Annotated in this window: 44 protein-coding genes, 10 tRNA genes, 3 rRNA genes and 3 pseudogenes (2 of these 60 running past the window's edge); 29 read left to right on the top strand and 31 right to left on the bottom strand. The window is 42.1% G+C overall.

What is annotated here, in order from left to right; translation table 11 throughout:
• From ITG10_RS08110 to ITG10_RS08075, 8 genes are all read right to left on the bottom strand, one after another.
• Nucleotides 1–313, bottom strand: partial view of an ABC transporter permease gene (locus tag ITG10_RS08110; protein ID WP_008218600.1) — the 5' end (the start) only. It extends 665 nt beyond the left edge of the window; 313 of the gene's 978 nt are visible here — the first part of the coding sequence; the start codon lies at nucleotides 311–313; the stop codon falls past the left edge of the window.
• A gap of 179 nt (nucleotides 314–492) precedes the next feature.
• The gene (locus ITG10_RS08105; RefSeq protein ID WP_017631993.1) at nucleotides 493–2,046 is read right to left on the bottom strand and encodes an ABC transporter substrate-binding protein; all 1,554 of its coding nucleotides are present in this window, start codon (nucleotides 2,044–2,046) and stop codon (nucleotides 493–495) included.
• Nucleotides 2,047–2,140: 94 nt separating this feature from the next.
• Nucleotides 2,141–3,868 carry an ABC transporter ATP-binding protein gene (locus ITG10_RS08100; RefSeq protein WP_017631994.1) on the bottom strand — a complete coding sequence of 576 codons (1,728 nt, stop codon included), beginning with the start codon at nucleotides 3,866–3,868 and terminating at the stop codon, nucleotides 2,141–2,143.
• An 842-nt stretch (nucleotides 3,869–4,710) separates the two neighbouring features.
• Nucleotides 4,711–4,787 (bottom strand) — tRNA-Pro (locus ITG10_RS08095).
• Between the two features lie 55 nt (nucleotides 4,788–4,842).
• Nucleotides 4,843–4,918: transfer RNA gene (locus ITG10_RS08090), tRNA-His, on the bottom strand.
• Nucleotides 4,919–4,963: 45 nt separating this feature from the next.
• Nucleotides 4,964–5,040, bottom strand: a tRNA-Pro gene (locus tag ITG10_RS08085).
• A gap of 76 nt (nucleotides 5,041–5,116) precedes the next feature.
• Nucleotides 5,117–5,192: transfer RNA gene (locus ITG10_RS08080), tRNA-His, on the bottom strand.
• A 49-nt stretch (nucleotides 5,193–5,241) separates the two neighbouring features.
• Nucleotides 5,242–5,318 (bottom strand) — tRNA-Arg (locus ITG10_RS08075).
• Between the two features lie 298 nt (nucleotides 5,319–5,616).
• On the opposite strand from ITG10_RS08075, the gene ITG10_RS08070 reads away from it, so the two are divergent.
• Entirely contained in the window at nucleotides 5,617–6,030 is a 414-nt protein-coding gene (locus ITG10_RS08070; RefSeq protein WP_009848079.1) for a cytochrome c5 family protein, read from the top strand.
• Nucleotides 6,031–6,126: 96 nt separating this feature from the next.
• Here the strand turns inward: ITG10_RS08070 and rep are convergent, their stop codons facing one another.
• Nucleotides 6,127–8,145, bottom strand: a complete 2,019-nt coding sequence (gene rep / locus ITG10_RS08065) for a DNA helicase Rep (RefSeq protein WP_017629441.1) — start codon at nucleotides 8,143–8,145, stop codon at nucleotides 6,127–6,129.
• A 180-nt stretch (nucleotides 8,146–8,325) separates the two neighbouring features.
• Between rep and ITG10_RS08060 the strand changes: the two genes are divergently transcribed.
• From ITG10_RS08060 to ITG10_RS08045, 4 genes are all read left to right on the top strand, one after another.
• Nucleotides 8,326–8,907, top strand: a complete 582-nt coding sequence (locus ITG10_RS08060) for a TetR/AcrR family transcriptional regulator (RefSeq protein WP_017629442.1) — start codon at nucleotides 8,326–8,328, stop codon at nucleotides 8,905–8,907.
• A gap of 18 nt (nucleotides 8,908–8,925) precedes the next feature.
• Nucleotides 8,926–10,032 carry an efflux RND transporter periplasmic adaptor subunit gene (locus tag ITG10_RS08055; protein WP_017629443.1) on the top strand — a complete coding sequence of 369 codons (1,107 nt, stop codon included), beginning with the start codon at nucleotides 8,926–8,928 and terminating at the stop codon, nucleotides 10,030–10,032.
• Nucleotides 10,033–10,043: 11 nt separating this feature from the next.
• On the top strand, nucleotides 10,044–13,166 hold the full coding sequence (locus ITG10_RS08050; RefSeq protein WP_048612411.1) for a multidrug efflux RND transporter permease subunit: 3,123 nt from the start codon (nucleotides 10,044–10,046) through the stop codon (nucleotides 13,164–13,166).
• Nucleotides 13,167–13,285: 119 nt separating this feature from the next.
• Nucleotides 13,286–13,537 carry an accessory factor UbiK family protein gene (locus ITG10_RS08045; RefSeq protein ID WP_009848085.1) on the top strand — a complete coding sequence of 84 codons (252 nt, stop codon included), beginning with the start codon at nucleotides 13,286–13,288 and terminating at the stop codon, nucleotides 13,535–13,537.
• Nucleotides 13,538–13,811: 274 nt separating this feature from the next.
• Here the strand turns inward: ITG10_RS08045 and ilvC are convergent, their stop codons facing one another.
• On the bottom strand, nucleotides 13,812–15,296 hold the full coding sequence (ilvC, locus tag ITG10_RS08040; protein ID WP_017631997.1) for a ketol-acid reductoisomerase: 1,485 nt from the start codon (nucleotides 15,294–15,296) through the stop codon (nucleotides 13,812–13,814).
• A gap of 146 nt (nucleotides 15,297–15,442) precedes the next feature.
• On the opposite strand from ilvC, the gene ilvY reads away from it, so the two are divergent.
• Entirely contained in the window at nucleotides 15,443–16,333 is an 891-nt protein-coding gene (gene ilvY, locus ITG10_RS08035) for an HTH-type transcriptional activator IlvY (RefSeq protein WP_017631998.1), read from the top strand.
• 88 nt (nucleotides 16,334–16,421) lie between these two features.
• On the opposite strand, the pseudogene ltrA reads toward ilvY, so the two are convergent.
• Both ltrA and ITG10_RS08020 read right to left on the bottom strand, forming a co-directional pair.
• Nucleotides 16,422–17,705: pseudogene (gene ltrA / locus ITG10_RS26460) on the bottom strand (group II intron reverse transcriptase/maturase).
• Nucleotides 17,706–18,953: 1,248 nt separating this feature from the next.
• Nucleotides 18,954–20,092, bottom strand: a protein-coding gene (locus ITG10_RS08020) for an IS3 family transposase (protein WP_128644400.1) whose coding sequence is annotated in 2 segments (ribosomal slippage) — nucleotides 18,954–19,849 and nucleotides 19,849–20,092 — 1,140 coding nt in all. Because the reading frame shifts where the segments join, the coding sequence is not laid out codon by codon here.
• Between the two features lie 628 nt (nucleotides 20,093–20,720).
• Between ITG10_RS08020 and ITG10_RS08015 the strand changes: the two genes are divergently transcribed.
• From ITG10_RS08015 to ITG10_RS07945, 15 genes are all read left to right on the top strand, one after another.
• Nucleotides 20,721–20,912 (top strand): Flp family type IVb pilin, encoded by a 192-nt coding sequence (locus ITG10_RS08015; protein ID WP_017632001.1) that lies wholly within the window; start codon nucleotides 20,721–20,723, stop codon nucleotides 20,910–20,912.
• Nucleotides 20,913–20,915: 3 nt separating this feature from the next.
• Complete coding sequence (locus ITG10_RS08010) at nucleotides 20,916–21,368, top strand: prepilin peptidase (protein WP_026084366.1); 453 nt, start codon at nucleotides 20,916–20,918, stop codon at nucleotides 21,366–21,368.
• An 8-nt stretch (nucleotides 21,369–21,376) separates the two neighbouring features.
• Nucleotides 21,377–22,189, top strand: coding sequence for a Flp pilus assembly protein CpaB (gene cpaB, locus ITG10_RS08005; protein WP_248386789.1), 813 nt, complete (start codon nucleotides 21,377–21,379; stop codon nucleotides 22,187–22,189).
• Nucleotides 22,190–22,198: 9 nt separating this feature from the next.
• Nucleotides 22,199–23,530: a pilus assembly protein N-terminal domain-containing protein gene (locus ITG10_RS08000; RefSeq protein WP_017630366.1), complete on the top strand. Its 1,332-nt coding sequence runs from the start codon at nucleotides 22,199–22,201 to the stop codon at nucleotides 23,528–23,530.
• The gene (locus ITG10_RS07995) at nucleotides 23,527–24,024 is read left to right on the top strand and encodes a hypothetical protein (RefSeq protein WP_248386787.1); all 498 of its coding nucleotides are present in this window, start codon (nucleotides 23,527–23,529) and stop codon (nucleotides 24,022–24,024) included. The genes ITG10_RS08000 and ITG10_RS07995 overlap by 4 nt, the downstream gene beginning before the upstream one ends.
• A 16-nt stretch (nucleotides 24,025–24,040) precedes the next feature.
• Nucleotides 24,041–25,285 carry a chromosome partitioning protein ParA gene (locus tag ITG10_RS07990; protein WP_248386785.1) on the top strand — a complete coding sequence of 415 codons (1,245 nt, stop codon included), beginning with the start codon at nucleotides 24,041–24,043 and terminating at the stop codon, nucleotides 25,283–25,285.
• On the top strand, nucleotides 25,285–26,562 hold the full coding sequence (locus ITG10_RS07985; protein WP_248386784.1) for a CpaF family protein: 1,278 nt from the start codon (nucleotides 25,285–25,287) through the stop codon (nucleotides 26,560–26,562). The genes ITG10_RS07990 and ITG10_RS07985 overlap by 1 nt, the downstream gene beginning before the upstream one ends.
• A complete protein-coding gene (locus tag ITG10_RS07980) occupies nucleotides 26,562–27,488 on the top strand; it encodes a type II secretion system F family protein (protein WP_248386782.1) in 927 nt (308 codons plus the stop codon). The genes ITG10_RS07985 and ITG10_RS07980 overlap by 1 nt, the downstream gene beginning before the upstream one ends.
• A 102-nt stretch (nucleotides 27,489–27,590) precedes the next feature.
• The gene (locus ITG10_RS07975) at nucleotides 27,591–28,394 is read left to right on the top strand and encodes a type II secretion system F family protein (protein WP_248386781.1); all 804 of its coding nucleotides are present in this window, start codon (nucleotides 27,591–27,593) and stop codon (nucleotides 28,392–28,394) included.
• A gap of 2 nt (nucleotides 28,395–28,396) precedes the next feature.
• Entirely contained in the window at nucleotides 28,397–29,119 is a 723-nt protein-coding gene (locus ITG10_RS07970) for a hypothetical protein (RefSeq protein WP_248386780.1), read from the top strand.
• Nucleotides 29,120–29,127: 8 nt separating this feature from the next.
• Complete coding sequence (locus ITG10_RS07965) at nucleotides 29,128–29,637, top strand: TadE/TadG family type IV pilus assembly protein (protein WP_248386779.1); 510 nt, start codon at nucleotides 29,128–29,130, stop codon at nucleotides 29,635–29,637.
• The gene (gene tadF / locus ITG10_RS07960) at nucleotides 29,618–30,160 is read left to right on the top strand and encodes a tight adherence pilus pseudopilin TadF (RefSeq protein ID WP_017629435.1); all 543 of its coding nucleotides are present in this window, start codon (nucleotides 29,618–29,620) and stop codon (nucleotides 30,158–30,160) included. Before ITG10_RS07965 ends, tadF begins: the two co-directional genes overlap by 20 nt.
• A 1-nt stretch (nucleotide 30,161) precedes the next feature.
• A complete protein-coding gene (locus ITG10_RS07955; protein WP_248386778.1) occupies nucleotides 30,162–31,400 on the top strand; it encodes a vWA domain-containing protein in 1,239 nt (412 codons plus the stop codon).
• Nucleotides 31,401–31,413: 13 nt separating this feature from the next.
• On the top strand, nucleotides 31,414–32,061 hold the full coding sequence (locus tag ITG10_RS07950) for an OmpA family protein (protein ID WP_248386777.1): 648 nt from the start codon (nucleotides 31,414–31,416) through the stop codon (nucleotides 32,059–32,061).
• 1,007 nt (nucleotides 32,062–33,068) lie between these two features.
• Nucleotides 33,069–34,157, top strand: coding sequence for a phosphatase PAP2 family protein (locus ITG10_RS07945; RefSeq protein ID WP_248386776.1), 1,089 nt, complete (start codon nucleotides 33,069–33,071; stop codon nucleotides 34,155–34,157).
• Between the two features lie 340 nt (nucleotides 34,158–34,497).
• Here the strand turns inward: ITG10_RS07945 and ITG10_RS07940 are convergent.
• A pseudogene (locus ITG10_RS07940) lies at nucleotides 34,498–34,674 on the bottom strand (transposase); the annotation flags it as partial.
• A 270-nt stretch (nucleotides 34,675–34,944) separates the two neighbouring features.
• On the opposite strand from ITG10_RS07940, the gene ITG10_RS07935 reads away from it, so the two are divergent.
• Entirely contained in the window at nucleotides 34,945–35,346 is a 402-nt protein-coding gene (locus tag ITG10_RS07935) for a hypothetical protein (protein WP_346962606.1), read from the top strand.
• Nucleotides 35,347–35,367: 21 nt separating this feature from the next.
• Nucleotides 35,368–35,703, top strand: a pseudogene (locus tag ITG10_RS07930) (hypothetical protein); the annotation flags it as partial.
• Nucleotides 35,704–35,773: 70 nt separating this feature from the next.
• Here ITG10_RS07930 and ITG10_RS07925 read toward each other — a convergent pair.
• Nucleotides 35,774–36,370, bottom strand: a complete 597-nt coding sequence (locus tag ITG10_RS07925; RefSeq protein WP_248386775.1) for a type IV toxin-antitoxin system AbiEi family antitoxin domain-containing protein — start codon at nucleotides 36,368–36,370, stop codon at nucleotides 35,774–35,776.
• Between the two features lie 472 nt (nucleotides 36,371–36,842).
• Between ITG10_RS07925 and ITG10_RS07920 the strand changes: the two genes are divergently transcribed.
• Entirely contained in the window at nucleotides 36,843–37,667 is an 825-nt protein-coding gene (locus tag ITG10_RS07920) for a hypothetical protein (protein WP_248386773.1), read from the top strand.
• A 333-nt stretch (nucleotides 37,668–38,000) separates the two neighbouring features.
• Nucleotides 38,001–39,629 carry a hypothetical protein gene (locus ITG10_RS07915; protein ID WP_248386771.1) on the top strand — a complete coding sequence of 543 codons (1,629 nt, stop codon included), beginning with the start codon at nucleotides 38,001–38,003 and terminating at the stop codon, nucleotides 39,627–39,629.
• Between the two features lie 332 nt (nucleotides 39,630–39,961).
• Here ITG10_RS07915 and ITG10_RS07910 read toward each other — a convergent pair whose 3' ends face one another.
• From ITG10_RS07910 to ITG10_RS07850, 13 genes are all read right to left on the bottom strand, one after another.
• Nucleotides 39,962–40,144: a hypothetical protein gene (locus ITG10_RS07910; protein WP_248386769.1), complete on the bottom strand. Its 183-nt coding sequence runs from the start codon at nucleotides 40,142–40,144 to the stop codon at nucleotides 39,962–39,964.
• Nucleotides 40,137–41,405 (bottom strand): site-specific integrase, encoded by a 1,269-nt coding sequence (locus tag ITG10_RS07905; protein ID WP_137408644.1) that lies wholly within the window; start codon nucleotides 41,403–41,405, stop codon nucleotides 40,137–40,139. Before ITG10_RS07905 ends, ITG10_RS07910 begins: the two co-directional genes overlap by 8 nt.
• A gap of 87 nt (nucleotides 41,406–41,492) precedes the next feature.
• Nucleotides 41,493–41,583 (bottom strand) — tRNA-Ser (locus tag ITG10_RS07900).
• Nucleotides 41,584–41,652: 69 nt separating this feature from the next.
• A 5S ribosomal RNA gene (rrf, locus tag ITG10_RS07895) occupies nucleotides 41,653–41,768 on the bottom strand.
• Nucleotides 41,769–41,862: 94 nt separating this feature from the next.
• Nucleotides 41,863–44,750 (bottom strand): 23S ribosomal RNA (locus tag ITG10_RS07890).
• Between the two features lie 307 nt (nucleotides 44,751–45,057).
• Nucleotides 45,058–45,133: transfer RNA gene (locus tag ITG10_RS07885), tRNA-Val, on the bottom strand.
• 29 nt (nucleotides 45,134–45,162) lie between these two features.
• Nucleotides 45,163–45,238: transfer RNA gene (locus ITG10_RS07880), tRNA-Ala, on the bottom strand.
• Nucleotides 45,239–45,264: 26 nt separating this feature from the next.
• Nucleotides 45,265–45,340: transfer RNA gene (locus ITG10_RS07875), tRNA-Lys, on the bottom strand.
• 2 nt (nucleotides 45,341–45,342) lie between these two features.
• Nucleotides 45,343–45,418 (bottom strand) — tRNA-Glu (locus tag ITG10_RS07870).
• A gap of 124 nt (nucleotides 45,419–45,542) precedes the next feature.
• Nucleotides 45,543–47,094: ribosomal RNA gene (locus ITG10_RS07865) — 16S ribosomal RNA — on the bottom strand.
• Together the 16S, 23S and 5S rRNA genes with 5 tRNA genes alongside form the textbook arrangement of a ribosomal RNA operon.
• Nucleotides 47,095–47,639: 545 nt before the next feature.
• On the bottom strand, nucleotides 47,640–48,167 hold the full coding sequence (gene hemG, locus ITG10_RS07860; RefSeq protein WP_017632676.1) for a menaquinone-dependent protoporphyrinogen IX dehydrogenase: 528 nt from the start codon (nucleotides 48,165–48,167) through the stop codon (nucleotides 47,640–47,642).
• A 10-nt stretch (nucleotides 48,168–48,177) separates the two neighbouring features.
• A complete protein-coding gene (locus ITG10_RS07855) occupies nucleotides 48,178–49,635 on the bottom strand; it encodes a TrkH family potassium uptake protein (RefSeq protein ID WP_026084430.1) in 1,458 nt (485 codons plus the stop codon).
• Nucleotides 49,636–49,669: 34 nt separating this feature from the next.
• A complete protein-coding gene (locus tag ITG10_RS07850) occupies nucleotides 49,670–50,293 on the bottom strand; it encodes a YigZ family protein (protein ID WP_017058823.1) in 624 nt (207 codons plus the stop codon).
• 227 nt (nucleotides 50,294–50,520) lie between these two features.
• Here ITG10_RS07850 and fadB point away from each other — a divergent pair, with 227 nt between their 5' ends.
• The 3 genes from fadB (at nucleotide 50,521) to ITG10_RS07835 (ending at nucleotide 55,105) form a co-directional block, all read left to right on the top strand.
• Nucleotides 50,521–52,692: a fatty acid oxidation complex subunit alpha FadB gene (gene fadB / locus ITG10_RS07845; protein ID WP_248386767.1), complete on the top strand. Its 2,172-nt coding sequence runs from the start codon at nucleotides 50,521–50,523 to the stop codon at nucleotides 52,690–52,692.
• Nucleotides 52,693–52,718: 26 nt separating this feature from the next.
• Entirely contained in the window at nucleotides 52,719–53,882 is a 1,164-nt protein-coding gene (fadA, locus tag ITG10_RS07840) for an acetyl-CoA C-acyltransferase FadA (RefSeq protein WP_017632674.1), read from the top strand.
• A 242-nt stretch (nucleotides 53,883–54,124) separates the two neighbouring features.
• Complete coding sequence (locus tag ITG10_RS07835; protein ID WP_017632673.1) at nucleotides 54,125–55,105, top strand: MDR family oxidoreductase; 981 nt, start codon at nucleotides 54,125–54,127, stop codon at nucleotides 55,103–55,105.
• Nucleotides 55,106–55,183: 78 nt separating this feature from the next.
• Here ITG10_RS07835 and ITG10_RS07830 read toward each other — a convergent pair whose 3' ends face one another.
• Nucleotides 55,184–56,125, bottom strand: coding sequence for a LysR family transcriptional regulator (locus ITG10_RS07830; RefSeq protein ID WP_017632672.1), 942 nt, complete (start codon nucleotides 56,123–56,125; stop codon nucleotides 55,184–55,186).
• Between the two features lie 156 nt (nucleotides 56,126–56,281).
• Nucleotides 56,282–56,467, bottom strand: a complete 186-nt coding sequence (locus ITG10_RS07825; protein WP_004739241.1) for a hypothetical protein — start codon at nucleotides 56,465–56,467, stop codon at nucleotides 56,282–56,284.
• A gap of 149 nt (nucleotides 56,468–56,616) precedes the next feature.
• Here ITG10_RS07825 and tusA point away from each other — a divergent pair, with 149 nt between their 5' ends.
• A complete protein-coding gene (gene tusA, locus ITG10_RS07820; protein ID WP_004736675.1) occupies nucleotides 56,617–56,868 on the top strand; it encodes a sulfurtransferase TusA in 252 nt (83 codons plus the stop codon).
• Between the two features lie 81 nt (nucleotides 56,869–56,949).
• Here tusA and ITG10_RS07815 read toward each other — a convergent pair whose 3' ends face one another.
• Together ITG10_RS07815 and ITG10_RS07810 are read right to left on the bottom strand one after the other, a co-directional pair.
• Nucleotides 56,950–57,204: a hypothetical protein gene (locus ITG10_RS07815; protein WP_017632671.1), complete on the bottom strand. Its 255-nt coding sequence runs from the start codon at nucleotides 57,202–57,204 to the stop codon at nucleotides 56,950–56,952.
• A 151-nt stretch (nucleotides 57,205–57,355) separates the two neighbouring features.
• Nucleotides 57,356–57,671, bottom strand: partial view of a TMEM165/GDT1 family protein gene (locus ITG10_RS07810; protein WP_017632670.1) — the 3' portion only. Its footprint extends 239 nt past the window's final position; the window shows 316 of its 555 coding nt (coding positions 240–555); its start codon lies off the right edge, out of view — the gene reads right to left on this strand; its stop codon occupies nucleotides 57,356–57,358.

The following is a 57,671-nucleotide window of genomic DNA, read 5'->3' as shown; positions in this document are numbered from 1 at the left end:
AAGCGCCAAACACAAGTTCAAGCGTTGCTACGAGTTTATCTAAGATTACGTCCACAGCTGGGCGTTTAAAAAAATATGAAGTACCAAGATCACCTTGTAGAGCAGCGCCCACAAAGCGAGTGTATTTTGTAATGAAGGGATCATTTAAGCCGAGTTCATCACGCAGCGCTTGACGCTCCGATTCTGAAACAGATTGACCGACTAACTCACGCAACGGGTCGCCCAGGTTATCCTGAATGGCAAACGCCACCAAACTGATCACAAACATCACTATCAGTGCCTGAAACAGGCGCTTGACCAGAAACGTAACCATTCCTTGCCCCTTATCTATCCATGACTATCTAGTCGAAATCCGCGACTAGATAACAAAATTCAGTCTTAAAAAAGGTATTTAGCCAGACTGAAGGAAGACCAAATACCGAAACTTAAATCTATTTCTCAATAATTTTGAGAGCCTGAAAAGCTTCAGGCTCTCGATTCTAGCAAGCTAGATTATTTTACAACTAGGTCGCCGAAGTAAGGCATAACCATTGGGTTTACTACGTCTGCTGCACCTACGTTAGACTTCGCGCCCCAAGCTTCACTTTGCCAGTGTAGCGGTACGAATGCTGCGTCGTTGTAAAGTGTTGCTTCAACGCCTTTCAGCATTTCAGAACGCTTAACTGGGTCAGTTTCAGTGTTAGAAGCTTCTACAATCGCATCCATTTCTGGGTTTGAGTAACCAGAACAGTTGTATTGACCACGACCAGTCTCTTCGTTACGAGTCATAGTTAGGAACTCGTTGAAGTTAGCTGAATCTTCTGTATCTGAGTGCCAGCCGATCATCATCATGTCTGCTGAACATAGGTCAAACTCAGGCCAGTACTGTGCTTTAGGCATAGTCTTAAGATCAACTTTGATACCAATCTTAGACAGCATTGCCGCAGACGCTTGCGCTACTTTCGCATCGTTCACGTAACGGTTGTTTGGAGCCATCATAGTTAGCGTAAAGCCATCTTCGTAACCCGCTTCTTTCATCAGCTCTTTCGCTTTTTTCAGATCGTAACGAGGAACTAGGTCTTCGTTGTGACCCGCGTAGCCTGTTGGGCTTTGCTGACCAGCTGCTGTTGCGAAGCCTTTCATGATCTTCTTAACGATACCTTCGTTGTTGATTGCGTGAACAATCGCCTGACGAACGCGAACATCTTTAAGAGCTTCGTTGCTGTTTTGGTTCATTTGGAACGTGATGATACGAGTACCAGGTAGCGTAACTAGATCGATGTTCTTAGCGTTTTTAACACGCTTGTGATCGTTTGGTGCTACTGGGTGAATCATATCAACGTCACCAGAAAGAAGTGCTGCAACACGTGTCGCGTCTTCTTTGATTGGCACAAGTGTTAGCTTGTCTACGTTGCCTTCAGTTTCTGTATCCCAGTAATCGTTGAAACGTTCGAACGTTACTTTAACGCCTTGCTCACGCTGCGTTACGATGAAAGGACCAGTACCTGAAACGTTAGTCGAAGCAAACGAGTTACCGTGCTTAACTAGCTCAGACTTGTCTTTACCTTCCGCTGTTTGGCCAGAGTAGAACTTGCTGTCCATTGGGAAGATGTAAGTTGCTGTTTGTAGTACTAGTGGGTAAGCCGCTTTCGATACTAGCTCAACTGTGTAGTCATCCACTTTTACCATTTTTTCGTATGGCGTGAAGATAGACTTAAAGTCTGGAGAAGCTTGTAGACGTTCAAAAGTCCACACAACATCATCAGCAGTCAGTTCGTTACCAGAGTGGAATTTCACACCTTTACGTAGGTTGAAGCGGAAAGTCGTTTCATCAACACGCTCCCAGCTAGATGCTAGGCGGCCTTCAAAATCCATCTCTTGAGTGAAACGTACTAGAGGGTCAAACACCATGTGAGACATTTGCAGTGTGCCACCAGACAGCTGCTCGTGCGGGTCAAGTGATACTGGGTCAGCTGCGTAGCCAACGGTAATATCTGCTGCTGCTGCACTAAAGCTTAGGCCAGCTGCCATTAAAGCTACTGCTAATTTGCTTTTCATGGTTTTCATTGCATAACTCCTTCATGCGGGAATCCAGATCCCTAGTTGTTGTATTTGCGTCTGTTTATTGTTGTTAGCAAGCTAAACTCCAGCCTGCTGATTTTTATACCGCGGCTTGTGCCACTGCTTTTTCTTCTCTTAAACCTGTAAATTCAGGCATTAAAGAAATCAGATGTTTGCTGTATTCATGCTGAGGCGATTGGAACAGCTGCTCTGTTGGCGCTACTTCCAATAGTTCTCCCATTTGCATCACACCAACACGGTCACACATTTGGCGAATAACCGGTAGATCGTGACTGATGAACAGCATGGTTAGGTTTAGCTCGTCTTGTAAGTCTTTTAGTAGGTTAAGGATCTGAGCCTGTACCGACACATCCAGTGCCGATGTTGGTTCATCACAAATCAAAAGACGCGGACGAGTTGCCAAAGCGCGAGCGATAGAAATACGCTGACGTTGACCACCTGAGAATTCGTGCGGGTACTTCACCCCTGCCATCTTGCCTAAACCAACGTGCTCTAGCAGGTCATTCACGATCTGACGAGTTTCGTTCTCGTTGCGAGTAAGCTTATGGAATCGGATAGGTTCAGCAATGATGTCGAATATCTTCATTCGAGGGTTCATTGATGTGTAAGGATTTTGGAAAACCATCTGCATTTGACGACGCATAGGGCGACGTTCTTTTTCAGATTTAAGACCAGTAAGGTCAACGCCTTCAAACGTTACCTTGCCTGAGTTTGGTGCGTACAAGCCAGCAATCACACGTGCAATCGTTGATTTACCTGAACCTGATTCACCTACTAGACCAAACGTTTCGCCTTCATGAACTTCAAAGCTCACGTTGTTTGACGCCTGAACGTACTCACGACGGCTCTCAAAGAATGAATCTTTAGTGGTGAAGCGCAGGTTTACGTTCTCAACGTTCAACAGTGGACCTGTGTAATCACGGTGATCTTGGCTTTGACCTAACCAGTGGTTTTTCACATCCAGAGGTTCCATCTCTTGTGCTTCTTCGATGTAGCTAACAAGAGGGAAACGATCGAGTTTGCGGTCTGAACGAGGAACCGCAGAGATAAGACTATGTGTGTATGGGTGTTCAGGAGTACCCAAAACTTTCGCTGTTGGGCCAAACTCAACTAAGTCACCACGATACATAACGGCTACGCGGTCGGTAACGTTAGATACCACACCCATGTCGTGCGTTACCAACATGCAACCTACGTTTTTCTTAATACATAGCTCGCGAATCAAACCTAAGATTTGGTCTTGAATAGACACATCGAGTGCCGTTGTCGGTTCATCTGCGATGATAAGGTCAGGTTCACCTGCCAATGCGATCGCGATAACTACACGCTGACGCATACCGCCAGAGAATTGGTGTGGGTACTGCTTTAAACGGTTTTCCGGTTGTGGGATACCCACTTGGTTCATCAAATCTAATGAACGCTGGTAGGCTTCTTGATCCGAAACCTTCATGTTGGCATGAATCGTCTCTTTTAACTGCTGTTCTACTGTGAATAGAGGGTTAAGAGACGTCATTGGATCTTGGAAGATAAAACCAATCTTTGAGCCGCGAACAGAACGCATCTGTTCAGGGGATAAGCCAGAGACTTTTTCGCCATCCAGAAATACCTCGCCGCTAGCAATGCGGCCGGGAGGGCTCAGCAAATCGATCACAGCATTACCTACTGTTGATTTACCTGCACCAGACTCGCCTACAACACCAACGATCTCACCACGTTCAATATTGAACGAAAGCGATTTAACTGCGGCGTGAACTCCATGACGAGATGGGTATTCGATACGAAGATTTTTTACTTCTAAAAGTGACATTACCAGACCTCTACTGCTTTGGCAGCTTTCTGCCCTGTCTGCAAAATTGAATCCATTCTTACCAGAATATTGTTCTGATATTTTATACGGTTGACAATTTGGCAAATAATTCACAGAAAAGCAACAAAAATAGGATAAAAAGTCGACATTAAACGCTTAGCAAGCAAAAGTGACACATAACTATTCACCAAAAGAGCATATAGTAAGAAAAATCAACATTATATTAGCGGTAATAAATGCTCACAAACCCCTTACCACCACTTACTTGTAGACCTAAACCTGTGGTTCAAAGCAGATCTCACTACCATTCAATAGAAGCAAATAATTATTCCAAAAAACAATTAACACTATAGAAACAAACGCTAACTTTGTTAATTTAAACAAACAAAACAACTAGATAGGATTATATTGACCACATATTTAACCATTTTCATTGCTTATCTAAATAGAAGACAAGCAACCCAAAGGCTTAGTAAATTAGATGATCTTTTGAAGTGCTTGATAGGAAGAAAGCTGTCAAATACGTGCCTTAGTGGGCAAATTAAGAACCAAATTCAACTTTTCACAAAAATCTCTAGACCAGACCTATTAATTTGTCGAATTATTGAACGGTTATTTTATATAAAGTTAGATATAGATCTTTTCACTTGATAAATGGAGTACTTCTATAAAGACACAATAATCGAGGAGATCGAAGATGAGTTTCTTGCGTCTGAAAGGAGCTTACTAAAGAGGAACGAGTCGAACTGGACTCGCGATCAAGCCCGCAGCCCTCTTGGTACCAAATTATCTAAATTCCAGACGCAAAAAAGCCCCGTCATTTCTGACGAGGCTTCTTAAGATGGTCGGTGAAGAGGGATTCGAACCCCCGACCCTCTGGTCCCAAACCAGATGCGCTACCAAGCTGCGCTATTCACCGAGACGTTTCGTTTGATTTCTCAAACTGGGAACTTCAAAGAAGCTACCAAAATTAATGGGGTGGCTAACGAGATTCGAACTCGCGACCACCGGAATCACAATCCAGGGCTCTACCAACTGAGCTATAGCCACCACTAATTTTTTATATAACCGCTTCACAAGCGATTATTGAAATAGTGGTCGGTGAAGAGGGATTCGAACCCCCGACCCTCTGGTCCCAAACCAGATGCGCTACCAAGCTGCGCTATTCACCGACTAGTTTTGTATCGATTCTTGGGATAGTGAATCAACACAGGAAGCCGAAGCTACCGATATTTTGTAAAGAAAGAATGGGGTGGCTAACGAGATTCGAACTCGCGACCACCGGAATCACAATCCAGGGCTCTACCAACTGAGCTATAGCCACCATTATTTCTTTTCTGCCAATTTCTCACTTACCGAAGTAAGAGACCGGATGGCGCGCCTGAAAGGATTCGAACCTTCGGCCTTTGGCTCCGGAGGCCAACGCTCTATCCAGCTGAGCTACAGGCGCATGCCCTGTCGGCGGAGTGGAATAATACGTATATCACCCAATGCCGTCTAGTACTTTTTTAACTTTTTTTTCTGTTTGGTCTCTTTTTCGACAGTTAATATGTGATAAACCCCTTATTTGAGTACTACAACCCGCCACAGCTTATAAGTTGTTGTTTATTGCAACAACTTATCGGGATATAATCACCCATTATTTACATTGGTTTAACAGTTGCTCTTTACTGCTTAAAGCCAAAACACCCCTCCAACACTATAAATTGGTAAGCATGTACTTACCTTGGGAATGTAAAGTGAGTTTAATGGATATGTCTCGTCGAATTTTAAGCGTTGTCATCGCAGTTTTAACCTTTTCAACTGGTGCAATGGCTTCAGGCCTAAGCGAAGCAGAGCAAGATGCAATTGCTGAGCGCATCAAACCAGTTGGCCAAGTATACCTAGTCGGCAGCGAGCCAGTAGCCGCAGAACCAACAGGCCCTCGTGATGGCGCAGCAGTTTACGGTACCTTTTGTATCGCTTGTCACGCATCTGGCGTAAGTGGCGCACCTAAAACAGGTGATGCTGGTGATTGGGGTCCTCGTATTGCTCAAGGTCGCGATATCCTAGCTGACCACGCAATCAACGGCTTCAACGCAATGCCAGCGAAAGGTTCATGTATGGACTGTTCAGACGATGAAATCAAAGATGCTATCGAGCACATGATTGCTGGTCTGTAATTTACCGATCTGTTATTACAAATGCCAAATTCAAACAAGGTGACCTGATGGTCACCTTTTTTATTGTCTTCTATATAGTGCTAATCAAGCAGAACATTACTTCTTATTGAACATCGCACGAATGTTAGCAATGTGCGCCTGCCCTTTCTCCATTCGCTCTTCAGCGGACTGTGGCTTCTTCACGCTTTCCCACTCCACGTCATCATGAGGCAATTCATCTAAGAAGCGGCTTTGTGTTGGCTTAATCAACTCACCATACTGACGACGTTCACGACACTTGGTAAAGGTCAGCTCTTTCTGTGCTCGAGTAATCCCTACATACATAAGACGACGTTCTTCTTCTACGTTACCTTCGTCAACACTGGTTTGGTGTGGCAAGATGCCCTCTTCAGTGCCCATCAAGAACACATACGGGAACTCTAGGCCTTTCGATGCGTGCAGCGTCATTAGTTGAACCTGGTCTGCATCGTCATCATCTTCACCACGCTCCATCATGTCACGCAGTGTTAAGCGTTGGACAACTTCACGAAGTGTTTTCTCTTCTTTATCGTAGTTGTCACCTTCTAGGTCTGCCACAATCCAGCTATACAGATCAGAGACGTTCTTCATTCGCATCTCTGCGGCTTTTGGACTTGCTGAGGTTTCGTATAGCCAATCTTCGTAGTTAATGTCACGAACTAACGCACGAACCGCATCCACAGTGTTACCACGTTCAGCGTTATCTGAGATACGAACAATCCAATCAGTGAATCGACGCAAGTTTTCTAAGCCGCGACCAGTCAGCGTCTGTTCCAAGCCCATCTCAAAACTGGCTTCAAACAGGCTCTTACCACGCATGTTGGCGTAGCTGCCTAATTTTTCGAGCGTAACCGGGCCAATCTCACGGCGCGGCGTGTTTACAATACGTAAGAAAGCATTGTCATCATCTGGGTTCACCAACACACGCAGGTAAGCCATGATGTCTTTTATCTCTGCTCTAGCAAAGAAAGATGTGCCGCCAGAGATCTTGTAAGGCACACGGTTCTGCATCAGCGCTTTTTCAATTAAGCGCGACTGGTGGTTACCGCGGTAAAGCACTGCATAATCTTTGTATTCAGTGCGGTTCAAAAACTTATGCGCGATGATCTCACCGGTAATACGTTCGGCTTCGTGCTCTTCGTTTTTGGCATTCAAGACCTTAAGCTTTTCACCGTCCGGGATCTCTGAGAACAGTGACTTTTCATAAACGTGTGGGTTGTTGGCGATCAAGATGTTCGCCGCACGTAAGATTCGACTGGTTGAGCGATAGTTTTGCTCGAGTTTTATCAAGCGAAGATTCGGATAGTCCTCACCCAACAACACCAAGTTTTGCGGTTTTGCACCACGCCATGAGTAAATAGATTGGTCATCATCACCTACTACCGTCAAGCGACCACGCTCTCCAACCAGTAGACGAACCAATTCGTACTGGCTGGTGTTGGTATCTTGGTATTCGTCCACAAGTAGGTAGCGAATACGCGACTGCCAACGTTCACGCACTTCTTGATTGGTTTTCAGTAGTAATACAGGCATCGCAATCAGATCATCAAAATCGAGTGCGTTGTATGCTTTCATCTGTTTCTGGTACATCTCAAAACAGAATGCAAACAACTGCTCTTGTTCACCTTGAGCACGTGCTTTCGCCTGATCTGGCGTCAGCATGTCATTTTTCCAATTCGAAATGGTGCTCATTAAAGCGCGCAGCAAATCCTTATCACCATCGATCTGTCTCTCTGTTAGCTCTTTTAACAAAGCTAGTTGGTCTTGGTCATCAAACAGAGAAAAGCCAGCTTTTAGACCCAGCGCTTTGTATTCACGACGAATGATGGTTAAACCCATGGTATGAAAGGTCGAAACAATCAGCCCTTTCGATTCGCCCTTACCCAGAGTTTGCCCAACACGCTCTTTCATCTCGCGTGCCGCTTTATTGGTAAAGGTTACCGCTGCAATATTGCGCGCCTTATAGCCACACTCTTGAACCAAGTAAGCGATCTTATTCGTGATAACACGTGTTTTACCGGATCCAGCACCCGCTAATACTAAGCAGGGGCCCGAAACATATTTCACGGCTTCATCTTGTCTTGGGTTCAGTTTCATTTGATTCTCAGTTTGGTCTAGAGGGGCGAATTCAATTGCGTACCTATAATAATGCTGCAACAGCGCGAATGCTACGTTCTCTTATACAAGATTTTTACGCTGATTATGTAAAACTTTGTTGCACATGTGTGTGGTTATTAGGCTATAATGAATGAACGTTCATTCATTGGTGATTGAAATATGACAACTCATGCACCTCGGGATAAACGCCAGCAAATACTTTCTGCAGCTGAAAAGCTAATTGCAGAGGTCGGTTTCCAAGGCCTTTCAATGCAAAAATTAGCCAAAGAAGCGGGAGTAGCTGCAGGCACTATCTATCGCTACTTCGATGATAAAGAGCATTTGATAGAAGATGTTCGAATGCTCGTGACTCAAAGAGTAGCTGATGCTGTTCAAGAAGGGGTTAATGATTCGGATCCAATTAAACAACGCTACCGTACTATGTGGTTGAACATATGGAACTTAGCAGGAACGAATTTAGCCGCAATAAAAAATCGGGTTCAGTATGACTCTCTACCCATCACAAATAGCCTAAACTTCAGGGAACTAGAACGTAAAATGTTTGCCCAAGTTGAGCTGCTATTTAATGAGGGGAAAGAACAAGGATTGTTTAAACCACTTAACAATGAAGTATTAGGTGGATTGAGCTTGGCGGCTAGTGTTTCTCTAGCACGCAAGCATTCTTTAGGATTTTACCAACTTGATGAGGCAGAACTAGAGTCTGCAATCGAAGCCAGTTGGGACGCAATAATTAAACACTAGATCGGAGTTTTGACCATAATGAAAAAGTGGACTTTCTTCATGTTACTCATCGCTGTACTACTTTTCGGCAGCGTTATTGGGTTTAACATGTTCAAACAACAAAAAATTGCTGAGTATATGGCCAACCGCCCTGAACCAGAGTTTCCAGTAACGGTAACTGAAGTTCAGCCGATCGACTGGGTTCCTGTGATTGAAGCTATCGGCTTCATCGAACCTAACCAAGGTGTGACACTAGCGAATGAAACCAGCGGTGTTATTGACCAGATCTCTTTCGAGTCAGGTACTGATGTTAAGAATGGTCAGCAACTGGTACGTCTTGATTCTGACGTAGAGAAAGCAAACCTAAAGAGTTCTGAAGCTCGTTTACCTGCTGCGAAAGCAAAATACAAACGTTACCAAGGCCTATTCAAGAAAGGTTCTATCTCTAAAGAAGCGTACGATGAAGCAGAAGCGAACTACTTCTCTCTATCAGCTGACATTGAAAGCCTAAAAGCATCGATCGAGCGCCGTGAAATTCGCGCACCATTCGACGGTACTGTTGGTATTCGTAACGTATACCTAGGCCAATACCTACAATCGGGTACCGATATCGTTCGTTTAGAAGATACCAGTGTCATGCGTCTGCGCTTCACAGTTTCTCAAACAGATATCTCTCGTATCAATGTTGGTCAGGCTATCGACATCTTTGTTGATGCTTACCCAGAGACACCGTTTGAAGGCTCTATCAGTGCAATTGAACCAGCTGTAAGCATCCAAAGTGGTCTTATCCAAGTTCAAGCAGACATTCCAAACAATGATGGCAAGCTTCGTAGCGGTATGTTCGCTCGCGCTAACATCATTCTGCCTAAACTAGAGAACCAAGTAACTCTGCCTCAAACGGCGATTACTTTCACTCTATACGGTGACAATGTTTACATCCTGACTGAAGAAGACGGCGTTCAACGTGTTGCTCAACATGTTGTAAAAGTAGGTGAGCGTACAGCTGATATTGCACACATCCTTGAAGGCGTCAAAGCCGGCGATACGGTTGTAACTTCTGGCCAAGTACGTCTAAGTAACGGTGCCAAAGTTAAGGTTGTTGAAAGTGATGCAATCACTCCACCATCTGAAACACCTAAGCTGTAACTGGAGGCACAATGCGCTTTACTGATGTTTTTATTAAACGTCCAGTTCTAGCGGTATCCATCAGCTTTTTGATTGCGCTGCTTGGCTTACAAGCAATCTTCAAAATGCAGGTGCGTGAATACCCTGAAATGACGAATACCGTCGTAACCGTAACCACGAGTTACTACGGTGCAAGTGCGGATCTTATCCAAGGCTTTATCACCCAGCCCCTCGAACAGGCTGTGGCTCAAGCGGATAACATCGACTATATGACTTCTTCTTCTGTGCTCGGTAGCTCTACGATTACCGTTAACATGAAGTTGAACACCGACCCGAATGCGGCGTTGTCTGACATACTGGCCAAGACTAACTCGGTACGTTCTCAGCTTCCTAAAGAAGCCGAAGATCCAACCGTAACCATGTCTACCGGTTCAACGACAGCGGTACTCTACATTGGTTTTACCAGTGATGAGTTGGTGTCGAGCCAAATTACCGACTATCTAGAGCGTGTAATCAACCCGCAACTATTCACGGTAAATGGTGTATCTAAAGTTGACCTGTATGGTGGTATGAAATACGCACTGCGCGTGTGGCTAGACCCATCAAAAATGGCGGCGGTAAACCTAACTGCAACTGACGTTATGGCGGTATTGGATGCGAACAACTACCAATCAGCTACGGGTCAAGCAACGGGTGAATTTGTTCTTTATAACGGCAGTGCCGACACGCAAGTATCGAACACTGAAGAGTTAGAGAACTTAGTCGTTAGAAGTGGTGAAGGTGAGATTATTCGTCTGTCTGACATCGCTAAGGTTTCTCTAGAGAAAAGCCACGACGTTTACCGTGCGAGTGCGAACGGTCAGGAAGCGGTTGTTGCAGCAATTAACGCGGCACCAAGTGCGAACCCAATCAACATCGCTGCAGATGTACTTGAGCTTCTTCCTCAACTAGAGAAGAACCTACCAAGCAACATCTCGATGAACGTAATGTACGATTCAACCATTGCGATTAACGAATCAATTCAAGAAGTTATCAAGACCATTCTTGAAGCAGCATTAATAGTATTGATCGTAATTACCTTGTTCCTAGGTTCATTCCGAGCGGTACTGATCCCTATCGTTACTATCCCACTGTCTTTGATTGGTGTGGCAATGGTAATGCAGGCAATGGGCTTCTCTTGGAACCTGATGACGCTACTGGCAATGGTACTCGCCATCGGTCTGGTGGTAGATGATGCGATCGTAGTACTTGAGAACGTCGACAGGCATATCAAGCTCGGAGAATCCCCTTTCCGCGCTGCGATCATCGGTACTCGTGAAATTGCGGTTCCTGTTATCGCAATGACACTAACGCTAGGTGCGGTATACGCTCCAATCGCGATGATGGGTGGTATCACGGGCTCACTATTTAAAGAGTTCGCATTAACCCTAGCCGGTTCTGTATTTGTATCGGGTATCGTGGCACTTACGCTGTCGCCAATGATGTGTTCAAAAATGCTGAAAGCTCACGCTGAGCCGAGCAAGTTTGAGCAGAAAGTTCATAGCGTTTTGGATGGCATGACTAACCGTTACGAGCGTATGCTTGGCGCGGTTATGAATCACCGTCCAGTGTTCATTGGTTTTGCGATCATCGTATTTGCAAGCTTGCCGATGCTGTTTAAGTTCATCCCTAGTGAATTAGCACCTTCTGAAGATAAAGGTGTAATCATGCTGATGGGTACTGCACCGTCGAATGCAAACTTAGACTTCATGCAAAATACCATGAACGACGTAAACAAGATTCTGTCTGATCAGCCAGAAGTGGCTTACGCTCAGGTATTTACAGGTGTGCCTAATGCAAACCAAGCATTTGGTATCGCATCTATGGTGCCTTGGAGTGAACGTGAGACAAGTCAATCAGAAGTAGCAAACCGTGTAGGTGAGCTTGTTAAAGATGTTCCAGGAATGGCAGTAACCGCCTTCCAAATGCCAGAACTACCAGGTGCAGGTTCAGGTCTTCCAATTCAGTTTGTTATTACAACACCAAACAGTTTTGAGAGCTTGTTCCAGATCACCACTGACATTTTGACTGATGTAGCGACAAACCCACTGTTCGTATACTCGGATCTCGATCTGAACTACGACTCAGCAACGATGAAAGTACACATCGACAAGGATAAAGCGGGCGCATACGGCGTGACCATGCAAGATATCGGTATCACGCTAGGTACCATGATGTCAGATGGCTACGTAAACCGTATCGACTTGAATGGTCGTTCTTACGAGGTTATCCCTCAAGTTGAACGTAAATTCCGTTTGAACCCAGAATCGATGAATAACTACTACGTACGTGCTGCGGATGGCAATGCTGTACCACTAGGCAGTTTGATTACGATTGATGTTGTGGCAGAGCCTCGTTCTCTTCCTCACTTCAACCAATTGAACTCAGCTACGATTGGTGCGGTACCTGCTCCAGGCGCTGCAATGGGTGATGCAATTGCATGGTTTGAAGACACGGCGGCGAATAAGCTTCCAAGTGGCTACAACCACGATTACATGGGTGAAGCACGCCAATACGTAACTGAAGGTAGCGCACTTTACGCGACCTTTGGTCTTGCACTGGCTATCATCTTCTTGGTACTGGCGATTCAGTTCGAATCTCTGAAAGATCCATTGGTTATCATGGTATCTGTACCACTGGCGATCTGTGGTGCCCTAATCGCTCTGGCCTGGGGCGCGGCAACGATGAACATCTACTCGCAAGTAGGTTTGATCACCTTGGTTGGCCTGATTACCAAGCACGGTATCTTGATCTGTGAAGTTGCAAAAGAAGAACAGTTGCATCATCACAAAACTCGTATCGAAGCGGTAATGGAAGCTGCGAAGGTTCGTCTTCGTCCAATCCTGATGACTACAGCTGCGATGATCGCGGGTCTAATCCCACTGATGTACGCAAGTGGTGCGGGTGCAGCTCAGCGCTTTAGTATTGGTATCGTAATCGTTGCAGGTCTAGCGATTGGTACGATCTTCACGCTATTTGTACTGCCAGTGATTTACAGCTACTTGGCTGAAAAACACAAACCTCTACCTGTATTTGTTGAAGACAAAGATCTAGAAAAGCTAGCTCGCGTCGATGAAGCAAAAGCGGCACACAGAGAATTAGCTGACAATAAGTAATCTCTAAGTCGTATTAACAATAAAAAGGCTACTTCGGTGGCCTTTTTTTATACGCCATAGGCGACATCTCAAGTGTGATTAAATAGAATAGTGGTAAATATTCAGGAGTTTTAATTGATATGTTTGATCCAAAAAAACTAGAGCAGATTGCTAAGCAGATCCACGATTCTATGCCTCAACCAGTAAAAGAGCTTGGTTCAGACGTAGATCAGAAAGTTCGTCAGGTTATCCAAGGCCAACTGAACAAGCTAGACGTTGTGAGCCGTGAAGAGTTTGATGTTCAAACACAAGTATTGCTGCGCACTCGCCAGAAGCTAACTGAAATGGAACAAAAGCTAGCGGACTTAGAAGCAAAGATTGCCGATAAGTAAGCGTAAAACAAGAAAACTGAAAGGGTTGGTGTGAAAGCACCAACCCTTTTGTATTTCTGAGGATCAATCAAGAACTGAAAGTCGACGAAGACCTATCAAGCAATGTTCACTCAATTGACTTATAAGGCTTTATTCCTAAAAGCAAAAAGGCTTGGTCAACGGCGACCAAGCCTTTCTATTAGATGTTGTGTTGCTTATTTATAACTCCAATCAGTAAGGAGCTAGTGATACTGCTTCGCTTTTTCTGCAAATTTGTCAGTATCTAAGAGACTCATTAACCGCCTACAGCGATACGCTTCATGTCGCTCATGTAGCTACGTAGCTCTTCACCAATGTACTCTACAGGATGGTTACGGATAGCTTCGTTTACTTCAATTAGCTTAGCGTTATCAACTTGGTTAGATGTTTCACCTAAACCACGGCCGATTACGTCTGTCGCTACTGAAGGCATGAACTTCTCACGTAGTAGCGGTGTTGCTACGTTAGCGAATAGGTAGTTACCGTACTCAGCAGTATCAGAGATTACAACGTTCATTTCGTAAAGACGCTTACGAGCAACTGTGTTTGCAATTAGTGGAAGCTCATGTAGAGATTCGTAGTAAGCAGACTCATCGATGATACCAGATGCTGTCATTGCTTCGAATGCTAGCTCAACACCTGCACGAACCATAGCAACCATTAGGATACCGTTGTCGAAGTACTCTTGCTCTGAGATTTCTACGTCAGAAGCTGGGTAGTTTTCGAATGCCGTTTCGCCTGTCTCTTCACGCCAGCCTAGTAGGTTCACGTCATCGTTCGCCCAGTCAGCCATCATTGTGCTAGAGAAGTGACCAGAGATGATGTCATCCATGTGCTTGTTGTAAAGCGGACGCATTAGGTCTTTAAGCTCTTCAGAAAGCTCAAACGCTTTAACTTTAGCTGGGTTAGATAGGCGATCCATCATGTGAGTTACGCCACCAAACTTAAGTGCTTCAGTGATTGTTTCCCAACCGTATTGTAGAAGCTTACCTGCGTAACCTGGTTCAATGCCGTCTGCAATCATCTTCTCGTAAGATACGATAGAACCTGCTTGTAGCATGCCACAAAGGATTGTTTGCTCACCCATCAGGTCAGATTTAACTTCTGCTACGAAAGAAGACTCTAGGCAACCTGCGCGGTGACCACCGGTACCAGCAGCCCAAGCTTTAGCGATATCCCAGCCTTCACCTTTAGGGTCATTTTCTGGGTGAACAGCGATCAGTGTTGGTACACCGAAACCACGCTTGTACTCTTCGCGAACTTCAGAACCTGGACACTTAGGTGCAACCATTACTACAGTAAGGTCAGAACGTAATTGCATGCCTTCTTCAACAACGTTAAAGCCGTGAGAATAACCAAGAGCAGCGCCTTGCTTCATTAGAGGCATTACTGTTTCAACAACGTTTGTGTGTTGCTTATCAGGAGTAAGGTTGATTACTAGGTCTGCTTGAGGGATTAGCGTTTCGTAGCTACCCACAACAAAGCCGTTTTCATCAGCATTTTTGAATGATTGACGCTTTTCATCAATTGCCGCTTGGCGTAGAGCGTAAGATACGTCTAGACCAGAATCACGCATATTTAGACCTTGGTTTAGGCCTTGAGCACCACAACCAACAATTACGATTTTCTTACCTTCAAGGTATTCAGCTTCTGTCGCGAATTCTTCACGATCCATAAAGCGGCAACGACCTAATTGGTCTAGTTGTTCACGAAGGTTTAATGTATTGAAATAGTTAGCCATTCTAGGGCACTCCTTTAAAAATAAGTCCGTAAGGTCGATATCTCTCTATCGAATAACTTCATACTAAAACAGACACTCCGTTGCTGAAAGTGATATATTCACAATTAGTTATTGCAATAAATGCAACATGGAAACGATCGCAGAACATGAACATAAAATCTCTACAATTATTTATACATTTATGTGACAGCAAGAGTTTCAGCAAAACCGCTGCTGCTATGCACGTCAGTCCTTCAGCGCTGAGCCGTCAGATACAAAAGCTTGAAGAGGAAACAGGGCAAGAACTGCTTATCAGAGACAACCGCAGTGTTGATCTGACCCCAGCAGGAAAACACCTATTGCCTGTAGCATTGAGCATTGTGGGAGAATGGCAGCAATATAACCTTCATCTGAAGGGCGGAGAGCAAGAGCTTAAAGGTGAGATCCGTATATTTTGCTCAGTAACGGCTAGCTATAGTCACCTACCTGAACTCATAACCGAATTTAGGGCTATTCATCCGTATATTGAATTTAAGCTCTCTACTGGCGATCCAGCTCAATCCATTGACAAGATCTTAAACGATGAGGCGGACATCGCGATTTCAGCAAAGCCAGATATCCTTCCTTCAAGGTTAGAATTCGAGACCATCAGCGATATTCCACTGTCAGTCATCATTCCATCTGGCGTGAGTAGCTTTAGCCAACAACTGCAATCTGATAAACCAAACTGGAATGAAGTGCCTTTTATCATTCCGGAAGCAGGGACTGCGCGAGAACGTGCGAACGCATGGTTTAAAAAGATGAAGATAAAACCCAATATTTACGCTCAGGTATCTGGTCATGAAGCGATCGTCAGTATGGTTGCCCTTGGTTGCGGGGTTGGTATTGCCCCAGATGTAGTGATTAACAACAGTCCAGTAAGAGATAAGGTCGACCGTTTAAAGATAGAGCCCATCAAACCGTTTGAATTGGGTGTTTGCTGCAAGCGAGCACAGTTAGATAACGCTCTAATTAGAGCGTTCTGGCAAGTTGCAGAAGGAAAGTATTTAACTGACTAATAGTCGTTGGTTTCAATACATCGAGTAGGGTGAGGCGTTACCGCCTCATCCCTCTCACAGAACCGTACGTACGGACCTCGTATACGGCTCATGCACACTTCCATTCAGCATATTGGCTGAACACATGCCCTGTCCTTATTGTTCCAAGATTTACCAACCCTTGGTCATTAAACCATTGATTTGGCATCGCATAGCTTGATAGGGGACTCGCTGCACTGACCCAACTTGTCATTGAGATATGTTGGAACGGCGGCTTATACCCTAACTGTTTTAACCTTCGGTGTAACCGTTGAGGCTTCTTCCAAAGTTTCAACTGGATACTACGAAGTCTTCTTCGTAGCCACCCTGCTAACCTTGAGAACTCTCTGCTGCTATTGGTGATCCTGAAGTATTGACTGAACCCTCTTAACACTGGGTTTAAAGCTTTTATGACTTGCTCAAGTGGCTTACCGCACCTCGCTTTGTCAGTCGCTTTAACTTACTTTTGAACCCTTTCAGTTTCTTAGTTTGAATGCGGGTAAATTGACTCCCGATTTCTACACCTAAGAACTTCACGCCATCACGGCTGTGCGCTATATGTGATTTCGTCTGATTCACTGTGAGTTTAAGCTCTCCTTCTAGGATCTTCGTCGCTTGTGCAAGGGCATTCTCTGCTCCTGCCTTGCTACGACAAAAGATGAGTATGTCATCCGCATAACGAACGAGCCTATGGTCACGCTTTCGCATTTCCTGATCGAACGCATCAAGGTAGATATTGGCAATCAAAGGACTGATAACACCACCTTGTGGACTTCCTAGCTCTGTCTCCTGCCAACTACCGTCTATCATCACGCCACTTTTCAGAAACTGTTTTATCAGCTCTAACACGCTGCTATCTGTGACTCGCCTTCTGATGCTCTTGAGGATCAACTCATGGTCGAGTTTGTCAAAGCACTTCGACAAGTCCATATCTACGACGTGCTGTAATCCGTATCGGCGGATAAACATCGTGGATTTGTTGATTGCATCGTGACAACTTCGATTCGGTCTATACCCAAAACTTGATGGGTGAAATTGCTCTTCGAAGATGGGGGTGAGGATATCATTGAGTGCTTGTTGGACAACTCTGTCCCTAACGGTTGGGATCCCAAGCAATCGTACCCCTCCGTCTTCTTTGGGTATCTCTACTCGTTTGACTGGCTGAGGTTTGTATTGCTTGGTTTTGAGGTTTCAGAGAGGAGTTGATCGAGGTTATCACTCAGATTTTCGGCGTAGTCGCTCAGGCTCTGCTCATCTATTCCAGCCGCGCCTTTCGCTTTCTTTACCTTTTAAACCCTTTATACAGCCTCTCTTTGTTGAGCAGATGACCATATAAACTGTAATAAACTCGCACTTTCTCTCCTTGGGTTGTGTGCTGTGTGGGGACAAGTGTTTCATGTCCAGTGTGGGTGTTATTTCTCTCTGCTATTCAGCCTTCTAGCTCAATGGCAATTTACTGAAGTGTGTCAGAGTTACTCCCCTATACGGTTTCTTAGCTCAGTATCTTGCTTCCACAATCAACCAAACTAGGAATACCCCGATAGCGATTCGGTTTGGGTATCACTGAAAAAAAACATCTGTTCATCACAGACTTAAAGTGTACTTCCTCCCTTCGCAGCACTGAGTGCTTTTGGCATTTCAGTGCTCCATCAGACTTGATGCTGATGGTCAGCTAAGTTTTCTCCTCCACACCATTACTGGGCTTCTCGGGCTTAGCCTTACTCACTACTACGGATTCATCTGCCACCTCGCACCAACACAGCTCTTAGCTTTCGCTTCGAGTTTGTGCTTCCAGACTTTGGATGTGGTGTCAGGCTTCCCCAGTTACTGCACTGGCTCCCTGTTAACAATGCCACCCTCAAGCACAGCATAGGTCTGACTGAGTATAGGGCTTCGCGCTATTTCGGACGCTTACCCACCTATACTGCCGAAGCAGGTTTACTTGCGTTGTGTACTGTTAACTTCCTATCGCTTCCTTCAGACCCTGCCGTTAGCCAGCAACGCCCTTGCGATTCGGATTATCTTCCCCTCAGTCGGGGTGATTCAGGTTTCTTTCAACCTAACGGGTTTGCCAGCTTCGCTGGGCAAACAAAAAAGAGAAGAGCACGTCAGTGCTCTTCTCTTTTTCATTTATGTATATCGCAGATAAGAAAAAAGCCCGCTGATTTTTCAGCGGGCTTTCTAATGGTGGTGGAGGGATAGGGATTTGAACCCTAGAAACTCCGATATTCATTCGTTAAATAACCTGATATCAATAACCTAATCATAACACAAACTAAATTTGCTAATTGTTGACTTACTAAATTGACTATAGTTTGTTATTCGTAAGTCCGTCAAGAAACGCTTCTAAAATATCCTATATTTGTTCACTTTAGACTAAAAATCACTCTCCCTCACAGGCCTCGTTTAGGCTAAATCATCTATAGTTGAAACTTGGTCAAACAGGCTCTTATTGGTGTGTAAGAGTTAACTTTTGATTTTATGAATCATGAGAAAGATCAGCAATACAAATGGATTAGATTAGTGTTTTTCTTAACAAAAGGGCTTTTCACTAACCAAAGCCTGAGAAAATTGATCTGCTCCAGTTAGACTGGGCACCGCATTAAGCGACATGTTGTTTTTCAAAGTTAACTGGGCTTAGGTACCCAAGAGCACTGTGCCTTCTTGTTCGATTATAATCAACTTCAATGTATTCAAAAACCGCTTGGCGCATCTCTTCTCCGGTCATTATCGGCTCGTATTGGACAGCTTCTACTTTCATTGAGTGAAAAAAGCTTTCAACACAGGCGTTATCCCAACAATTCCCCTTCCTACTCATGCTTTGTTTTAGATTATGAGCTGCGATTAAATCTCGATAGTCTTTTGAGCAATATTGGCTACCTCTATCACTATGGATAATCACGTCTTCTGGTATGCCTCTGCGGAACAATGCCATTGATAGTGCATCACAGACCAGAGTTGCGGTCATTCTGGTGCTCATTGACCAACCAACGACTTGCCGTGAGTACAAGTCGATAACAACCGCTAAATACATCCAACCTTCACTTGTCGCTAGATAGGTAATATTTCCAGCCCACTTTTGGTTCGGTGCTGTCGCATTAAAATCTTGCTCAAGCAAGTTCGGGGCAACAGGAAGCCTATGCTTACTGTCTGTCGTACGGGCGGCCTTTGCGACTAAGCTCTGGCGTTTCATGATCGCGGCAATTGTTTTTACATCGTGCTTATTACCATTTGCCTCAAGTTCTTTTTGAATGCGCCTTGCACCGTCGCGTTCCTTTTTATCATCAAAGACTTCTCGAACTTTGTTATCAAGCTGCTTGCGGTGCTCATTTCGTTGAGTGACTTTATGACGGTTATCAATCCAATAATAAAACCCACTTCGAGAAACCCCGAACACCTTAGCCATACGAACAATCCTATATTGCATCAGGTGTTCGAGCATAAACTCATAGCAATCTACTTTAGATTTTTCGCGAAGTAGGTGGCGGCCTTTTTTACGATATCTAGCTCTTCAGCTTGCTCTGCTAATAATCGTTTGGGCTTGGCTTTATCAGTGGCGAGCTCTCTTTCTCTATCGCTAATTTTCGCGTCTTTTTTGACGGCTTTACGCCATCCATAGATTTGAGATTCATATAACGATAGTTGTCGAGCGGCAGCAGCGACACCGACTTTCTCTGCTAACTTAAGCGCTTCGGCTTTAAATTCAGGAGCATGTTTGATTCGTATTTTCTTAGTTGTCATTGTCCACCTCGTTAGTAATTGTACTCACTTAACTCAGTGTCCAAAACTTCTGGTGCGGATCAGTTACAAGAGGGGGAGCTGATTAGAACGGAGGTTGTGGATTTAATTGCATTGAATCATACATAAAAGCAAGTTGGAGTCATGATCTATTGTTACCGCATGTGTTTCGAAAAAATGAAACTTATTTTTCTTAAAAAATCAACATCCCAAGGGGAACTCCTCCAAACTTTACTCTGTAGCTCAGTAGTTCACAATTATGTGATATGCATCACAATTATTCGTTTTGAATAATTGGGCTGAGATTCATGATCTGGTTTGATTGTGACGACTTGTGTCGGTTTGTATAAAAAAATAAATACTTTATTAATTTATTACCGTCGGTTTTCTTCGGTTATTTTTATTTGTCAATCACTTTTGTGGGGGCAAAGTGTGGCAATTGTTGTAAAAATACAAAGAAAAACGTTTTGAACAATGTTTTATTATCTTTTTTGTTATCGAGAATTAATGCGTTGTTACTTGATTATATGATGTTGGGCAACTATTGTTTAACCGACTTATACAAGACGTCTGATCAATACTGATTTCGTCTTTTGAAAATCTAACCATTAAAATACGTAGGAGTTTTTACATGATCACTAAACTGTGGATTAATGCGCAACTTGCAATTGAAGAATTCAAAAAGAATGAAGAAGGTGTAACAGCAATCGAATATGGTTTAATTGCAGCGTTAATTTCTGTCGTTATCTTAGGTATGGTGACAAATATTGGCGATGCGCTATTAGCTAAGTTCACCACAATCAATTCAGCATTAAGAAAGTAGGAATTGTTTCGTGTCGAAATTTTGTGGCTGGTTATCCTGGCCACAACTTCAATTTACATCATTTACTCGGACGTAAGGTATAGACGAATATCTAATCTATCGGTTTGCTTTGTGACTTTTAGTACAATACCACTATTTCTAACTTATGGTTCGATATTGTCTGTAGGAAGTGCAATCGGAATTATTCTGATTGGTGTATTACTAAATTTTTTTTCGTTACTAGGCGCCGGAGATACCAAAGTTTTAGCTGCGTTTGCTTTGGTGATAACACCTGAATTTATGTTGCCAACGATATTACTAGTATTAGTTTTAGGTGGGATTATGGCTGCGGGGTATCTTGTTTATATGTTGTTAACAGGTAATTCAAAGATCAGAAAAAGGGGCATCCCATATGGAGTGCCTATTTGCATTGGTGGTATTTTAGGTGTTTTAGCTTCAAGCCTATCTATTCAATAGGAAACTAAATGAAGAAAAAATTGTTATTAATGATGTCGTTATTATTGATCATTTTTGGATTGTATGGATTAGCGGGAAACATAGCGCAAAAACTAGAAAATAATCAAAGTAACTTACAGGCTAATGTTAACGAAGCTACCTATTTAGTCTGGACTTTAAATCAAGATGTTAAGAAAGGGCAGATAGTCGATCGAAGTCAATTTGATTTACAAACACTAACAGAAAGTGAAGCCTTTTCTAAAGGTGTTTCTAATGAGTTCTCGTTAGATTTTATACCTAACAGTGCTTATACAAAAGATATCTCCGTATCATCAATCATTTTTCCTGAATTCTTAAAAGCTCCTAACCAAGACGGTTATGCAGAGCTTGTCGTTGCAAAAAATAGAGTCCCATTTGCTATTAGAGTTGAATCGGGTTCAGTTGTTGGGGGAATCATAACAGCAGGAAGTGTAGTTGATGTTATTGCTATATCGACTCCCAATACCCTGTTAGTTGAAACTGAATCAAACCGTAACTACTCAATTTCTGTAACGCCTATAGTCATGGCTGTTAAAGTTCTTCAAGTTGAAAAGATCAAATTAGCATCAACAAACCTTGATACTTTTGATGCTGTTGAGGAAGCGTTTGATGTCAACATTGTAGTTGAACTGACTCGAAAACAAGTATCTAAGCTGACGATTGCCAAAGAAATATCAAAATTAGAAGTTCAAAAGTCAATAGGTGATTATGAGAAATCAGACCTACAGGCAGATGCAAGTGACGTATTACCTGGCTTTAAATCGATTGTAGAGTTTAGAGCTAATGATATAACAATTAATTAAGGGTTTTATATGCTTAGGCTAAAATTTAGCTGGATAATCTTACCTTTTATTGTCGCATTTTCCAGTATGTCATGCGCAAATAGCATTACTAATCTGTCGAAAGGTGATATGAAAACAATTAACGTTAATTCTGATATTCAATCTGTCTTTATTTCGGATCCTAGTGTTGCCGATTATCAAGTTATTGATGAAAGAAAGGTTGTTGTGTTTGGTAAAGAGTTAGGTCATGCGTCATTGGCTATCTATGGCTCTGAGGGGAAAGTATTAGCTTCAAGAAAGTTATTAGTCAACCCCAATCTTGATTATATCCAACAGCAAATTCAGCTCTTATTTCCTAAGTCTGGAGTGCTTGTAACTAATATAGGCAAGCAAGTTGTCCTTTCAGGTATCGTTTCAACTGAAGAAGAAAAAGACAAAATTAATGAATTAGTAGGTACTCTTTTAGACAAAAAGAAGGAAGAGTATAAGTTAGAGTTGGAAGCTGATAATATTGATAATATTGAAATAAAGTCGTTAGAACGTCTTTATTTTAATGGTATTGTAAATCATATCGAGGTTTCGGTTGTTAAGCAAGTTAATGTAAAACTCTCTATTGCTGAAGTATCTCATTCATTTTTAGAAAATTTTGGCGTTTCATATAGCAGTCCTGGTCGCAGTTCAGGTGTTTTCGTTAATAAGCTAAAAAGTTTTAGTGCATCTGATATCGTTTCGGTTATTACAGCGGTTGGAAATGATAGTGTTGGGCAAATATTAGCGGAACCAAATCTTTCGGTTATCTCTGGAGAAACTGCCAGTTTTCTTGTTGGTGGAGAATTACCAGTAGTAACCGTAGTTGATGGCTCTACAAATGTAGACTATAAGGAATTTGGTGTAAGGTTAGATTTGGCTGCAAAAGTCTATGATGACGATAAAATAACATTGACGCTGATGCCCGAAGTTAGTTCTTTAGATGTTCAATATACTAGCGATCTATATGATGTTCCAGCTTTAAAGACACGCCGTGCAAGAACCACTGTGCAATTAGCAGACGGTAAAAGTTTTGTATTAGGTGGTTTATTAAACACCGAGGATCAAGAATCGATAAGTAAAATACCTTATATCGGTGATATTCCAATACTAGGGGCATTGTTTAGAAATTCAGGGACTAAGCGAAATAAAACCGAATTAATTATTGTCGCCACTGTTAACCTAGTTAAACCGGTTGAACCCAACAAAATTCAATTACCTACAATGAAAAAAAGAACGACATTGGAACGCTTCTTTGCTATTGAAGGTGGTTATGATGAAGCTGATAAAATCTGGGCTAATGAAATTTTATCTACTGGGGGATTTCAGAAATGATAAGGTTATTTAGGATTAAAAGTGTTTCTATTGTAATTTTATTAATATTATCAGGGTGCACTGAAAAAGTACAAGAAAGACAAGGAAGTGCTATCGAAATTGTCCCTGTTGAATATCAAACGCCATTTAAAATAACAACTTTGAATAATTCTAAACGTGAAATATCGACTTTTATAGACCAACATTTAAATGTGTTTGTTGAGAAAGGGAGTGAAATATCTTGGTCTAGCCGACAAGGTAAACAACTTGCATTGTTTTCTGTATCATACATGATTAAAAATGGCGTGAATAATAAGCTAGTAAAAATAAAATTCAACCCCAATCTAGATGAAGAATTCGATTTGTCAATAAAACACAAACAGTATTTGGTTGTGCCGTTAGTTTGCAAATATGAGTCGGTCGAGCGTTTTGGTTACGAAAATATTGGGTGTTACGCTGAAAACTCTAGATGGCAATCAATGGTAAACCCTGAAAAGATGCTTAGCTCAAGATAATTGGATGGTAATTGAAATGATTGATTTAGTCGGAATTATAAAAAGTAACGATGATTCACAAAAAGAAAGCAACGTAGCAGGGCTTGCTTCGACAGTGCTGTTTCGCCAAACAACTGAATGTATCGAGTTAGTCACAGAAGCATTTCGTTTTGAAGGCATCCCGCTACCCACAATAGTTGACAATTCAGACAGCAATATTAAGGATTTCGTTCAGAACTCTGAATTTGAGCTTGTAATAGTAGAGCTTACTACCACCTTTGATGTTGTTAGTAACATGGAAAGAATTAGCCATTTATTGCCAAATGACACGTCTGTAATTGTTATTGGAAATGAAGATGCAATCTCAACTATTCGTCACCTTAAGCAAATAGGCTTCTATTATATCTTATGGCCTATTTCTAAACGGGAATTAATCTATTTTGTTAAAAATGTATATGAAAATAGGCATAGAAAAAGTGGTTTGGGGAAAGATAGAACAGCCAAAAGAATAGCGTTATGGGGAACAAAAGGTGGTGTAGGAACAACCATGTTAACCGCTGAAATTGCACAGGAACTATCTAAAGTTAAAAAAAGCTCTTGCTTGGTAGTTGACCATGATTATTTTGGGGGGAATATCGATATATTCCTTTTTGATAAAGATTTTCAAAAGAAAATAGTTTCTACAGAGGTGTTAACAGCAGATCTAGATATAAGTTACGCTAACAGTATGATAAAGAAATTAGACGATATGTTATCTGTGTTAGCTATTGAGTCTAATGATATCGATGAACCTGCCCTAAAAACTTATGTTCGATCATTGTCTAACATTTTGGCAACTGAGTACAATTTTATCATTGAGGATTTTTCCCGATCGTCATGTTCTAAAAATGATCTAAAGTACATATCAGAGCAGAATGACATAATTGTTGTGGTACTTGAACCAACAGTATCTAGCGCAAGAGAGGCAAAGAGAACTTTGCAGTCGATCAATGATATTGATTCAAAAACTCGTTGTGTTTTTGTTTTGAATTATACAATGCCTGCTAATTCCGCCACCATATCCAAAGAAGAGATAAATAATTTTCTAAACATAGATATAGACATAGTTATCCCACATGAAGTTAAGTTCGGTGGAATCGTTCTAGAAGGTGAACAGCATTTATTTCAGTCAAAACTGCCGATTAGTAGAAACTTAAATAACCTTACGTCGTTGTTACTTGGCGAACAGGAAAAGAATATAAAACCATCGATGATGGGTAGGTTTTTTAGGAGGCGCAGTTAATGGCTTTTAAAAAAAATATTTATGTCACGATTCGAAAACAGATATTTGATGCTTTGGATGCCGAAGTTGTTAATTCCTTATCAAAAGAAGATTTAACTAGGCAACTCAATAACGCTGTAGACATTTTAATAGAAAATAACAATTTTTCTGTGTCGATGGCTGTGAAGCAAGAATATGTACGGAGTTTAGTTGATGAATTGCAAGGGTTAGGTCCGTTGCAAAAATTGATGGAAGATGATTCGATTAGCGACATTATGATTAATGGTTGTGATCAGGTATTTGTTGAACGAGAAGGGATAGTTGAAAAATCTTTTTCGAGTTTTATTAACGAGGAACAGTTACTTCAAATAGCAAAGAGAATAGCTGGAAGAGTTGGTAGGCGTATTGATGATAGCTCACCGATGTGTGACGCTCGCCTACCTGATGGTAGTCGAATAAATATTGTTATACCACCATTAGCTATTGATGGTACCTCAATTTCCATTCGTAAATTTAAGAAAGAAAACATTAAACTCGAAGACCTTATTGAGTTTGGCTCTATGAGCCCTGAAATGGCAAAGATCCTAATGATAGCTTCTCATTGTCGTCTGAATATTTTAATTTCAGGAGGTACCGGCTCAGGAAAAACGACAATGTTAAACGCTTTGTCTCAATATATAGGTAAAGAAGAACGTATAGTAACGATCGAAGATGCGGCTGAACTTCAATTACAGCAACCTCATGTCGTCCGTTTAGAAACTCGTGTTGCAGGAATTGAAGGTACAGGGGGAGTCTCGCAAAGAGATTTAGTCATTAACTCTTTGCGTATGAGACCAGACAGGATCATTATGGGTGAGTGTCGTGGTGGTGAAGCCTTTGAAATGTTACAAGCGATGAACACTGGGCATGATGGTTCCATGTCAACATTGCATGCGAATAGCCCGAAGGATGCGATTGCTCGAGTTGAAGCTATGGTTACGATGGCCACAAGTAACTTACCCTTAACTGCAATTAGAAGGGCTATAGTTAGTGCCGTTGATATTATTGTACAAGTTAGTCGACTTCATGATGGCAGTAGAAAAGTCTTGAGTATCACTGAGGTTATGGGCCTAGAAGGCGAGAGTGTCATTTTAGAGGAAATGTTTAGCTTTGAACCAAGCAACCAAAAAATATCAGGAAAAATTACTGGTACTTTTAAATCTAATGGTGTCATGCAACGCTCAATATTGACAGAAAAATCTAAATTTTTCGGCTTAGAAGAGCAAATCGAACTTGCATTTAAGGCTGGAGAACATTAATGCTCTATTGGCTTTCAATGTTGATCGGTGGGTTGGTATTGCTTTTGATATATTGGCCATCCAAAAAACAAAATCAGCATAACTATCTGACTTTAATGGATTCACTTAATTTAACTAATGAACTAGCTGATGAAAGGCAAGCGCTTAATATAAATAATTCTTCGAATAAGATTTCTCGAAAATTATTTGAAAATTTGTTGACGCGTGTAATTGATCAACTGGGTAAAAATGCGAAATTAAAAATATATATTTATATTTCCTTTTTCGTATTAACTAGTTATATGATTAACGAGGTTTTCTTTAAGGCTGAACCAATATTATTTGTTCCTACTATGCTTTCAATCTCTTTGTTATTAGGATATTTTTGGTTACAGAAGCGAGAAAGAAAACAATTCGATGATGATTTTCCTGATGCATTAGGTCTTTTAGCTAGTGCCGTAAGTGCTGGAGAAAGTATTAACTCAGCTATTGTATATGTGGGAGATAGTTTTGATAACAATGTCGGAAAAGAGTTCAAGTTAATGGGAGAAAGGTTAAAAACCGGTGAATCGTTAGAGTCAATATTAGATAAGTCTCTTAAACGCTTCCCATACCCATCTTTCTATTTTTTTGTAATATCACTAAAAGTAAATGCAAGCAAAGGTGGACAACTGAAAGTAGTCATAAGCAATCTTAATAGATTGATGTTTAATTCCCGAGCTATAGAAAAGAAAACCGCCGCACATACTTCTGAAGCTCGTATGTCGGCAAAAATAGTTGCTAGTTTACCGTTTTTTTTCATATTCTTACTTAAGTTTGTTAGTCCAGAAAACTATGATTTTATAGTAAACGATCCTGATGGGGAATTTTTACTCTATTATGTTGTTTGCAGTGAGTTACTTGGTTTGTTTCTAATCTGGATTTTGATGAAAAGTGTGAGCGAATAAAATATGATGACAAAAAGTCTAATATTCTTATGTTTGATTTCGATTTTTTTAATTATTACAATATTATTCTGGTTTGTTAGGAATAAATTGGTCAGAAAAAAAATGTTAGAAAAAAAAATATTAGGACGAATTAATTTTTCTGAGGTTGACAATAAAAAAGAACCAAGACTAATTAATCAAGATCAAATATTAAACTTATTAGGCTCTTCGTTAGTATCGTCTAAAAATGATATAAATAAAAAAATGCTTGATGCAGGTTTTTATACTAATAAATTTAGTAAATATTACATGCATTTTAAATATGGGACATTTGGTACCATTGCTTTGATCGTTTGTTTGTATGGCGTTTACTACGAATATAATTACAAGAATATAATAATAATATTAACCGTTTTGTTTATATTCTGCGTTACGTTTCCTGATTATTATTTATCATACAGGAAAGAAAAATTGAAGCGAAAGATTTCTAAGCAGTTACCTTATTTGATAGATTTGATGGCCATCTGTGTCAAAACTGGTTTGACCATTGAAGCATCCATATTATACCTTGGCAATAATATGGAACGTTTTGATAAAGATTTGTCTTATCAAGTTAATAAGCTAAATGACCAAATACAAGTTGTTGGAGTTGATACAGCTCTAGATGAGTTTTACATCAGGGTACCTACGAGTGAAGTTAAGAGTTTCATTATGTCTCTTAAGCAGAGTTTAAAATACGGAACCTCCATTTATGAAGCATTATTGAGACTTTCATCGGATATTAGAGAGTTGCAGATGTTAAGTCTTGAGGAAAAAATTGGTAAATTATCTGCTAAAATGTCAGTTCCATTGATTGCATTTATTATGTTACCAATTGTATTTGTTATAGTCGTTCCTGGTGTAATGAGAGCTATGGAGGTAATGTAACTATGAAGAATAGTCTGTTGGTTATTTTTATTACTATTTTAGTTGTAGGCTGTACTAATACGAGTATCGAATCAAAAATAGACAAATCAAAAGAGTCGATACTTATAGATACAAATAACTATTCCGAACTGATTGTTTTATATAAAGAACAATTAAGAAATAGAGAGGACCGCGATACGAGAATTAATTTAGCTGAAGCTTATTCTCATATTGGTGATTATGAATCAAGTTTATTTGTTATTAGTAAATTGATAAATATTGAGAGTAGCTCTAGAGCACTTTTTATCCAATGTGATGCATTGTTTGAGTTAGGTGAGATAGATAAATCAGAAAAATGTTTACTTAAAGTCCTTGAATTAGATAAAGGGAACGCTGAAGTTGAAAATCAATTAGGTATTATTTATAGCTACATGGGAAATGTAGAAAAATCAAAATATTACTTTAAATTAGCCAGGGCCAACTTCATTGATGATATTAAAATAAAAAATAATTTAGCCATGTTATTTATAATTGATGGTAAGTTTGAACAGGCTGTTGACCTATTACTTCCGATATATCTTTCTGAAAGAAGTAACGAAAAGGTTCGAGCAAATTTAATTTTTTCTTTGATTAAGTCGGATAAAGAAAAAATGGCTGAAAAAATATTATTGAAAAATTATACACAATCAGAAGTTAAACTAATAATTGAAAATATTCAACGAAGCGAAACTTTAACAGTGAATTAAGAAATCATATGAAAAAAATAATGGGTTGTAATCGACAACGCGGAGTAGCAAGTATAGAGTTTTCATTGTCATTTATGGCATTTTTTCTTATGTGTGCTTTTTTAGTTGAGTTGTCATTTATATCTTATACTATGGCGGTAAGTGATTATGCATTATCTCAGGCAGCAAGAGATACTAAAGTAATTTTTTCAACCGTAAAAACAGGCAAAGGTCGTTATAGTCATGCGTTTAATCGTTCATTAAAAAAAAATCAATCAGTGTGGGGAGCTTTTATTGAACCGAGTAAATTCAACTTTAAGGTGGCATTCATTCGCGACCTTTCTCAATTGAAAAAATTCGATGGAAGTTGTTTTTCAAAGCAACATATTTGTGGAAGTGCACTGAACAGCCCTATCGCTATTTATCAAGTTACATATGACTATCAGCCCTTATTTTCTTATTTTGTTCCTCGAAGTATATCTTTTACTCGTGAAGCTATCGTAATTCAGGAGTTCCAACGTGAAAAGTTTAAGAAATAAGAAAAAAGGCATGTTTACCGTCGAATTCGGACTTATTTCTGTTGTATTTACAATGTTATTGTTAATTGTTGGAGATACGGTTGTTAAGCTATCTCTGAAAGGTCAACTCGATAGGCTTTCTTATTCTATGGTTAACGTCTTAAAAGAACGTACGGAACTTTATGGTAAAGATAACAACACATTAAGCTCTAGTGATGCTGCTGACTTACTTTTGATAGTTGGTCGCTCGCTATCCAGAACGAATCGAAACAGTTTTAAACGAACGAACCTAAATGGAACAGTGGAAATGCTTAAATTTGATTCTCGGAATCAAGCTTCCTCAACGTCTATAAATGTGAGAGCAGGGTGCCATTTGTCAAGAAAAATTAATCAATTAAGTAACTTGTCTGTGACAACCACCTGGGGAAGAAAGACGGTTCTTTACCGAGTTACTTTATGTTATGAAACTGATAATTTTGCAGGACGTTTTTTGGGGAAAAAATTTACTACTGTTCAGTCTTCTTCTTTATCCATAGGGAGGTAATATGCGCCATAGGTTAAGGAAACAGAAAGGGCATATGATTTTATTTGTTGTTTTATTTGCTGGGTGCCTTTACGGTATCGCTTCATTAGGAATTGATGGTGCACGAGCTATCCAAAATAAAGCACGGCTGGCTGATGCAACGGAAACTGCCACACTTGCTATTTCTGCAAGTAGTGACAATGATTTAACTGTAAATAGAAAACTCGCAAATCGATACATTGATGAATATATTCAAGATAAAACAAATAATACAGTTATTCAGATTGATCGTAACGAATGTATATCCAGTAATCAGATGAATTGTGACAGTGGAACTCGTTATTCTGAAGTTAAGATAAATGTAGAAACTCAACATAACTCTTGGTTTCCTGGGACAAATGATATTGTAGGGTTTAAGCGAACATATGAAGTAAATGGATTTGGCACTGTCAGAAAATATCAAGGTGATGCTATTGATATTGTGTTTGCTACTGATATGTCTAGCTCCATGACATCTGACTGGGGTTATTCAAAAAAAACAAGAATTGCACAAATTAGGACAATTATTAACTCGATTGCAGATCAGATTGCACTCTATAACAAAGAACGGGTTTTCACAAGGGACGTTAATAGAATAGCAATAGTACCATTTGGCCGATATGTTCTTGAACAACGTTCGGGGCATCAATATCGAAATTGTAGAGGGACAGATTGGCAATATGCATATGTTCAAGACCAATGGGAAGGTTCAATAAGTTCGACAGTAAGAGGCACCTGGAAAACTAAAAGGACAAAACATGTGTGTGTTTGGTTAGTGGGTGGGATGTATTATTCTATTGGTTTGACAGACAATGTTAACGTTATTAAATCTACATTTTCACGTTTCATTCCAGGGGGAAACACGCATTCTTATCAAGGCCTAATAAAATCAGCCCAGATCCTTAGAAATGTTAGCAACCCTAACCCAAGGCAATTAATAGTAGTTCTTTCCGATGGTCAGGATACTGATCTAAATAGATTTTCTATGTTAACCAAAAATAAGTTGTGCGCTAACATTTTGGGAGAGTTAAATTCGCGTAAAACCATATCCGGCAAACCAATAACAGCTTCAATAGCTTTTATCGCATTCGATTATAAAAATAAAGGAAAAGATACCCTGGATTGTTATGGTCCCAAAAATGTTTATGATGCTACAACCCCTAACGATTTATTAAAAATCATTTATAATTTGATATCCGAAGAGATTGGAACTTTGAAATAATAGTGAGAAATGTATGAAACAACGAATTCCCTATATTGCTTTTTTATTATTATGCATTATTTTAACATTGAGTCACGCTCATGCGTCTGATTTTGTATTTAACGGATACTGCAAGGAAAAAAACACTAATACAGAGACTTATATTACCGTAAAATTTCCGATATCGGCTTTACCTAATGCCGGTCCATTTTACTTGGTTCAAGTTGACAATCAAGCAAAGATAAATGATGAATTATTAGATGCTATAAAAAAACGAATCAATATTAATTACATTTGTCGAGAGTTCCTAATTGTTCAAGAGCAATCAGGAAAAAATACTGAAGATAATATTGCTATAGGGAGTACTATTGCCAAGGTCTATTTTAGAAATGATCAGTCTAAATTGACAAACGCTTCTATTTCTATTTTAGATAATCTGGTTAAATTAACATCTTCATCAAAGAAGAAATTTACAGTGATTGGGCATACCGATAACATTGGTAGCGTTGAATATAATGATAAACTAGGTAAAAAAAGAGCGGAATCGGTTACTTCGTATTTGAAATCGAAAGGTATGGTTAAAGTTAACTCATTGTCTAAGGGGGAGTCTGTCCCGTTGGAATCCAATACAACATTATTAGGGCGATCTAAAAATCGCAGAGTTGAGATATTGGTTAATTAAAATTATAGCGAAGACTATAGTGAGTTACTCGAATTAAATATAAAACGAAAGTTTTTATAATGTTTAATTATATTGCTGGCTGAATTAACTTAAATATGGAGTGATGATTTTGATTGAGCAATCTAGAATACGAGAACTTTTTGAAATTCGACTTAGTTGTTGTGACCCCAAAAAAGACACACCGGATCTTAGTTATATTATGAAAATTATTGACAAGGTTCTTATTGAACAGGTTTTGATTTATACACGAGGAAACCAAACTCAAGCATCTAAAATATTAGGTATTCATAAAGGAACATTAAGTCGCAAATACTCAAAATTATTTAAGGAAGAGAGGGATAACTGAGAAGTCACTTCTACTACTTGTCATAACCTTATGCTTAAACCTCTTTTATAACCGATCAGCTGGAAATAATACAACCATGCGCTGATCAACCGGTTCATTGACCTTTTTTATTGATGATAAGTGACAAGTGGCTAGGCGAAAAGCAAGTGAGGTGGCCATGTCGATTTAGCTATTATGGCCAATCCTTGTGAAATGAGTTTTTTCTCTGCCGCTAAGAGCGTTGCATGGATTCATCAACTCGATATTCAAGCTATTCCATATTCCACTGAATTGCCCGAGCTTATATCAACCATAGAGCAAAGCGAGTTTAGGTATTATTTAACTCAAAAACGATAAGCATAGCGTCTGGCGATGGAGCTTATGAAATAAGGAAATATCATAATGCTAATGGACTAATGGACTAATGGACTAATGGACTAATGGCGCTGCTTAGATCCTATCAGAAGGTGGCGCTAACAGAGATGTACTTTTGTCAATAGATTAAAGCGTTGCACAAACCACAATGTTTGGTCTGCACGAAAATTTGTATATTGCATAAGGACAACTAAACTTAAGTTGGTTCGACTCAATGTCCAAACTATACAATAAAGGTTCCTGGATGTCGTTGATGGGAGCATTTTTAAAATAATAATTAATCGAATTGGGTTAAATAAGACATCGTATGAAAAAATTTGTACTAGTTCCCTTTTATTATGTTAAAAGTTTTTTATTTGACGCTTTGTCGGTGGAAATTAAAAGAAATAAATTAATTTTATTTTATATAATTATTACAACTCCGTTTACGTTATTAATTTCCATTATTACTAATCATGATTTTAAACTCGAGTTTAATACTTATCTATCAATTATATTTGGTTTGATGTTTGTAAGTTTATCGGTCTGGGCGCCTTCTTACCTTTTTTTTCTGGCAACTCAAAGAGAACAAAGACCAGTAAGGAAATTTGTTGATAAGCTTAAAGATGCATTTTTCCCAGTGTCAAGAACGTTTGGTGTTTTTCTATTAATTCTTATCTTGAACATACCAATTTCTAGTTACAGTTTTATTAAGTCTGCCATTCCCAGCCTGAAATTTTATTATTTAGATCTTGATTTGTATCACTTGGACAAATGGTTGCACTTTGGTTTTTCTCCTTGGGAAATCACTCATTTAATTTTTACAAGTGCTTTTTCTTCTTTGGTTATTAATTTTTTATATCATTTGTGGTTTTTTGTTATGTGGTTAATGTTTATTTATTTCATTCTTGACCGCAAAAATATACGGCTCAGATACCAATTTTTACTTACGTTTTTAAGTTCGTGGTTTGTTATTGGTAATATTATGGCAGTTTTTCTTTCGTCTGTTGGGCCAGTTTATTTTAATCACTTTTATGAACAAGATTATTACCTCCCTTTAATGCAACGATTAAATGCGTTGAATACAGAGTTAAATGGTGGTTTCATGCATTTGTGGTCGTTAGATGCTCAGCAAATACTTTGGAAAACCTATGTTGCTGATGCTTCACATATCGGCTCCGGCATATCGGCAATGCCAAGTATGCATGTGACGATTTCTGTGCTGATGGCGATGGCGTCATTTAGATTAAATAAAAATCTGGGTTACGTATTATGGATCTTCGCTTTCTGTATTCAAATCGGATCGGTACATTTAGGGTGGCATTATGCCGTAGATGGTTATGTAGGGGCTCTATCTGTTGCTATTCTCTGGCACTTTATAGGTTATTTACTTCGGAAGTACCTAGTATCAATATAAACCTTGTTGAGTTGTCCAGATTTAGTCTATCACGTTAATTGGTAAGCGTTTACCGAGGTATATTGACTGTGACTAATGACTAGGGCGTGTTGATCTTTGCTGCACATTTCGTGTTCAACAATACATCTCAGCCACGTTAACATGGGGAAGTAGGGTTGTAATTCAACCCCAACTTCACTTTAGAGTTATTACTTGCTGGGTCATTATCGTTTTTAAGTCCAAACTCAAAGGCGGCATGTAAGTTAGAACGAAGCTTATTACTTTTTGGAGCGTAACCTTCTTGGATAGGGATACTGAGTGCCTGCGTAGATACCCTCGTGCATGCACGGGGTACTTACTGTTACAACTCCATGCGGAGTTGACCAGAATCCTTTTCGCCCTGATGTCTAACGTAATTCGCTATGTCTTGTTCATTCACGCCTACGCTACTGACAAAGTAACCCGGCGACCAAACAATGCCCGCTTTCCAGTAAACCTTACTTAGCCAACCGAACGTTTTTCGCATGTGGTGCGACGATTGGCTTTTTAGTGTAAACGTCTTTAAATCGACTCATTCAATCCTTTAAATAAACGTCGTAACCTTTAACTTTGATTGTTAAAGGTACTTGAAAATGTCTCAGCATAGATCTCAGCAAGAATGGCTATGCCTTGTGCAGAAGTATTACAATAGTGAGCAGTCTGCCGCTCAGTTTTGTTTAAAGCACAATCTTCATCCAAAAACGTTTGATAACAACCGTCGCAAACTACACCATTTAGTCAACATGATCCTGAGGGGCGAGGTCGAAACATTGTTCCACACACCATCGTATTTGATGGGTTCCGTTGGCATGTAAGAGCATATTGTGAAGAAAGAGCAATGTTCTTAGATTTCGTGTTAAGCAGATTTAGAGGAGAGCCTGAACTGCTCAATGAATCAGATATTAATATCGAAGACGATGAAGATTGGACAACAGAAGAAGCAATTGAAATCATTCCAAATCCACATTTATCACCTGCACAGCAACACATTGTGAAAGTTGGCTATGGAATGCATGATTCTCCACTCACAATTAGTTGCCGACGAGCTCTGATTAAGTATTTGCTCAAACGTTTGGATATCTGCGTAGATACTAAGAAGCTCTCTTCAGCTCCCAAAAAGTACCAATTAACCTTAGCGAATCCAAAGAATATCAAACGCTGGTTGCTATAGTGGTATAATAAGACATTCCCCATAGGTAAATACTCACACATAAATACCCCATTCAACCTGCACCACACCTGTTGGTTTTATGATGAACCTTCCCGTAACCTTGTTGAATTTCCTAAGACAGCGCAAGCAACTGCCAAGAATGGCCATTCACCGATAGCACTGCCGGCTTGTAATGAGTGTGCGAGTATTAACTATTCAAAGAATCTGACCTCAATTTGGTCGGTGCGCGATCAGATAAAACACACTCTGATAGACAGGTACGCTAAGCACCTTGGCATCGGTGAGAACTGGACGGAGCAAGAACTTATTGATTCTGATTTCTCGGGCTCGACGCTTGCCGGGTTTGGGCACAGCGCTTTCTACAATATGCTCGATGTTCAATCTCGCACTCTATAAAACAAGGTAACAACGTGTTAGAAGTAAGTGACTAACCATTGTAGTTTATTATCTCCATATAGGGCATCATTACATTTGTCATTCTGTAATGCTTTACATACTCCCAGAGCTTCCCTTGCTCTAATCTGTTAGCTCTTTTTGCCTCTGTAAGTGCTTCAATCGCGACATCAATCCCGATCTTGTTGCGGAACTTAAAGCAATCAACAATCGTCCGCTCAACGTCCGTTACTAAAACAGGGATGCCATCAACTTGTGTTGAGATCACCCCAAAATCCGTCACGTCCCTGGTACGAACAATCTTAATGCTTGGGTACTCAATATTGGGAGCTCTATCGTTTTTTTTAATGCTGAGCCATATCTGAAAAGGTGCTTGGGTAGTGAGATTGTGGTAACTGAGTGCTGATAGAAGGCAGATAACCCCTTTTTTCGCTCTGACACTGACCTCAGCAAAAGAGTGCATCTCCGATTCTTCTCTACCTATATACCCGTAGAGCCCTCGCTGTAGTTTTTCTATGTCACCTTTTTCCACAGCGCGAGAAAGGGCGGCAGGAGTTACATTGAATTTTGCAGCGTCTGAGGTGGTGAATATGGATAGCTTTTTAAGCTTATCGAGTTGTGATGGATTCATTTTTAATGATACGTTTTGTCATACTTAATTTGTACTATATGCCAAAACGTAACATTTTTCTTTCATTCCTTAGATGGTGCAAACAACACTGCTATTGAGCGGAAATAGCTAAACCCATTAAAAATAGCCAACTTCCCACATATCAAAGTGATTCAGATAAACAAAAAATTATGAATTTCATATTTCAATAGATCATGTTTAAAAATATAACCAATTCAACATCATTAACTAATTTTAGTGGTTAATTATGGTGGTTTTTGCTGGTTAAAATTCATTAATAAGTTAAATAGATTGGTTGGTTATATTATGCGATATCGCTTAATTACTTTTTTAAGCGATTGTTATTTAAGCAATAATGTTGGGGTGTGTATTTATTTTATAGTAAAATCATGCACTTATGATTTACCAGTGTTATTGACGGTTTTTTTGTAAATCTGTAACGTAGATCTCAAATAAAAATGAGGTTTGCATCATGAAATGCAGAGATAAGTTTTTGTTTCGCACGGTAGCAGAAACAATGTTCGAACTTGAAAAAGGAACTTACGCTAACTCAACAATAAAAGCATGGAGATCTAAGTTAAAACGTATCGTAACGTTTTTCGGAGAATTCGACATACGAGATATCGTACGAAGCTGTATTCTTCGCTACTTACATGTATACAATGATCTTACAAACAAAACACTAAATGAAGACCTGACACTTATCCGAAAAGTATTCACGTTTGCAGTTGGGGATCGGCTTATTACACAATCTCCAGTTGATGGTATCCATAACTTACAAAATGCTCCCATTAGCTGTAATCCATTCACACTGAATGATATAACCCGTTTAACTCACCAAGCAGCAGCTTGCTCAAGTGTTAAAAATGGGGTCCTTCTGGCTTGCCATACAGGGCTTCGAAAAAGTGAGTGGTTGGCACTAGTTGTTGATGATTATGACCCAGTAAAAAGAGAGCTTAAAGTCGAGAGAGCTTGCGTAGTTAATCACTTTAAAAGGCCAAAAACTACGGGATCAAAGCGTAGGATTCAATTGTCTAAGACAGCCCAAAAGATAATTGAAAACCAGTTAAGTTTAATCTTTGGCTTAGCGGCTCAAGAAATCCATATCACCGAAAGTGATCAAAAGACCCGAACCAAACTTACCGCAAAACCTCTATTCCCTAATCTTGATACAGGGAAATTTTACCAAAAAGATAAAGCAATAGATCGCACCTTTAAAACTGGCTCGTTACAGCCAACGTCGCTCATCGAGGTGCGAGTCAGGCCCGTCATACATTCGCATCTCAAGCTATTTTGAGTGGGGCAAATCTTTATTGGATAAGGTCTCAACTAGGGCACAACACTCTAGATATGCTTTATAAGCATTACTCAAAGTGGATTGAAGAAGACGCAAAAGACTACCCCAACCTGATTGATTTGCACTTTCAGAAAGCTGCAAATTCGGTCGACAAACCCATCCTTTAATTTGCCTCATTCCGGTGTCTCGACACCGGCTTTCAAAAAGATAACGACATCGTAACCAAGGACACTTTCGCAACACTTTTACTGCGTAAAAGATGAACGAAAGCTTCTTGGTGGGGGCTACGCCCCTTAACCCCAACACAACAACACACAACCCGAGGACTACACAATGAAAAATAAAGCCATCACATGCTTTTTTTCAACGCTTCCGTATTCCGGCACAGCAGAAAAACAGGCCAAGCTTAAGAAGTCAGCAGGACATAGTATCCGAGATGAAAATGCGAAATCTGAAACCATTGAATGGAATCCAGATCTCAGTCACCTCAACGAAGTATATATCAATAACCAATGGACGAAACTTGATGAATTGAGCAATGACGATAAATCCCAGTTTATCGAATCTATAAGACTTCCTCAGAAACCTCAAGAAGGCCTAACTAAATGTAAACAAAGAAAGAGAGCATATAAGAAGAAACTAAAAGCCGCTTTACAATCAGAAAAGGGAAATCCCGAGGGGACTAATTTTATCGCTAAGATTTTAGGCACCCCTGAACATGTCCCGCTTAAACTCGACTCTTTGCTTAATGAAGCTAGGAGTATTGATTTCTCTCGCAAGAAGCAGAGGCTGAACGCTTTTGAGAAGTACATTTCACTTCATAACAAACTGGTTTCGTTCCCTAAAAATTTGAACTCAAACTTGGTAGAAGAGTCGATTTTTGTCATCCCACACCGAAATGAAGTTTCTCAGGACCTTGTTTGTGGCCGTGAAATGGCTGAAGCACTGATGGATTATTACCGCCTCTACTTCAACGAATATGAAATCATCTCAGTGTTTGTTCATAGCGATGAAAGAAGTCTCAATGAAGATACTGGGGAACATGTCCACCTCTTCCTTAACGCGCAAAATAGCCGAACTAAAGAGTGGGATCTTAGAGTAGCCAAAGCAAATCTAGCTCAAATGATGAAGAACTTCTTGGACCACTCACACTCGCCAATTCAATACAGGAAAGGAGCGTGCTTTACAAGAAGGGAGCAATCAGAGCATGGAGCGCTGTTGCAGGAATGTTTTCGGCGGTTTATGAATAAAAACCTCTTCATAGAAAAAGGATTGAGCATGGAGTTCAATCAAGAACTTCAGAAAGATAAACAAAAAGTAAAAGAAATGCGCCGGCAAGGAAAGCAAAAAAAAAGTGAAAGGGATTATAATTATCACACTAGAATGCTGGAAAACGAGCAACTGCAAATTGAGCAAATAATCGCATTGAAGCTCGAGGAGTTGAGCCAATTAAATCAACACATCAACGAAGTTAAAAATAAACAAAAGGAGGAACAAGAAAAAATAAGGAGATTACATGTAGATATAGACTTACTACGATCGGCCACAAACACTGCAACCAATCAACTGGATACAACCTTAACCGATCTATCAACAGTCAAAGAACAGCTCAAAACGGCAGAATCAAAAGCTCTACACAGTGAAGAAAAAAATGAACAGTTAGAGAAATCGATCTCATATCTAAAAAAGGTGATTGCTAAACTGACTCATATCGTTATTGAGACGTTAGCTCCCATCTTTCAAGATCTGATGAAATCATTTGTCTTTGAACAAAGAGATGAGAAAGAACTACTGACTTTATTAGAAAGAAGGATGTCAGCTCACATGACAAAATTGGATGGAAACCCAATACAGCAGGCACTTGTATGTGGGATGAAAGACGCCCTCCTAGATAATAGGGAAAACCTGAACACTGCTTCCCCCAAAAAACGGAGAATGAGTGCCGACCGAGAGTTCGATTGATAAGGTCTTCATAATAATTTAAAGGTAAATCTCGTGAGCTCTAAGGTGTTCACGAGATTTGGTTTTTCAAAATGACATTGAGAGTCAGCGCTTTATATTAACTTGAATTTCTACTCCTGACACACGATGTACGAAAGTAAAATGCTCTTGGCTTCTAGTGCTAATAAGAACAATCCCTTTCTTTGACATAATGGTCCAATAAGGTAGAACAAAGGCATCAAAACACTCTACGTGTGACATGGGAGGAGGGCTTACGAGCCCTGCAATTTCTCTCAGTGTTTCAAAGTCACCAAACAGTGCCTGCTGTGTTTGCCAATCTATTCCTAATGCCATTAATGACATAGATGTGGTGCTTGGCTTATCTTCGAGGCGCTCAAAAGCTGATAGAGGCAGTGGATATCTTGATAGTCATACTGTTTTGATAACGCAAGCAACGAGGTTTCATCCCCTTCAAAATAGCTTTGCTTGAACGCCTTATAAACCGTGTGCAACTCATCATAGTTGAACTTACTCATGTGAGCCTCCCAGTTGAAGTGAGAACTGGTTCACCGCACTAAGCATAAGTTTCAGTTTTGTTTGCTTACCATATCGGCCAAATGTCATTGAGGGGTGATGATGGCCAACGATATCAGCGACTGTAGACTCAGCCACTTCCTTTTGCTTAAGAACATCAATGAAAGTGTGACGGAGGGAGTACGCAGTAGGGCGTTGCCCTGCTTTCAATCCGATCTTAGATAGGAGTCTGCCGAATTGTTGGCAATATTGTTGGCTCCAGTCCTTGTTGAGACCCAGTGGCTTGTAATCGAATAGATCGGTTTTGCTATTGTTCTTACGAAGCTCAACATACTCAAGAAAGCCATGTTTGATTAGACTCTGATGAATGGGGACTTGTCGCAGAGCATAACGATTCTTGATCCGCTGTCCGTGACCTTCATCTGTTACGTTTAAGTAAGGGACTGGACCGCTAACGACCACGTCTTCTGTACGTAGCTGACACACTTCATTCGGCCTCATCCCCATGTACGTGAGCAATAAAGTAACCCAGTAGAAACCATTATCCACTTGCTGAAACTGCTCAGATGAGAAGAGTGTTGAAAGCTGACTCTCTGACCACCTTGAGCGCTGCTTATCAGCTTTTATAGACTTCTTGAAAGTCGCTTTGATATCTGCAGACACGTTTCTTTCAATCAAAGACATGGTCGCACACCAACGTATAAATTGACTCAGCGCGGCGTAGTAATCTTTACAGCTTTTTGCTGAAAGACTAGAGCTATTGAGAGTCTTAATGTACTCCATCAGTGCCATCGCAGTTATTGTTGATAAACCAGATGGCGTAGTGCTCTCAAAGAAAAAGGTAATGCGCTGTTTCAACTGATGGACAGTCAATGCACTGACCCCTTGAACCCCTTTGAACTCTAGAAAGTGTTCTAACGCTTCACTCCAATGCTTTTCTTCACTCAAACGCTTAGAAGTATGACTTATGGAAGTTATACAACCTAAATGTAAGCGATCATCCTGCTTTTGTGATTGTAAGTTCAGGTGGTGGGACAAGATGCCTTTTAGATGCAACTGAAACTCTGAAAAGCACAGAGAGTCTGTAGTACGAAAGGCCTCTTTGACAGCACTGACAAGGCTTAAGCCAATGACTTTAGCTAGCTTAGGGTCTTTTGTTCGAAGGCTGATTTTTAGATCGAATGGGAATCCCAACGCTTTCAACTGTGCTGGAGTACAAATCCGTGCGTAATAGACGCCGTGGGGAGATTTTTGTATATACATTGACTTACCTCGTTGTTTCGAAGCAAATTCAAGTCTTACAGATACAAAAAAAGCCTTTGATAATCAAAGGCTTTTTTTGATGAATAGTGGTGGAGGGATAGGGATTTGAACCCTAGAACCGCTATTAACGGTTGCCGGTTTTCAAGACCGGTGCTTTCGACCACTCAGCCATCCCTCCAACAAATTGTCATCAACAGATTAGTACACTGTTGAGGTTGTTACTTGCTATGCAAATAACGAAATTAAAGCCTGGCGATGTCCTACTCTCACATGGGGAAGCCCCACACTACCATCGGCGCTATTGTGTTTCACTTCTGAGTTCGGCATGGAATCAGGTGGGTCCACAATGCTATGGTCGCCAAGCAAATTTTAAAATTCGGAAAACTGTAATTTAAAAGTGTCTCTTCAAACTCATTCAAGGTCTGTCTTTGAGTCCACAAAACCCCTTGGGTGTTGTATGGTTAAGCCTCACGGGCAATTAGTACAGGTTAGCTCAATGCCTCACAGCACTTACACACCCTGCCTATCAACGTTCTAGTCTTGAACAACCCTTAAGGACGCTTAAAGCGTCAGGGAAAACTCATCTCAGGGCTCGCTTCCCGCTTAGATGCTTTCAGCGGTTATCGATTCCGAACTTAGCTACCGGGCAATGCCATTGGCATGACAACCCGAACACCAGAGGTTCGTCCACTCCGGTCCTCTCGTACTAGGAGCAGCCCCCTTCAATTTTCCAACGCCCACGGCAGATAGGGACCGAACTGTCTCACGACGTTCTAAACCCAGCTCGCGTACCACTTTAAATGGCGAACAGCCATACCCTTGGGACCGACTTCAGCCCCAGGATGTGATGAGCCGACATCGAGGTGCCAAACACCGCCGTCGATATGAACTCTTGGGCGGTATCAGCCTGTTATCCCCGGAGTACCTTTTATCCGTTGAGCGATGGCCCTTCCATTCAGAACCACCGGATCACTATGACCTGCTTTCGCACCTGCTCGAATTGTCATTCTCGCAGTCAAGCGGGCTTATGCCATTGCACTAACCACACGATGTCCAACCGTGTTTAGCCCACCTTCGTGCTCCTCCGTTACTCTTTGGGAGGAGACCGCCCCAGTCAAACTACCCACCAGGCACTGTCCGTAATCCCGATTCAGGGACCAACGTTAGAACATCAAAACTACAAGGGTGGTATTTCAAGGACGACTCCACCACATCTAGCGACGCGGTTTCATAGTCTCCCACCTATCCTACACATGTAGGTTCAATGTTCAGTGCCAAGCTGTAGTAAAGGTTCACGGGGTCTTTCCGTCTAGCCGCGGGTACACTGCATCTTCACAGCGATTTCAATTTCACTGAGTCTCGTGGAGACAGCGTGGCCATCATTACGCCATTCGTGCAGGTCGGAACTTACCCGACAAGGAATTTCGCTACCTTAGGACCGTTATAGTTACGGCCGCCGTTTACCGGGGCTTCGATCAAGAGCTTCGACCGAAGTCTAACCCCATCAATTAACCTTCCGGCACCGGGCAGGCGTCACACCGTATACGTCATCTTACGATTTTGCACAGTGCTGTGTTTTTAATAAACAGTTGCAGCCACCTGGTATCTGCGACTCTCGTCTGCTCCATCCGCAAGGGACTTCACTGATAAGAGCGTACCTTCTCCCGAAGTTACGGTACCATTTTGCCTAGTTCCTTCACCCGAGTTCTCTCAAGCGCCTTGGTATTCTCTACCCGACCACCTGTGTCGGTTTGGGGTACGATTCCTTACAATCTGAAGCTTAGAGGCTTTTCCTGGAAGCATGGCATCAATGACTTCACTACCGTAGTAGCTCGACATCGTATCTCAGCGTTAGTAGCGGTCCGGATTTACCTAAACCACCCGCCTACGTACTTGAACCTGGACAACCGTCGCCAGGCCCACCTAGCCTTCTCCGTCCCCCCATCGCAATTGTAAGAAGTACGGGAATATTAACCCGTTTCCCATCGACTACGCCTTTCGGCCTCGCCTTAGAGTCGACTTACCCTGCCCCGATTAACGTTGGACAGGAACCCTTGGTCTTCCGGCGAGGGAGTTTTTCACTCCCTTTATCGTTACTCATGTCAGCATTCGCACTTCTGATACCTCCAGCAGCCCTTACAGACCACCTTCAACGGCTTACAGAACGCTCCCTACCCCACGCACCCTAAGGTACGTAGCCGCAGCTTCGGTGTATAGCTTAGCCCCGTTACATCTTCCGCGCAGGCCGACTCGACCAGTGAGCTATTACGCTTTCTTTAAATGATGGCTGCTTCTAAGCCAACATCCTGGCTGTCTGAGCCTTCCCACATCGTTTCCCACTTAGCTATACTTTGGGACCTTAGCTGGCGGTCTGGGTTGTTTCCCTCTCCACGACGGACGTTAGCACCCGCCGTGTGTCTCCCGGATAGTACTTACTGGTATTCGGAGTTTGCAAAGGGTTGGTAAGTCGGGATGACCCCCTAGCCTTAACAGTGCTCTACCCCCAGTAGTATTCGTCCGAGGCGCTACCTAAATAGCTTTCGGGGAGAACCAGCTATCTCCAGGTTTGATTGGCCTTTCACCCCTAGCCACAAGTCATCCGCTAATTTTTCAACATTAGTCGGTTCGGTCCTCCAGTTGATGTTACTCAACCTTCAACCTGCCCATGGCTAGATCACCTGGTTTCGGGTCTAATCCTAGCAACTGTACGCCCAGTTAAGACTCGGTTTCCCTACGGCTCCCCTAAACGGTTAACCTTGCTACTAAAATTAAGTCGCTGACCCATTATACAAAGGTACGCAGTCACACCACGAAGGTGCTCCTACTGCTTGTACGTACACGGTTTCAGGTTCTATTTCACTCCCCTCACAGGGGTTCTTTTCGCCTTTCCCTCACGGTACTGGTTCACTATCGGTCAGTCAGTAGTATTTAGCCTTGGAGGATGGTCCCCCCATATTCAGACAGGATATCACGTGTCCCGCCCTACTCGTTTTCACTGATGATGAGATGTCGATTACGGGGCTATCACCCTTTATTGCGGCACTTTCCAGAGCCTTCATCTGTCTCATTAAAAGCTTAAGGGCTAATCCAATTTCGCTCGCCGCTACTTTCGGAATCTCGGTTGATTTCTCTTCCTCGGGGTACTTAGATGTTTCAGTTCCCCCGGTTTGCCTCCTGTTGCTATGTATTCACAACAGGATACTTACTTATGTAAGTGGGTTTCCCCATTCAGGAATCCCAGACTCAAAGGTTATTACTACCTAATCTGGGCTTATCGCAAGTTATTACGCCTTTCATCGCCTCTGACTGCCAAGGCATCCACCGTGTACGCTTAGTCACTTAACCATACAACCCGAAAGGGTCTTAATGTATGGCAACTAACCAAGGTTTTTGGTTGTCATTAAGAAGGGTTAATTCTTAATGACTGTTTGCCGGACTCAATGTGAATCAAACTAGGTTTGATTCGAATACAAGACACTTGAATGTGTTTGTTGTGTTTACCTAAAAGGTAAACATTGAGAACTTTTAAATTTGATTGAATTACTCGTAAGTAATCAATCAGTCAGCTTTCCAAATTGTTAAAGAGCAAGAGTTTCAAAGTGTTAAACTTTTAACTCATTTTTAAAAACTCTCCGAAGAGAATGCTTAAAGATGGTGGGCGATACCGGGCTCGAACCAGTGACCCCCTGCTTGTAAGGCAGGTGCTCTCCCAACTGAGCTAATCGCCCATAAAAGTTTTAATTCCTTATGGAAGGAATGGTGGAGCTATGCGGGATCGAACCGCAGACCTCCTGCGTGCAAGGCAGGCGCTCTCCCAGCTGAGCTATAGCCCCATATTTTTTATTTCCTTGGGAGGAAATGGTGGGTCGTGCAGGATTCGAACCTGCGACCAATTGATTAAAAGTCAACTGCTCTACCAACTGAGCTAACGACCCAATGGTATCCCGTAGGGGAGTCGAACCCCTGTTACCGCCGTGAAAGGGCGGTGTCCTAGGCCTCTAGACGAACGGGACACTGCTAATTTATCTCCACTTTAAAAAGTAGAAACAAACTTCGAAGAACCTTGGGAGTTCTTCTTCTCTTTGCTTTTCTAAACCTAATCAATCTGTGTGGACACTTATCGTGAGTATCTTCGTATAAGGAGGTGATCCAGCCCCAGGTTCCCCTAGGGCTACCTTGTTACGACTTCACCCCAGTCATGAACCACAAAGTGGTGAGCGTCCTCCCCGAAAGGTTAAACTACCCACTTCTTTTGCAGCCCACTCCCATGGTGTGACGGGCGGTGTGTACAAGGCCCGGGAACGTATTCACCGTGACATTCTGATTCACGATTACTAGCGATTCCGACTTCATGGAGTCGAGTTGCAGACTCCAATCCGGACTACGACGCACTTTTTGGGATTCGCTCACTATCGCTAGCTTGCTGCCCTCTGTATGCGCCATTGTAGCACGTGTAGCCCTACTCGTAAGGGCCATGATGACTTGACGTCGTCCCCACCTTCCTCCGGTTTATCACCGGCAGTCTCCCTGGAGTTCCCGACATTACTCGCTGGCAAACAAGGATAAGGGTTGCGCTCGTTGCGGGACTTAACCCAACATTTCACAACACGAGCTGACGACAGCCATGCAGCACCTGTCTCAGAGCTCCCGAAGGCACACCTGCGTCTCCGCTGGCTTCTCTGGATGTCAAGAGTAGGTAAGGTTCTTCGCGTTGCATCGAATTAAACCACATGCTCCACCGCTTGTGCGGGCCCCCGTCAATTCATTTGAGTTTTAATCTTGCGACCGTACTCCCCAGGCGGTCTACTTAACGCGTTAGCTCCGAAAGCCACGGCTCAAGGCCACAACCTCCAAGTAGACATCGTTTACGGCGTGGACTACCAGGGTATCTAATCCTGTTTGCTCCCCACGCTTTCGCATCTGAGTGTCAGTATCTGTCCAGGGGCCGCCTTCGCCACTGGTATTCCTTCAGATCTCTACGCATTTCACCGCTACACCTGAAATTCTACCCCCCTCTACAGTACTCTAGTTCACCAGTTTCAAATGCAGTTCCGAGGTTGAGCCCCGGGCTTTCACATCTGACTTAATGAACCACCTGCATGCGCTTTACGCCCAGTAATTCCGATTAACGCTCGCACCCTCCGTATTACCGCGGCTGCTGGCACGGAGTTAGCCGGTGCTTCTTCTGTTGCTAACGTCAAGAGATAGCGCTATTAACACTACCCCCTTCCTCACAACTGAAAGTACTTTACAACCCGAAGGCCTTCTTCATACACGCGGCATGGCTGCATCAGGCTTTCGCCCATTGTGCAATATTCCCCACTGCTGCCTCCCGTAGGAGTCTGGACCGTGTCTCAGTTCCAGTGTGGCTGATCATCCTCTCAGACCAGCTAGGGATCGTCGCCTTGGTGAGCCATTACCTCACCAACTAGCTAATCCCACCTAGGCATATCTTGACGCGAGAGGCCCGAAGGTCCCCCTCTTTGGCCCGTAGGCATTATGCGGTATTAGCCATCGTTTCCAATGGTTATCCCCCACATCAAGGCAATTTCCTAGGCATTACTCACCCGTCCGCCGCTCGACGCCCATTAACGCACCCGAAGGATTGCTAGTGTCGTTTCCGCTCGACTTGCATGTGTTAGGCCTGCCGCCAGCGTTCAATCTGAGCCATGATCAAACTCTTCAATTTAAGATTTTGTGACTCAACGAATACTGACTTCAAAACTAATATTCATGTAAACATGAACATGTAATTCTAAAGCTATTACCATTCCAACAGAATGATAATGAATTGACTGTGCCAAATAACCCCTCTCTATAAAGAAAGTAATTATTCGTATTGGTCACTTAGTTCATTGAAATCAATTTTGATTCCGAAGAATCTGTTTTATCTAACGATAAAACGTTTTGATATTCATCAACGAGTGCCCACACAGATTGATAGGTTTAAATTGTTAAAGAGCTTTTCCTTTTTTGAGCTTCGCTCAAATCGGACGGCCATTTTAGCGATTTAAGTTTTAGTGTCAACCACTATTTTCAAAACTTTTTTCAAGCTCTTAGCTTGGCTAATTTGACCTGCTGATTCGTTTTGGTTTCCTAAGAAGCCATCCCGTGTCAGCGAGGTGGCATTATAGAGATTTCGATCACACTGGCAAGCCCTTTTTGAAGTTTTTCTCGTTTTTTTATTCGTTCGATTAAAAAGAACTCAAAACGCCTCAAAAGTAGGCTTTTCTCTTACATATTCTTTAGTTTTTCAGTGAACAAAGAGACTTTTTCCCAGTTTGTGTACTCAACTTCCTTAGTTGTATCCGTTTCACCACCCGTCATATTCATAATGAAGCGAATCATGGTTTTATCGAACCAGTTGTAACGTGGGTAATAGAGGGCACCGGCAAATACACCGATTAACGTCGGCTGCCACGGAGACTTTATAAGAAACTTCTTAATGTAAGCACTTCCTTCAGGCGTATCTTTACCTTGATCTTCTTTACGCGCTGTTAAGTTCACGCAGAAGAACGCAACCTTGCTTGACTTTAACTGAGCAAGGTTGGCATCAATGAATTGATATAGCTTCTTATTAAGGTGACCGTAACGAATCGATGCACCGATCAATACTCTGTCATATTGAGCAAAGTCGACATTACCAATTGTGTGCAGATCTTGAAGCTCACATTCGAACTCATTCATTTCTTCTTTTATATAGTTCAAGATTTTCTTGGTCTGGCCTTCACGGCTTGAATACAAAAATAGAGCTTTTGCCACAATGTTGTCCTTAGCTACGCCAAAACGTAGGGGTCAATAAGATTAATAAGGTGAAGATTTCTAGTCGGCCAAACAGCATAGATACAATAAGTACCCATTTTGCTTTGTCATTCACATCGCCAAAGTGCACCGCTACTTCGCCAAGGCCCGGGCCAAGGTTATTTAATGTCGCGGCTACGGCAGAGAAAGCACTCAACTCATCCATGCCGGTTGCAATAAGAGCCAACATACAAACCACAAAAACCAATGCGTATGCAGAAAAGAAGCCCCAAACCGCATCCACGACACGTTGTGGTAGTGCAGAACCACCAACCTTGATGGTATAGACAGCACGCGGGTGAACAAGACGCTTCATTTCACGAGCACCTTGCAGAGTAAGTAGTAAGATTCGAATCACTTTCATACCACCACCCGTAGAACCTGCACATCCCCCTATAAAAGAAGAGAACAAAAGCAGTACGGGCAAGAACAGTGGCCACTCTGAAAAACCAGTCGTAGTGAAACCAGCAGTGGTAGATATAGACACGGTTTGGAACAAGGCTTGATCGAAAGCGTCGTAATACGAGTCATAAGAATGGTGATTCAGTAGTAATAAGAAACAAACCAAAAACAGCACTGCTTGAATAAAGATAAAAGCGCGGAATTCAGGATCTTTCCAGTAATACTTAGGATGCACACCACCTGAAGCAAATGCTGCAAAGTGAAGTGAGTAGTTACACGCAGATATAAGCAGGAACACAACCGTAATCATGTTGATAACAGGGCTGTTGAAATAACCCATGCTTGCATCGTGCGTTGAGAAACCACCGATAGCAATAGTAGAGAAACTATGACTGATGGCATCAAAGAAGCTCATACCGGCAAGCCAAAACGCTACTGCACAAGCAATCGTTAGGCTTAGATAGATGTACCACAGCGCTTTTGCTGTTTCAGCAATACGTGGGGTCATCTTACTGTCTTTAACAGGACCCGGTATTTCAGCACGATACAGTTGCATGCCACCGATACCAAGAACAGGAAGAATGGCTACCGCCAATACGATGATACCCATACCACCGAACCACTGTAGGAACTGACGGTAAAACAGAATTGCCTTAGGGAGATCATCAAGGCCGACGATAACCGTCGCCCCTGTAGTAGTTAATGCAGAAAAGGATTCGAAGAAGGCATCGGTTACCGAAACACTCGGGTTATCAGCGATCAAAAACGGTAACGCACCCGCACTACCGATTACCGTCCAGAACAAAACAACAATCAAAAAACCATCACGCGCTTTCAATTCATGTTTATAGCGGCGGTTCGGAAACCAGCAAGTTGCTCCGCAAAACAATAGAACGAAAAAAGTCGTCACAAATGGCACACCCGCACCATCTCGATAGATAAGTGCGACTAGCGCTGGTGCGAGCATTGATACACTAAAAAGTGCTAATAATAATCCGACGATTCGAATAATTGAGCGAAATTGCATGAGCTATTGAACGAAGCGAAATGCTTCACACTTCCTAGTTGTCTTTGACTTTCGTTACCAGTGCCTTAGCACCGCTTTTATTGATCATGGTTTGGGTAAACGAATCTACCTGCAGGAGCTCTATTTCAATAATAAGCTCAACTTGAACACCATAATCCGCTTGGACCTCAACAGCTTGATGCTGAGCCATGATGGATTGCGCAATTGGCACAAAGCCATAGTCTAACTCTAGCCGTAATTTTGTGGTTATTTTTTTCTCGATTGTTTGAAGCAGCTTGAGAGCTTGTTGCACTCCTCCGCCATAGGCCTTAACTAAACCACCAGTTCCAAGCTTAATTCCACCTGAATAACGAGTCACCACAGCCGTTAACTCACCCACACCAGAACCAGACAGTTGTGCCAAGATCGGCTTACCCGCAGTACCTGAGGGTTCACCATCATCGCTAAAACCCCAAAGCATTGAATCTTCAGGTCGACCCGCCACAAAGCCCCAACAATTATGTCGCGCTGAAGAATGCTCTTTCTTTACCTGTTCTACGAACTGTTTGGCAGCTTCTACACTTGGAGTATGAGCAAGATGAGTAATAAAGACGCTCTTTTTTATCTCTTCTTCAAACAGAGCCGACGCAGACGGTATTAAATAGGGCTGTTCATTCATATCGTTAACTTAATTAATAAGAGCGGCGAAGTGTATCACGCGTGAATAATAAGGGTTAGAGGATCTGTGCCATCGCACAATGTTAAACAATTGTTTAAAAAATGTATTGAAATTCACCAAGCAGAGGTACAGACTAAGATAACTGGTCTTACCAGGTATTCTACAATAATAGAAAGATAACAAGATTCTCTCAAACAATCGTGGATTGTATGTCATGGAGATAGACAATGATTTACCAAGCTAACACCCTACAGGTAAAGGAATTACAAGATGGTATTGCGGAATTAAGCTTCTGCGCTCCGGCCTCTGTAAACAAACTCGACCTTGCTACTTTAGAATCACTAGACAAAGCGTTAGACGCTCTTAATGCTCACGCAGGATTACGTGGTTTAATCTTAACTTCAAACAAAGACGCGTTCATTGTAGGCGCAGACATCACTGAATTTCTTGGCCTATTCGCTAAGCCAGAAGCAGAACTTGATGAATGGTTAAGATTCGCGAATTCAATCTTCAGCAAGCTCGAAGACCTTCCTGTCCCAACTCTTTCAATGATGCGTGGCCATGCCCTTGGCGGCGGCTGTGAATGTGTACTGGCTACCGATTTCCGTATCGGTGACAAGACCACCAGCATTGGCCTACCTGAAACCAAACTTGGCATCATGCCAGGCTTTGGCGGTTGTGTGCGCCTGCCTCGTGTTATCGGTGCTGACAGCGCAATGGAAATTATCACTCAAGGCAAAGCATGCCGTGCTGATGAAGCGCTTAAGGTTGGCTTGCTAGATGCCATTGTAGATACAGACCAGTTATTAGAATCGGCGATCAACACCGTCTCTCTGGCAGCCAATGAAAAACTCGATTGGCAGCTACGCCGTAAACAAAAAACATCAGCGCTTTCACTAAGCAAACTAGAAGCGATGATGAGCTTTACCATGGCTAAAGGCCTAGTCGCTCAAAAAGCAGGACCTCACTACCCAGCGCCAATCACTTCTGTGATTGCGATTGAAGAAGCAGCACGTAGCGATCGCGATGCAGCACTCGACATCGAACGTAAGCACTTCGTTAAGTTAGCGAAATCGGAAGAAGCAAAAGCTTTAGTTGGCTTATTCCTGAATGACCAGTACATCAAAGGCTTAGCGAAACAAGCGGGTAAGTCAGCAAACAAAGCAACTGAGCGTGCAGCCGTACTTGGCGCAGGTATCATGGGCGGCGGTATTGCTTACCAATCAGCATTGAAAGGCGTGCCTGTGATGATGAAAGACATCGCACAAGCATCGCTTGATCTAGGTATGAACGAAGCATCTAAGCTTTTGAATAAGCGCTTATCACGCGGTCGCCTAGACGGTTTCAAGATGGCAGATATTCTGTCTTCTATTACTCCAAGTCTGCATTATGCAGGTGTAGAACAGTCAGATGTGATTGTTGAAGCGGTAGTAGAGAACCCGAAAGTAAAAGCTGCAGTACTGAGCGAAGTGGAAGGTTTGGTTGGTGAAGACACCGTTCTAACATCGAATACCTCTACGATTCCAATCAACCTGTTAGCGAAATCACTGAAGCGCCCAGAAAACTTCTGTGGCATGCACTTCTTTAACCCAGTACACCGCATGCCTTTGGTTGAGATCATCCGTGGTGAACAGACTTCAGAAGAGACAATCAATCGCGTTGTCGCTTACGCAGCGAAGATGGGTAAGTCTCCAATCGTTGTTAACGACTGCCCAGGCTTCTTCGTTAACCGTGTACTTTTCCCTTACTTTGGCGGCTTCAGCATGTTGCTACGTGACGGTGCTGATTTCACTAAGATCGATAAAGTCATGGAGCGTAAGTTCGGTTGGCCTATGGGTCCTGCGTACTTGCTAGATGTTGTTGGACTAGACACAGCACACCACGCACAAGCTGTAATGGCACAAGGTTTCCCTGAGCGTATGGGTAAAGAAGGCCGTGATGCGATTGATGCACTTTATGTTGCTGAAAAATACGGTCAGAAAAACGGTAGCGGCTTCTACACATACAGCGTAGACAAACGCGGTCGCCCGAAGAAGACCTTCTCTGAAGACATTCTTCCAATCTTGGCTGACGTATGCGAACAGCCACAAGATTTTGATGACCAGACAATTATCCAACGTGTGATGATTCCTATGATCAACGAAGTGGTGCTTTGTTTAGAAGAAGGCATCATCGCGACACCGCAAGAAGCGGATATGGCACTGGTTTACGGTTTAGGCTTCCCTCCATTCCGAGGCGGCGTATTCCGCTACTTAGACAGTGTGGGTATTGGTAACTTCGTAGAAATGGCGAAAGGCTACCAAGACTTAGGTGCAATGTACCAAGTTCCTCAACTATTGCTTGATATGGCAGCGAAAGGCGAAAGCTTTTACGACGCTCAACAAGCCAGTTCTCTGTAACCCACATTTGGAAAAGGAATAGCAAAATGAATAATGTAGTTGTTGTTGATTGCCTTCGCACCCCAATGGGACGTTCCAAAGGTGGAGCTTACCGTCACACTCGTGCTGAAGATCTGTCTGCACATTTGATGAAAGGCATTTTAGAGCGTAACCCAGAAGTTAACCCTTCTGAGATTGAAGATATCTACTGGGGCTGTGTACAACAAACCCTAGAGCAAGGCTTCAACGTTGCACGTAACGCCGCGCTACTGGCTGGCCTACCGATTGAAATTGGTGCCGTCACTGTTAACCGTTTATGTGGTTCATCTATGCAAGCTCTGCATGATGCAACTCGCTCAATCATGGTTGGTGATGCGGAAATCTGCCTAATTGGTGGTGTGGAACACATGGGTCACGTACCAATGACACACGGCGTTGATTTCCACCCTGGAATGTCAAAGAACGTAGCAAAAGCCGCAGGCATGATGGGCCTAACAGCAGAAATGCTTGGCAAACTGCATGGTATTAGCCGTGAAGACCAAGATGCATTCGCTGCGCGTTCACATGCTCGTGCACAAGCTGCAACGGTTGAAGGTCGTTTCAAAAACGAAATTCTACCGACAGAAGGTCACGCTGCAGACGGTTCACTGTTTACTCTAGATTACGATGAAGTGATTCGCCCAGAAACCACAGTAGAAGGCCTATCTCAGCTACGTCCTGTATTTGACCCAGCCAACGGCACAGTAACAGCAGGTACATCATCGGCTCTGTCTGATGGTGCATCGGCAATGTTGATCATGAGTGAAGAGAAAGCCAACGCGCTTGGCCTTAAGATTCGTGCTCGAGTGAAATCTATGGCTATTGCAGGCTGCGATCCTTCAATCATGGGTTACGGCCCAGTTCCGGCAACCAAGAAAGCACTTAAGCGTGCAGGTCTAACGATTGAAGACATGGGTGTGGTTGAGCTAAACGAAGCGTTCGCTGCTCAATCCCTACCATGTGCTAAAGACCTAGGTCTACTGGATGTGGTTGACGAGAAAGTAAACCTTAATGGCGGTGCAATTGCACTGGGTCACCCACTGGGTTGTTCTGGTTCTCGTATCTCTACAACCCTAATCAACCTAATGGAAGCACAAGACGTGAAATACGGCTTGGCGACCATGTGTATTGGTTTAGGCCAAGGTATTGCAACGGTATTTGAACGCCCTTAGCGCTCTTTGGTTGTAAAACTTGTCGGGTAATCTTATGTGCAGCTATCTTTATATAGCTGCACTTTTTATATCTGACTATAAAGTCATGTACAGATTCGTTCAGCAAGTCTAGTCAGAGAAAAGCACCCAATAATATGTATGCATAGAACGCATAGATTCAATGTTGATGTTTCATTATTTTTTCTCGGATGATTCAACTAAAGTTACTTCAGTTTCCTAATATTCCTCCTACGGAGCAGATCATGTTTAAAGCACTTGTACTAAACCAAGAAGACAAAAAAACTATCGCATCAGTTTCTCAAATTGAAGAGTCTCTACTACCAGAGGGTAACGTGAAGATCGATGTGAGCTACTCTTCTTTGAACTACAAAGATGGTTTGGCGATTACAGGTAAAGGGCGCATTGTTCGCAACTTCCCTATGGTTCCTGGTATCGACCTTTCTGGTGTGGTTTCACAATCTGATGACCCACGCTACAAAGCGGGCGACGAAGTGGTTCTAACTGGCTGGGGTGTTGGTGAAGGTCATTGGGGTGGCATGGCTGAGAAAGCAAGCCTAAACGGTGACTGGTTAGTGCCTATGCCAGCAGGTCTTGACGCTAAGAAAGTAATGGCGATTGGTACAGCTGGCTTTACTGCAATGCTTTGTGTGCAAGCTATCGTAGATGCTGGTATCAAACCTGAAGACGGTGAAATCCTTGTAACAGGTGCAAGTGGCGGTGTAGGTAGCGTATCTATCACTCTATTGAACCAACTGGGTTACAAAGTAGCAGCAGTTACTGGCCGAGCTTCTTCAAACGGTGAACTACTTAAATCACTAGGCGCGACACGCATTGTTGAACGTGCAGAACTAGAAGAACCAGCAAAACCACTTGAGAAACAACTGTGGGCTGGTGCTATCGATACGGTAGGCAGCAAAGTACTTGCGAAAGTATTGGCGCAAATTGATTACAACGGTGCGGTAGCAATGTGTGGCCTAGCTGGCGGCTTTGATTTACCAACAACGGTAATGCCATTCATTCTGCGTAACGTTCGTCTACAAGGTGTGGACTCAGTAATGTGCCCTCGTGAAAAACGCATTAAAGCGTGGGAACAACTTGCTGAGCTACTACCAGAGTCTTTCTACACTCAAGCAACTAAAGAAGTGTCTCTAGATGACGCAATTCAAGCAGCAGAAGACATCACTAACGGTCAAATCACTGGTCGTGTAGTTATTAAGCTGTAATCGCTAGCACTCTAAAAGCAACACGCAAAAACAAAAGGGCTGATCATTATCAGCCCTTTTTGCTATTCAATATAAAACCTACCCCAAGCCAACATCCGCAATCCGTTTTTGAATCAGCTCACCACACTCCTCTTTTACCACTCTTCTTAGCCACTGTTGTGAGGCAGAAGAATCACAACGGGAGTGCCAGATCAGCGAGTAATCAAATGGCATAAACTCGAATGGCAGCGGCTTAACGACTAAGTCGTAACGCTCTGCAACCAAGTACGCCAGATCGGCTGGTACAGTGATCACGAGCGGCATTCTATCGACAATCGCCAATGCGGCTTCAAGGTGGTACGCGCGCAGCACCATTTTACGAGGTTGTTGATTGGTTAAGGCGTTATCCAATAACGCCTTAACACCATCACTGATCGCAATCATTGCATGAGGTAAAGACACATAATCCTCAAGGCTCAACGAACTGTCAGCCAAAGGGTGATTATTAGATAGTAAGCACGACACGCCCACAGGCCCCAACACCTCTTGATGAAGTGGTGCGACGCTACCACTTGGGCGGCAAATCGCCATATCAACACGCTCGGTACTGAGCTGCTTAAACAAATGTTCATGCTGCAGCGGTGCAAACTCCAAAGAGATGTTCGGAGCTTGCTCATAAATCTTCGGCAGTGCATAAGGTAAGATGGTTTGCATTGCGTAGTCAGTGGTCGCAATCAAAAAGCGCTCACTGCAATAGTAAGGATCGAAATCACTAGGGCTAAGTAACTGACGGAATGACTCTAAAGGCTGATCAATGCGCTGGCTGATCTCAAGTGCTTTTTTGGTGGGGATAAGGTGCTGACCTTGACGCGTAAACAAGGGATCGTTGAGTAACTCTCTTAAGCGCCCTAATACTCGGCTGGTTGCCGACTGGCTTAAGTTAAGACGAATCGCAGCCTGGCTAACACTGCCCTCTTCAATCAATACCTTTAAAGCGACCAATAAATTCAGGTCTCTACGATAGATGTCTTCTAATTCCACGCCACTTACCTAGCTGTATACAATGATCATTAGTCACTAAGTTGTTTATAGCATGCTTTAGATAAAAAAAATCCCGCAATTACGCGGGGAAGCCCAAGAAAATTTGGGGATAGTGTCGGAATGTTGTCGTATCGGAATTTGCTTGTTGTACTCGGGTTAGTGCTCTTGCTCTTCGGCTACACCTTGCCAACGGCGCATCTCAACCCAAATACCAATAATCGTTGCTACTATGCCAAAAATAGGCATCAGTGAGGTCTCTGTCGATGAGCGTAGTACTAACGCACAAAAAGAAATAAAACAGAGAACCGAATAAATTGTTAATCTATCTAATCCTGTCAACATCGCCACTCCTTAGCTAGTTGCCTTTGTTTCAAGTTGTTATCAACTTGTTAACTAAGTTATAGGAAATGATTCTGTTTGCCAAGCACTTATTGCATATTTTTTCTGCAGACGTATTATTCACTCGTTAGATAGATATAGAGATACAAACCATGACATTCAAACCTGAACTGGCAACCCATACTTTAGAAGCTGAAGGCCTGCGTTGCCCAGAACCAGTAATGATGGTCAGGAAGACAATTAGAAACATGCAGGATGGCGATGTGTTACTGGTAAAAGCTGACGATCCTTCGACAACTCGAGATATCCCGAGCTTTTGTCGATTCATGGATCACCAGTTGGTAGGCCAAGCGACAGAAACTTTGCCGTACCAGTATTTGATCAGAAAGGGATTGGAGGCGTAAGCCCCACCTAGAATCAAGCATCAAAAAAGCCGCTCGTACCTTATGTTCTTTGCAGAACTCAGAGTACAAGCGGCTTTTTGTTTATTCGTTTCTCGATCTATTTTGCAGATGCTCAAGCTGATGTTGAAGCGATCGAATGTCTTTTCGCATAGGAATAATATGCGACACCCGAATCCAGGCCTCGACGGCAAGCGCAGTCATGATCATCGCACCAGCTACCATTGGTAGCCACATGTCCGTCAACACCATGCCTAGTAATGTAAGAGCCAAACCAAAGGTAAATAGATAGCTTTGGCTTTGTGGAGTAATACCCATATAACGCGTCAACATAATCATGCCCTCGTGTTCTTAACTCACAAGATTAAAATATCATGACAAGTATGACAGTTATATGTCCGTTCGCTCGATAAACCCCACAATACTGTAAGAGTATGACCTACAACACATTACTCTACTGATTGAGTATGATTGGCCTCAAGATCACCGATTAATAGAACGCAGCAGCAATAGCCAAACCGACGAATAACAAGGCCGTGATCTTACGAATCAGGTCAAGCGGCATCTTGTCTGCCGACAACTTACCGATGATCACTACTGGCACATTCGCCAATAACATACCGATGGTCGTACCTAGAATCACCCAAGTTAATGCATCCGCGTATTGAGCCCCTAGAATGGAGGTCGCTATCTGGGTTTTATCACCAATCTCAGCAATAAAGAAAGCGATAAAACTGGCGACAAATGGGCCTCGGTTTGATATCTGTTCATCATCGTCCAACTTATCGGGAATCAGAATCCAGCCT

The organism is Vibrio sp. ED004 (assembly GCF_023206395.1).
In the GTDB taxonomy this organism is placed as follows: domain Bacteria; phylum Pseudomonadota; class Gammaproteobacteria; order Enterobacterales; family Vibrionaceae; genus Vibrio.
This window is presented reverse-complemented; position numbering and strand designations above follow the sequence as displayed.

Excerpts from the sequence above, each read along its gene's own strand:
- cpaB (WP_248386789.1), top strand. The coding sequence starts at position 21,377 with ATGAAGAAAAAATTGTTATTAATGATGTCGTTATTATTGATCATTTTT.
- ITG10_RS08105 (WP_017631993.1), bottom strand. The coding sequence starts at position 2,046 with ATGAAAACCATGAAAAGCAAATTAGCAGTAGCTTTAATGGCAGCTGGC.
- ITG10_RS07970 (WP_248386780.1), top strand. The coding sequence starts at position 28,397 with ATGAAGAATAGTCTGTTGGTTATTTTTATTACTATTTTAGTTGTAGGC.
- ITG10_RS07815 (WP_017632671.1), bottom strand. The coding sequence starts at position 57,204 with ATGATTATGTTGACGCGTTATATGGGTATTACTCCACAAAGCCAAAGC.
- ITG10_RS08055 (WP_017629443.1), top strand. The coding sequence starts at position 8,926 with ATGAAAAAGTGGACTTTCTTCATGTTACTCATCGCTGTACTACTTTTC.
- ITG10_RS08000 (WP_017630366.1), top strand. The coding sequence starts at position 22,199 with ATGCTTAGGCTAAAATTTAGCTGGATAATCTTACCTTTTATTGTCGCA.
- ITG10_RS08045 (WP_009848085.1), top strand. The coding sequence starts at position 13,286 with ATGTTTGATCCAAAAAAACTAGAGCAGATTGCTAAGCAGATCCACGAT.
- ITG10_RS07825 (WP_004739241.1), bottom strand. The coding sequence starts at position 56,467 with ATGTTGACAGGATTAGATAGATTAACAATTTATTCGGTTCTCTGTTTT.
- tusA (WP_004736675.1), top strand. The coding sequence starts at position 56,617 with ATGACATTCAAACCTGAACTGGCAACCCATACTTTAGAAGCTGAAGGC.
- ilvC (WP_017631997.1), bottom strand. The coding sequence starts at position 15,296 with ATGGCTAACTATTTCAATACATTAAACCTTCGTGAACAACTAGACCAA.
- rep (WP_017629441.1), bottom strand. The coding sequence starts at position 8,145 with ATGAAACTGAACCCAAGACAAGATGAAGCCGTGAAATATGTTTCGGGC.
- fadA (WP_017632674.1), top strand. The coding sequence starts at position 52,719 with ATGAATAATGTAGTTGTTGTTGATTGCCTTCGCACCCCAATGGGACGT.
- ITG10_RS07975 (WP_248386781.1), top strand. The coding sequence starts at position 27,591 with ATGTTAGAAAAAAAAATATTAGGACGAATTAATTTTTCTGAGGTTGAC.
- ITG10_RS07980 (WP_248386782.1), top strand. The coding sequence starts at position 26,562 with ATGCTCTATTGGCTTTCAATGTTGATCGGTGGGTTGGTATTGCTTTTG.
- ITG10_RS08050 (WP_048612411.1), top strand. The coding sequence starts at position 10,044 with ATGCGCTTTACTGATGTTTTTATTAAACGTCCAGTTCTAGCGGTATCC.
- ITG10_RS07835 (WP_017632673.1), top strand. The coding sequence starts at position 54,125 with ATGTTTAAAGCACTTGTACTAAACCAAGAAGACAAAAAAACTATCGCA.
- ITG10_RS07915 (WP_248386771.1), top strand. The coding sequence starts at position 38,001 with ATGAAAAATAAAGCCATCACATGCTTTTTTTCAACGCTTCCGTATTCC.
- ITG10_RS07950 (WP_248386777.1), top strand. The coding sequence starts at position 31,414 with ATGAAACAACGAATTCCCTATATTGCTTTTTTATTATTATGCATTATT.
- ITG10_RS07910 (WP_248386769.1), bottom strand. The coding sequence starts at position 40,144 with ATGAGTAAGTTCAACTATGATGAGTTGCACACGGTTTATAAGGCGTTC.
- ITG10_RS07855 (WP_026084430.1), bottom strand. The coding sequence starts at position 49,635 with ATGCAATTTCGCTCAATTATTCGAATCGTCGGATTATTATTAGCACTT.
- ITG10_RS07965 (WP_248386779.1), top strand. The coding sequence starts at position 29,128 with ATGAAAAAAATAATGGGTTGTAATCGACAACGCGGAGTAGCAAGTATA.
- ITG10_RS07985 (WP_248386784.1), top strand. The coding sequence starts at position 25,285 with ATGGCTTTTAAAAAAAATATTTATGTCACGATTCGAAAACAGATATTT.
- ITG10_RS07995 (WP_248386787.1), top strand. The coding sequence starts at position 23,527 with ATGATAAGGTTATTTAGGATTAAAAGTGTTTCTATTGTAATTTTATTA.
- ITG10_RS08015 (WP_017632001.1), top strand. The coding sequence starts at position 20,721 with ATGATCACTAAACTGTGGATTAATGCGCAACTTGCAATTGAAGAATTC.
- ITG10_RS07925 (WP_248386775.1), bottom strand. The coding sequence starts at position 36,370 with ATGAATCCATCACAACTCGATAAGCTTAAAAAGCTATCCATATTCACC.
- ITG10_RS07905 (WP_137408644.1), bottom strand. The coding sequence starts at position 41,405 with ATGTATATACAAAAATCTCCCCACGGCGTCTATTACGCACGGATTTGT.
- ITG10_RS07945 (WP_248386776.1), top strand. The coding sequence starts at position 33,069 with ATGAAAAAATTTGTACTAGTTCCCTTTTATTATGTTAAAAGTTTTTTA.
- ITG10_RS08100 (WP_017631994.1), bottom strand. The coding sequence starts at position 3,868 with ATGTCACTTTTAGAAGTAAAAAATCTTCGTATCGAATACCCATCTCGT.
- ITG10_RS08070 (WP_009848079.1), top strand. The coding sequence starts at position 5,617 with ATGGATATGTCTCGTCGAATTTTAAGCGTTGTCATCGCAGTTTTAACC.
- ilvY (WP_017631998.1), top strand. The coding sequence starts at position 15,443 with ATGAACATAAAATCTCTACAATTATTTATACATTTATGTGACAGCAAG.
- ITG10_RS07955 (WP_248386778.1), top strand. The coding sequence starts at position 30,162 with ATGCGCCATAGGTTAAGGAAACAGAAAGGGCATATGATTTTATTTGTT.
- ITG10_RS08060 (WP_017629442.1), top strand. The coding sequence starts at position 8,326 with ATGACAACTCATGCACCTCGGGATAAACGCCAGCAAATACTTTCTGCA.
- ITG10_RS07990 (WP_248386785.1), top strand. The coding sequence starts at position 24,041 with ATGATTGATTTAGTCGGAATTATAAAAAGTAACGATGATTCACAAAAA.
- fadB (WP_248386767.1), top strand. The coding sequence starts at position 50,521 with ATGATTTACCAAGCTAACACCCTACAGGTAAAGGAATTACAAGATGGT.
- ITG10_RS07850 (WP_017058823.1), bottom strand. The coding sequence starts at position 50,293 with ATGAATGAACAGCCCTATTTAATACCGTCTGCGTCGGCTCTGTTTGAA.
- ITG10_RS07920 (WP_248386773.1), top strand. The coding sequence starts at position 36,843 with ATGAAATGCAGAGATAAGTTTTTGTTTCGCACGGTAGCAGAAACAATG.